This is a genomic window from Brevibacterium sp. R8603A2 (assembly GCF_023072605.1).
In the GTDB taxonomy this organism is placed as follows: domain Bacteria; phylum Actinomycetota; class Actinomycetes; order Actinomycetales; family Brevibacteriaceae; genus Brevibacterium; species Brevibacterium pityocampae.
The window spans coordinates 111486-168261 of the sequence record NZ_JALLGN010000004.1 but is presented as its reverse complement, the minus strand read 5'-3'; the positions used below and the strand labels follow the sequence as shown (position 1 = coordinate 168261).

Annotated in this window: 50 protein-coding genes (2 of these 50 only partly in view); 30 read left to right on the top strand and 20 right to left on the bottom strand. The window is 71.1% G+C overall.

Annotated elements, in window-relative coordinates:
- Positions 1-525, bottom strand: partial view of a class I SAM-dependent methyltransferase gene (locus MTQ12_RS05505; RefSeq protein ID WP_247424842.1) — the 5' portion only. It extends 312 nt beyond the left edge of the window; the window shows 525 of its 837 coding nt (coding positions 1-525); the start codon lies at positions 523-525; its stop codon lies beyond the left edge, outside the window.
- A gap of 351 nt (positions 526-876) precedes the next feature.
- Between MTQ12_RS05505 and rpsA the strand changes: the two genes are divergently transcribed.
- The 3 genes from rpsA (at position 877) to coaE (ending at position 5199) form a co-directional block, all read left to right on the top strand.
- Positions 877-2355 carry a 30S ribosomal protein S1 gene (gene rpsA, locus MTQ12_RS05500; RefSeq protein ID WP_247424839.1) on the top strand — a complete coding sequence of 493 codons (1479 nt, stop codon included), beginning with the start codon at positions 877-879 and terminating at the stop codon, positions 2353-2355.
- An 80-nt stretch (positions 2356-2435) separates the two neighbouring features.
- On the top strand, positions 2436-4184 hold the full coding sequence (locus tag MTQ12_RS05495; RefSeq protein WP_247424836.1) for a hypothetical protein: 1749 nt from the start codon (positions 2436-2438) through the stop codon (positions 4182-4184).
- Positions 4185-4230: 46 nt separating this feature from the next.
- Positions 4231-5199 carry a dephospho-CoA kinase gene (gene coaE / locus MTQ12_RS05490; protein ID WP_247424833.1) on the top strand — a complete coding sequence of 323 codons (969 nt, stop codon included), beginning with the start codon at positions 4231-4233 and terminating at the stop codon, positions 5197-5199.
- Here the strand turns inward: coaE and MTQ12_RS05485 are convergent.
- Positions 5180-5623 (bottom strand): OsmC family peroxiredoxin, encoded by a 444-nt coding sequence (locus MTQ12_RS05485; protein WP_137319779.1) that lies wholly within the window; start codon positions 5621-5623, stop codon positions 5180-5182. The two genes, coaE and MTQ12_RS05485, sit on opposite strands and share 20 nt — an antisense overlap.
- Before the next feature lie 220 nt (positions 5624-5843).
- Between MTQ12_RS05485 and MTQ12_RS05480 the strand changes: the two genes are divergently transcribed.
- Positions 5844-7115 (top strand): ABC transporter substrate-binding protein, encoded by a 1272-nt coding sequence (locus MTQ12_RS05480; RefSeq protein ID WP_247424830.1) that lies wholly within the window; start codon positions 5844-5846, stop codon positions 7113-7115.
- A gap of 111 nt (positions 7116-7226) precedes the next feature.
- On the opposite strand, the gene MTQ12_RS05475 is transcribed toward MTQ12_RS05480, so the two are convergent.
- The 4 genes from MTQ12_RS05475 to MTQ12_RS05460 form a co-directional block, all read right to left on the bottom strand.
- Entirely contained in the window at positions 7227-8072 is an 846-nt protein-coding gene (locus MTQ12_RS05475) for an ABC transporter ATP-binding protein (RefSeq protein ID WP_247424827.1), read from the bottom strand.
- Positions 8069-9001 carry an ABC transporter ATP-binding protein gene (locus MTQ12_RS05470; protein WP_247424992.1) on the bottom strand — a complete coding sequence of 311 codons (933 nt, stop codon included), beginning with the start codon at positions 8999-9001 and terminating at the stop codon, positions 8069-8071. The genes MTQ12_RS05475 and MTQ12_RS05470 overlap by 4 nt, the downstream gene beginning before the upstream one ends.
- Positions 9002-9090: 89 nt before the next feature.
- Complete coding sequence (locus MTQ12_RS05465; RefSeq protein ID WP_137319776.1) at positions 9091-10071, bottom strand: branched-chain amino acid ABC transporter permease; 981 nt, start codon at positions 10069-10071, stop codon at positions 9091-9093.
- Between the two features lie 21 nt (positions 10072-10092).
- Positions 10093-11523, bottom strand: coding sequence for a branched-chain amino acid ABC transporter permease (locus tag MTQ12_RS05460; protein WP_247424823.1), 1431 nt, complete (start codon positions 11521-11523; stop codon positions 10093-10095).
- Positions 11524-11778: 255 nt separating this feature from the next.
- Here MTQ12_RS05460 and uvrB point away from each other — a divergent pair, with 255 nt between their 5' ends.
- On the top strand, positions 11779-13956 hold the full coding sequence (uvrB, locus tag MTQ12_RS05455) for an excinuclease ABC subunit UvrB (protein WP_247424820.1): 2178 nt from the start codon (positions 11779-11781) through the stop codon (positions 13954-13956).
- 264 nt (positions 13957-14220) lie between these two features.
- Complete coding sequence (locus MTQ12_RS05450) at positions 14221-15477, top strand: TerC family protein (RefSeq protein WP_247424817.1); 1257 nt, start codon at positions 14221-14223, stop codon at positions 15475-15477.
- Here MTQ12_RS05450 and MTQ12_RS05445 read toward each other — a convergent pair whose 3' ends face one another.
- Complete coding sequence (locus MTQ12_RS05445; protein ID WP_247424814.1) at positions 15478-15771, bottom strand: YciI family protein; 294 nt, start codon at positions 15769-15771, stop codon at positions 15478-15480. It abuts the gene before it with no gap.
- Between the two features lie 105 nt (positions 15772-15876).
- Between MTQ12_RS05445 and MTQ12_RS05440 the strand changes: the two genes are divergently transcribed.
- The 10 genes from MTQ12_RS05440 (at position 15877) to secG (ending at position 29781) form a co-directional block, all read left to right on the top strand.
- Positions 15877-18393: a DEAD/DEAH box helicase gene (locus MTQ12_RS05440; protein WP_247424810.1), complete on the top strand. Its 2517-nt coding sequence runs from the start codon at positions 15877-15879 to the stop codon at positions 18391-18393.
- 98 nt (positions 18394-18491) lie between these two features.
- A complete protein-coding gene (gene uvrA, locus MTQ12_RS05435; protein ID WP_247424808.1) occupies positions 18492-21395 on the top strand; it encodes an excinuclease ABC subunit UvrA in 2904 nt (967 codons plus the stop codon).
- A complete protein-coding gene (gene uvrC / locus MTQ12_RS05430) occupies positions 21382-23328 on the top strand; it encodes an excinuclease ABC subunit UvrC (RefSeq protein WP_247424805.1) in 1947 nt (648 codons plus the stop codon). The genes uvrA and uvrC overlap by 14 nt, the downstream gene beginning before the upstream one ends.
- Positions 23321-24226, top strand: a complete 906-nt coding sequence (gene rapZ / locus MTQ12_RS05425) for an RNase adapter RapZ (RefSeq protein ID WP_137319769.1) — start codon at positions 23321-23323, stop codon at positions 24224-24226. Before uvrC ends, rapZ begins: the two co-directional genes overlap by 8 nt.
- Before the next feature lie 2 nt (positions 24227-24228).
- Complete coding sequence (yvcK, locus tag MTQ12_RS05420; protein ID WP_247424802.1) at positions 24229-25260, top strand: uridine diphosphate-N-acetylglucosamine-binding protein YvcK; 1032 nt, start codon at positions 24229-24231, stop codon at positions 25258-25260.
- Positions 25261-25273: 13 nt separating this feature from the next.
- The gene (whiA, locus tag MTQ12_RS05415) at positions 25274-26257 is read left to right on the top strand and encodes a DNA-binding protein WhiA (protein WP_137319767.1); all 984 of its coding nucleotides are present in this window, start codon (positions 25274-25276) and stop codon (positions 26255-26257) included.
- Between the two features lie 138 nt (positions 26258-26395).
- Positions 26396-27403 carry a type I glyceraldehyde-3-phosphate dehydrogenase gene (gap, locus tag MTQ12_RS05410; RefSeq protein ID WP_247424799.1) on the top strand — a complete coding sequence of 336 codons (1008 nt, stop codon included), beginning with the start codon at positions 26396-26398 and terminating at the stop codon, positions 27401-27403.
- Between the two features lie 43 nt (positions 27404-27446).
- Entirely contained in the window at positions 27447-28679 is a 1233-nt protein-coding gene (locus MTQ12_RS05405) for a phosphoglycerate kinase (protein WP_247424796.1), read from the top strand.
- 1 nt (position 28680) lies between these two features.
- Positions 28681-29469: a triose-phosphate isomerase gene (gene tpiA / locus MTQ12_RS05400; RefSeq protein WP_247424792.1), complete on the top strand. Its 789-nt coding sequence runs from the start codon at positions 28681-28683 to the stop codon at positions 29467-29469.
- Between the two features lie 69 nt (positions 29470-29538).
- Positions 29539-29781, top strand: a complete 243-nt coding sequence (secG, locus tag MTQ12_RS05395; RefSeq protein ID WP_137319763.1) for a preprotein translocase subunit SecG — start codon at positions 29539-29541, stop codon at positions 29779-29781.
- Positions 29782-29874: 93 nt separating this feature from the next.
- Here secG and MTQ12_RS05390 read toward each other — a convergent pair whose 3' ends face one another.
- From MTQ12_RS05390 to tkt, 3 genes are read right to left on the bottom strand one after another with little or no spacing between them, the layout of a single operon-like run.
- Entirely contained in the window at positions 29875-31494 is a 1620-nt protein-coding gene (locus MTQ12_RS05390) for a glucose-6-phosphate isomerase (RefSeq protein WP_137319762.1), read from the bottom strand.
- The gene (gene tal, locus MTQ12_RS05385; RefSeq protein WP_247424789.1) at positions 31491-32606 is read right to left on the bottom strand and encodes a transaldolase; all 1116 of its coding nucleotides are present in this window, start codon (positions 32604-32606) and stop codon (positions 31491-31493) included. The genes MTQ12_RS05390 and tal overlap by 4 nt, the downstream gene beginning before the upstream one ends.
- Positions 32603-34681, bottom strand: a complete 2079-nt coding sequence (gene tkt, locus MTQ12_RS05380; protein ID WP_247424786.1) for a transketolase — start codon at positions 34679-34681, stop codon at positions 32603-32605. The genes tal and tkt overlap by 4 nt, the downstream gene beginning before the upstream one ends.
- A 223-nt stretch (positions 34682-34904) precedes the next feature.
- Between tkt and MTQ12_RS05375 the strand changes: the two genes are divergently transcribed.
- Positions 34905-35828, top strand: a complete 924-nt coding sequence (locus MTQ12_RS05375; protein WP_348983850.1) for a heme o synthase — start codon at positions 34905-34907, stop codon at positions 35826-35828.
- Between the two features lie 21 nt (positions 35829-35849).
- Complete coding sequence (locus MTQ12_RS05370; protein ID WP_247424783.1) at positions 35850-36641, top strand: class I SAM-dependent methyltransferase; 792 nt, start codon at positions 35850-35852, stop codon at positions 36639-36641.
- A 1-nt stretch (position 36642) separates the two neighbouring features.
- Here the strand turns inward: MTQ12_RS05370 and MTQ12_RS05365 are convergent, their stop codons facing one another.
- The 5 genes from MTQ12_RS05365 to MTQ12_RS05345 all read right to left on the bottom strand — a co-directional run bounded on the left by MTQ12_RS05365 (position 36643) and on the right by MTQ12_RS05345 (position 43060).
- Complete coding sequence (locus MTQ12_RS05365; RefSeq protein ID WP_247424780.1) at positions 36643-38556, bottom strand: ABC transporter ATP-binding protein; 1914 nt, start codon at positions 38554-38556, stop codon at positions 36643-36645.
- Position 38557: 1 nt separating this feature from the next.
- The gene (locus tag MTQ12_RS05360) at positions 38558-40291 is read right to left on the bottom strand and encodes an ABC transporter ATP-binding protein (protein ID WP_137319756.1); all 1734 of its coding nucleotides are present in this window, start codon (positions 40289-40291) and stop codon (positions 38558-38560) included.
- Between the two features lie 96 nt (positions 40292-40387).
- Positions 40388-41359, bottom strand: a complete 972-nt coding sequence (locus tag MTQ12_RS05355) for a COX15/CtaA family protein (protein WP_247424777.1) — start codon at positions 41357-41359, stop codon at positions 40388-40390.
- A gap of 10 nt (positions 41360-41369) precedes the next feature.
- Positions 41370-42146: an ABC transporter permease gene (locus MTQ12_RS05350; protein ID WP_247424773.1), complete on the bottom strand. Its 777-nt coding sequence runs from the start codon at positions 42144-42146 to the stop codon at positions 41370-41372.
- Positions 42143-43060: an ABC transporter ATP-binding protein gene (locus MTQ12_RS05345; RefSeq protein ID WP_137319753.1), complete on the bottom strand. Its 918-nt coding sequence runs from the start codon at positions 43058-43060 to the stop codon at positions 42143-42145. The genes MTQ12_RS05350 and MTQ12_RS05345 overlap by 4 nt, the downstream gene beginning before the upstream one ends.
- A gap of 159 nt (positions 43061-43219) precedes the next feature.
- Here MTQ12_RS05345 and MTQ12_RS05340 point away from each other — a divergent pair, with 159 nt between their 5' ends.
- Genes MTQ12_RS05340 through MTQ12_RS05305 form a run of 8 tightly spaced genes read left to right on the top strand, consistent with a single transcriptional unit; the run spans position 43220 to position 49747 of the window.
- Entirely contained in the window at positions 43220-43945 is a 726-nt protein-coding gene (locus MTQ12_RS05340; RefSeq protein WP_247424771.1) for a helix-turn-helix domain-containing protein, read from the top strand.
- Positions 43942-45378: a Fe-S cluster assembly protein SufB gene (sufB, locus tag MTQ12_RS05335; RefSeq protein ID WP_295688735.1), complete on the top strand. Its 1437-nt coding sequence runs from the start codon at positions 43942-43944 to the stop codon at positions 45376-45378. The genes MTQ12_RS05340 and sufB overlap by 4 nt, the downstream gene beginning before the upstream one ends.
- A gap of 52 nt (positions 45379-45430) precedes the next feature.
- The gene (gene sufD / locus MTQ12_RS05330; RefSeq protein ID WP_247424769.1) at positions 45431-46582 is read left to right on the top strand and encodes a Fe-S cluster assembly protein SufD; all 1152 of its coding nucleotides are present in this window, start codon (positions 45431-45433) and stop codon (positions 46580-46582) included.
- Positions 46579-46902: a non-heme iron oxygenase ferredoxin subunit gene (locus MTQ12_RS05325; protein WP_137319750.1), complete on the top strand. Its 324-nt coding sequence runs from the start codon at positions 46579-46581 to the stop codon at positions 46900-46902. Before sufD ends, MTQ12_RS05325 begins: the two co-directional genes overlap by 4 nt.
- Before the next feature lie 8 nt (positions 46903-46910).
- Positions 46911-47669: a Fe-S cluster assembly ATPase SufC gene (gene sufC, locus MTQ12_RS05320; RefSeq protein ID WP_247424767.1), complete on the top strand. Its 759-nt coding sequence runs from the start codon at positions 46911-46913 to the stop codon at positions 47667-47669.
- Positions 47669-48940, top strand: a complete 1272-nt coding sequence (locus tag MTQ12_RS05315; RefSeq protein WP_247424765.1) for a SufS family cysteine desulfurase — start codon at positions 47669-47671, stop codon at positions 48938-48940. The genes sufC and MTQ12_RS05315 overlap by 1 nt, the downstream gene beginning before the upstream one ends.
- On the top strand, positions 48937-49419 hold the full coding sequence (gene sufU, locus MTQ12_RS05310; RefSeq protein ID WP_137319747.1) for a Fe-S cluster assembly sulfur transfer protein SufU: 483 nt from the start codon (positions 48937-48939) through the stop codon (positions 49417-49419). Before MTQ12_RS05315 ends, sufU begins: the two co-directional genes overlap by 4 nt.
- On the top strand, positions 49412-49747 hold the full coding sequence (locus MTQ12_RS05305) for a metal-sulfur cluster assembly factor (RefSeq protein ID WP_137319746.1): 336 nt from the start codon (positions 49412-49414) through the stop codon (positions 49745-49747). The genes sufU and MTQ12_RS05305 overlap by 8 nt, the downstream gene beginning before the upstream one ends.
- Before the next feature lie 28 nt (positions 49748-49775).
- Here the strand turns inward: MTQ12_RS05305 and MTQ12_RS05300 are convergent, their stop codons facing one another.
- A complete protein-coding gene (locus tag MTQ12_RS05300; protein ID WP_247424763.1) occupies positions 49776-50780 on the bottom strand; it encodes a DUF1731 domain-containing protein in 1005 nt (334 codons plus the stop codon).
- Between the two features lie 28 nt (positions 50781-50808).
- Positions 50809-51726, bottom strand: a complete 918-nt coding sequence (locus MTQ12_RS05295) for a neutral zinc metallopeptidase (protein ID WP_247424761.1) — start codon at positions 51724-51726, stop codon at positions 50809-50811.
- Positions 51727-51784: 58 nt separating this feature from the next.
- Here MTQ12_RS05295 and MTQ12_RS05290 point away from each other — a divergent pair, with 58 nt between their 5' ends.
- Together MTQ12_RS05290 and MTQ12_RS05285 are read left to right on the top strand one after the other, a co-directional pair.
- On the top strand, positions 51785-52477 hold the full coding sequence (locus tag MTQ12_RS05290) for a ribonuclease H (RefSeq protein ID WP_137319744.1): 693 nt from the start codon (positions 51785-51787) through the stop codon (positions 52475-52477).
- A complete protein-coding gene (locus tag MTQ12_RS05285; protein WP_247424759.1) occupies positions 52474-54072 on the top strand; it encodes an ABC-F family ATP-binding cassette domain-containing protein in 1599 nt (532 codons plus the stop codon). Before MTQ12_RS05290 ends, MTQ12_RS05285 begins: the two co-directional genes overlap by 4 nt.
- Before the next feature lies 1 nt (position 54073).
- On the opposite strand, the gene MTQ12_RS05280 is transcribed toward MTQ12_RS05285, so the two are convergent.
- Genes MTQ12_RS05280 through MTQ12_RS05270 form a run of 3 tightly spaced genes read right to left on the bottom strand, consistent with a single transcriptional unit; the run spans position 54074 to position 55826 of the window.
- Complete coding sequence (locus MTQ12_RS05280; RefSeq protein ID WP_247424754.1) at positions 54074-55114, bottom strand: SURF1 family protein; 1041 nt, start codon at positions 55112-55114, stop codon at positions 54074-54076.
- On the bottom strand, positions 55114-55314 hold the full coding sequence (locus tag MTQ12_RS05275; protein WP_247424751.1) for a hypothetical protein: 201 nt from the start codon (positions 55312-55314) through the stop codon (positions 55114-55116). The genes MTQ12_RS05280 and MTQ12_RS05275 overlap by 1 nt, the downstream gene beginning before the upstream one ends.
- Positions 55311-55826: a DUF3099 domain-containing protein gene (locus MTQ12_RS05270; protein WP_247424748.1), complete on the bottom strand. Its 516-nt coding sequence runs from the start codon at positions 55824-55826 to the stop codon at positions 55311-55313. Before MTQ12_RS05270 ends, MTQ12_RS05275 begins: the two co-directional genes overlap by 4 nt.
- Before the next feature lie 161 nt (positions 55827-55987).
- Here MTQ12_RS05270 and fabG point away from each other — a divergent pair, with 161 nt between their 5' ends.
- The gene (gene fabG / locus MTQ12_RS05265) at positions 55988-56698 is read left to right on the top strand and encodes a 3-oxoacyl-ACP reductase FabG (protein WP_137319739.1); all 711 of its coding nucleotides are present in this window, start codon (positions 55988-55990) and stop codon (positions 56696-56698) included.
- 58 nt (positions 56699-56756) lie between these two features.
- Positions 56757-56776: the start of an enoyl-ACP reductase FabI gene (fabI, locus tag MTQ12_RS05260; RefSeq protein ID WP_137319738.1), read on the top strand. The gene runs 739 nt beyond the window's last position; 20 of the gene's 759 nt are visible here — the first part of the coding sequence; the start codon lies at positions 56757-56759; the stop codon falls past the right edge of the window.

The window sequence follows — 56776 nt, the reverse complement described above, 5'->3', positions numbered from 1 at the left end:
CACCCAGGTGCCTCCGGGGCGCAGTACGCGCGCGACCTCGGAGAGCACCACCTCGGCGTCCTTGACGAACGGCAGCGCGCCGTAGGACGAGAAGGCCATGTCGAAGCTGCCGGAGGGGAACGGCAGGGCGCGGGCATCGGCCTGGAGGAAGGTCGGCGGCACCGTGGACGGATCGAGCGGGTGCTCGCGCTGGAGCCGGGAGGCCTGCTCGAGCATCCCGGAGGAGAGGTCGACGCCGGTCGCGAGCGCCCCCTGCTCGGCGAGCCAGCGGGAGCACTGGCCGGCGCCGCACCCGACCTCGAGGATCTGCCGGCGGGCGACGTCGCCGAGCAGTCCGACATCGGATTCGTGCACACCCTCGGGACACCACACGAACTCGCTCGCGCCGAGGAAGCTGCCGTGCTCGGCGAGATAGTCCGCGGCCGAGCCGTCCCAGTAGGTGCGGTTGGCCCGGACCGAGGCCTCCTCGTCGATCGCGCGGTACCCCCCGCTGATGATCTCGGGGGAGTATTCGCTGTCGGTCATGGCTTCTCCGTTCCTCGCCCGCGCCGTGCGGGCACTGGGCACCGGGGTGCACGCGGGTGCTGTCAGGTGCTACGATTGATACTGTATGCGCTGTGCTCAGCACGCGCGGTCGTCGTGTCCCATGGTGTCACATCCCGTGTCACTTCCGGTTCGCCTCGGGTTCACCTCTCGGTCCACCGGCAGGTCGATCGCCGGGGCCGCCCACCCGTTGCACGCTCCGGCCGACGGCGAGCGCGTGCATCACGGCACCACCGCAGCACCATCGCGCGGCGCAGCACCTGTCCATCCACACGCACCGAGACCGCCGGCCCCGGCCGACGGGCATCAGTCCATTACGGAGTCCCTACCTTTATGACCACCACCACGCCGGACACGGCGAAGAACGAGCAGATCGCAGTCAACGACATCGGATCTGCGGAAGATTTCCTCGCGGCAGTCGACGAGACCATCAAGTACTTCAACGACGGAGACATCGTCGAGGGAACGGTGGTCAAGGTCGACCGCGACGAAGTTCTGGTCGACATCGGCTACAAGACGGAAGGCGTCATCCTTTCGCGCGAGCTGTCGATCAAGCATGATGTCGATCCCGCCGAGGTGGTCGAGGTCGGAGACGACATCGAAGCCCTGGTCCTCACCAAGGAGGACAAGGACGGACGCCTGATGCTGTCGAAGAAGCGCGCGCAGTACGAGCGCGCCTGGGGCGACATCGAGAAGGTCAAGGACGAAGAGGGCGTCGTCACCGGCACCGTCATCGAGGTCGTCAAGGGCGGCCTCATCGTCGACATCGGACTCCGCGGATTCCTCCCGGCCTCGCTCGTCGAGATGCGCCGCGTGCGCGACCTCGCGCCGTACATCGGCCAGCAGGTCGAGGCGAAGATCATCGAGCTCGACAAGAACCGCAACAACGTCGTCCTCTCCCGCCGCGCCTGGCTCGAGGAGACCCAGTCGGCGGTCCGCCACGACTTCCTGCAGACCCTGCAGAAGGGCCAGGTCCGGCCCGGCGTCGTGTCCTCGATCGTCAACTTCGGCGCCTTCGTCGACCTCGGCGGCGTCGACGGGCTCGTCCACGTCTCCGAGCTCTCGTGGAAGCACATCGACCACCCGAGCGAGGTCGTCACCGTGGGCGACGAGGTCACCGTCGAGGTCCTCGACGTCGACATGGACCGCGAGCGCGTGTCCCTGTCGCTCAAGGCCACCCAGGAAGATCCGTGGCAGCACTTCGCCCGCACCCACGTCATCGGACAGATCGTGCCGGGCAAGGTCACCAAGCTCGTCCCGTTCGGTGCGTTCGTGCGCGTCGAGGACGGCATCGAGGGCCTCGTGCACATCTCCGAGCTCGCCGTGCGCCACATCGATCTGCCCGAGCAGGTCGTCAGCGTCGACGAGACCATCTACGTCAAGGTCATCGACATCGACCTCGATCGCCGCCGGATCTCGCTGTCCCTCAAGCAGGCCAACGAGGGCGTCGACCCGGAGGCCGTGGAGTTCCTCGACCCCGCGCTCTACGGCATGACCCAGGAGTACGACGAGGACGGGAACTACAAGTACCCCGAGGGCTTCGATCCGGAGACCCAGGAGTGGTTGGAAGGCTACGAGACCCAGCGCGAGGAGTGGGAGCAGCAGTACGCCGCCGCCCAGGCCCGCTGGGAGGAGCACAAGAAGCAGGTCGCGAAGGCCATCGCGGCCGACGCCGAATCCGGCTCCGAGGCTCCCGCCGAGTCCGGCTCGCAGGCCTCCTCCTCGTACAGCTCGGACGACCGCGCCGACGAGGGCACGCTGGCCAGCGACGAGGCACTCGCGGCTCTCCGCGAGAAGCTCGCGGGCAACTGAGCTCCAGCACAGCACCCCTGAAGGGCTCCCGGACGACCGTCCGGGGGCCCTTCGGCCGTCCCCGGCTCCCGCGCGGGCCGGTGCGCGCGTGGCTCCTCTACGCGCTCGTCCTCGTCCTCGCCTCGCTCACCGTGTTCGGCGAGGTCATCGCGCACCCGGGCACGCGGGTGTTCGCGGACAACGACGACACCTCGCTGTTCATCTGGTGGCTCGCCCACGCCGCCGACGTCGTCGCCGGCTGGTTCGGCCAGGGCTCGGGGGAGCGGCACCTCCTCTACTCGACCTCGATGCACCACCCGGCCGGGGTCAACGGCGGCTGGAACACCACCGTCCTCGGGCTCGCCCTGCCGCTCGTCCCGGTGACCTGGCTCGCCGGGCCCGTCGTCGCCTACAACCTCGCGATCATCGCCGCGCCGGTCGCCTCCGCGCTCGCCGCCGCCGCCCTCGTCCACCGCTTCGTGCCGCGTCTCCCGGCGTTCGTCGGCGGGTTCGCCTACGGCTTCTCCACCTACCTCGTGTCGCAGGCCTCGGGCCATCTCAACCTCGCATTCGCGGTCCTGCCGCCGCTCGTCGCGCTCGGCATCGTCGAGCTCCTGCGCACCGGTCCGCGCCGCCGCCCGGTGGTCACCGGCGTGTGGCTCGGGTGCGCGATCGGGTGGCAGTTCTACGTCTCGACCGAGCTCCTGGCCGGGACCTTCCTCGCCGCCGTGTGCCTGCTGCTCGCCATGCTCGTGTGCGCGCCGCGCATCCTCGCCCGCGCCGGCCTGCAGCTCCTCGGCGGGGGCCTGCTCGCCGCGGGCATCGCCGTGCTCATCGGCACGCCGCTGCTGCTCGCGATGTTCACCCTGCCCGGGGCGCCCGGGCAGACGATCCGTCCCCACGGCGTGTGGAACAACGACCTCCTCGACCCGCTGGTCCCCGGCGCCTACACGCTGCTCGGCGGCGGCCCCACCCCGATCCCGCGGCAGCTCGGCCTCGACCCATCCGAGATCGGCGGCTACACCGGAATCGTGTGGCTCGTCTGCGCTGCCCTCACGGTGCTCGCGCTGCACCGCTCGACGCGGTACGGCACGCTCGTGCGCGTCACCGCCCTCGCCGGCCTTCTCGTCTGGCTGCTGTCCATGGGCGCGCCGTGGTACGTGTGGGGCCGCCCGGTGTGGGAGCACACGCCGTTCCGTCTCGTCGAGCTGCTCCCCGTGCTCGGCAACGTGCTGCCGATGCGGCTCGCCGTCCACTCCACGCTCGCCCTCTCCGTGCTCCTCGCGCTCGGCCTGTGGCGGTGCCTGCGCAGCCCGCGCCCGGCCCTGCGCCGGCTCGGGCCGATCGCCGCGGCGCTGTCGCTGCTCCTCGTCGCCCCCGGGGCGGTGACCGCACGGCCGATCATCATCCCGGACTTCTACGCCGGCGCCTACGCCGAGGTCATCCCGGCGGGCTCGGTCGTCAAGACCCTGCCGCGGCCGGTGGCGATGGCGACCCCGCACGCCGACGAGGCGATGGTGTGGCAGGCGCTGACCGGGATGCACTACCGGGAGACCGGCGGCTACTTCATCGGCTCCACCCCGGAGAGCCCGATCATCTTCTCCGCGCCTGCGGACCCGCTCGACGCGGTGCTCGACGAGCACCGCGGCTCCCCGCTGCCCGACGGCGCCCGGCCGCGCGGTCGGGAGGCCGTCGACGCGCTGCGCGCGCGCGGCGTCGACTTCGTCGTCATCGCCGTCGACGGCGCCCACCTGCCGCACGAGGCCCTCGCGATCGCGCAGCACACCTCGCGGGCCGCCGGCGCCCCGTACCTCGAGATCGACGGCGTCTACCTCATCGATCTGCGCTGACCCATCGATCTGCGCTGACCCATTGCACGCGGGATACGCTGGGGCCATGCTGCTCATCGGACTCACCGGCGGAATCGGCGCCGGCAAATCGACCGTCGCCCGTGTGCTCGAGCAGGCCGGGGCCGCGATCGTCGACGCCGACGCGATCGCCCGCGAGGTCGTCGCCCCCGGCGCACCGGCGCTGCAGGAGCTCGTCACCGCGTTCGGCCCGGACATCCTCACTCCCGAGGGCGCTCTCGACCGCCCGGGGCTCGCGGCCGTCGCCTTCGCCGACCGGGCATCGACGCAGCGTCTCAACGCGATCATGCATCCGGCGATCGCGGAGCTGACCGCCGAGCGCTTCCGTGCGCACACCGACCGGGAGCTCGTCGTCCACGACGTCCCGCTGCTCGTCGAGAACGGGATGTCCGCGCGCTACCACCTCGCGCTCCTCGTCGACGTGCCGGCCGAGGTGCGGCTCGAGCGGCTCGTCGACTCCCGCGGGATGGACCGGGCCGACGCCGAGCGACGGATCGCCGCGCAGGCCAGCGATGTGCAGCGGTACCGGGCCTGCGACGTCGTCATCGACAACGCGGGGGAGCAGGCTGCGACCGCCGCTGCCGTCGAGCGCCTCGTGGACGAGCGCCTGCTGCCCTTCTCCCGGAACCTCGCCGCCGCCCGCCCCGCGCCCCGGGAGCAGGCAGCGAGGAACGGCGCTCCGGAGGACCCGCGCGAGCGTGCGTGGGCGGTCGAGCGCCTCACCGCCCGGATCCGTCACGCGTGTGCGGAGGCCGGCGTGGAGATCGAGTCCGTGGAGCGCACCGACGACGCGGCCGCCGGCGCGATCGCCCTCACCGCGGTGCCGGGCGCGGGGGAGTCGGAGGAGCGTTTCGGTGCCGCGCTGGGCGCGGCGGGCTTCCCGCCGGTCCCGGCGGGTGCGGCGGAGACGCCCGGACAGCAGTCCGCCCGGAGCCTGCATCGCAGTGCGGACCCCGGGCGGCCGGCCGATGTGGAGCTCAGCCGAGCGATGCGGTGAGGTGGATGTCGACGCCCTTGAGGGCCTTCGACACCGGGCAGTCCTTCTTCGCCTTCTGCGCGATCGTGTCGAAGTCCGCCGCCGACATCCCCGGCACCCGGCCGACGACGACGAGGTGGATGTCGGTGATGCCCTTCTCCGGGGAGAAGGAGACGTCGGCCCCGGTGGTGATCTCCTCCGGCGGGGTGCCGTTCTGTGCGAGCGCGTTCGACAGCGCCATCGAGTAGCAGGCGGAGTGCGCCGCCCCGATGAGCTCCTCCGGGTTCGTCACCCCGTTGATCGCGGTCTCGGCGCGGCCGGCCCAGGACAGGGTCATCGAGGCCGCGGCCGAGGAGTCGAGGGACACCGTGCCGGTGCCCTCTGCCAGGGTGCCGTGCCAGGTGGTGTGCGCCTTGGAGACGATCGCGTTCGCTGCGGGGGCCATGGGGTTCCTCGTTCCTTCGAGTCGGGATGTGCGGGGTCGGCGACCCTGAATGGAGTCTACTGGGCAGGACTCGTGGAGGCCTCCCGGCGGCCCCGGATGTAACGGGTGTGAAAATTTCCTCCGTGTCGGGCCCCGCGCGGGTCGAATGTGTGGTGATATTCATCACATCCCCTGCGGGGGCTGACATGGGCACGGCGCCCGTGATCGAAGGAGGCTGAACATGGCTGTGACACAGCGGACGAGGCGTGCAGCGCGTCTCTCGGCATCGGTGGCGATGGGCGCAGTGGTCGCTCTCGTCGCCACGGCGTGCGCGACGGGCGGGGGCTCGGAGGGATCCGGCGGCGAATCGGGCGGCGGAGGCGAGGGCGGAGCGCTGAAGATCGGCACCCTGCTGCCGCAGACCGGTGCGCTCGCGTTCCTCGGACCCCCGGAGATCGCCGGGGTCGACCTCGCGATGAAGGAGATCAACGAGGCCGGCGGCATCAACGGCGAGGACGTGGAGATCATCCACCGCGACTCCGGCGACACGACGACGAACCTCGCGACGCAGTCGACGACGGACCTCCTCAACCAGGACGTGTCGGCGGTCGTCGGACCCGCCTCGTCCGGTGTGGCGAAGACGGTGATCAACCAGATCACCGGCGCCGGTGTCATCCAGTTCTCCCCGGCGAACACCTCGCCGGACTTCACCGACTGGGACGACGACGGCTTCTACTGGCGGACCGCGCCCTCGGACGTGCTCCAGGGCCAGGTGCTCGGGAACTTCATGGTGTCCCAGGGCGCCTCGAACATCGGGATGATCGTCCTCAACGATGCCTACGGCACCGGTCTGGCCGCGAACATCCGTGAGACCGTCGAGGCCGCCGGCGGCACCATCGCCGTCGAGTCGATGTTCAACGAGGGAGATTCGCAGTTCACCTCGCAGGTCGACGAGGTCGTCGGGGCGGACCCGGATGCGATCGCGGTGATCACCTTCGACCAGGCGAAGTCGATCGTGCCGCTGCTGACCTCGAAGGGGATCAGCGCGGACCAGCTGTACTTCGTCGACGGCAACATCGCGGACTACAGCGCGGACTTCGATCCCGGCACCCTCGAGGGCGCCTACGGCACGCAGCCCGGCTCGTTCGCGCAGGACGACTTCAAGGAGCGGCTGGCGGAGGTCGACGACGCGCTCACCGTGTGGAACTACGCGGGCGAGTCCTACGACGCCACCGTGCTCCTCGCGCTCGCCGCGGCGCAGGCGGGGTCGACCGACCCGGCCGCGATCCGCGACGAGCTCCAGGCGGTGTCGCGCGACGGCGAGAAGTGCACCGAGGTCGCGCAGTGCCTCGAGCTCATCGAGGCCGGCACCGACATCGACTACGACGGCATCTCCGGACCGGTGACGATGTCGGAGAACGGCGATGTCACCGAGGCGACGATGGGCATCTACAAGTTCGACGGCGAGAACCGCCCGCAGCCGGACATGGAGGAGCAGGGCTCGCTCGAATGAGTCCGCGCCTCCTGCGGGAGCACATCTGAGCACAGCGGGTGGGGCGGCCGTCGATCCGACGGCCGCCCCTCTCGTGTGCGCCGTGCGCGTGTGCGCTCAGTGCTCGTGTGCTCAGTGCGGACCGGGCTGCGTCCCCGGCGCCGCGCCTGCCGCCGTGCCGTGGTCCGGGCCGTGGTCCTTCCCGTCGACCTTCTCGGCGAGGTCGCCGAGGTAGAGCTCGATGACCTTGGGGTCGCCCAGGAGATCCCGGCCGGTCCCGGTGTGCGAATCGCGGCCCTGGTCGAGCACGTAGCCGCGGTCGCAGATCTGCAGGCAGCGCCGCGCGTTCTGCTCGACCATGATGACGCACACCCCGGCCCGGTTGATCTCGTGGACGCGGAGGAACGCCTCGTCCTGCTTGACCGGGGACAGGCCCGCCGAGGGCTCGTCGAGGAGGAGCACGGCGGGATCCATCATGAGCGCGCGCGCCATCGCGACCATCTGCCGCTCGCCGCCGGACAGCGAGCCGGCCCGCTGGGTGCGGCGCCGGCCGAGCTCGGGGAACAGCGTCGTGACGTAGTCGAAGCGCTCGTCGAACTGCTTCGCGCGCAGATAGATCCCCATCTGCAGGTTCTCCTCCACCGTCAGGGTGGTGAAGACGTTCTCCGTCTGCGGGACGAAGCCGAGCTCGCGCTTGACGAGGACGTTGGCCTTGAGCCCGGTGAGGTCCTCCCCGCGCACCCGCACGGTGCCGGAGTGGACCTTGACGAGGCCGAACATCGCCTTGAGCAGCGTCGACTTGCCGGCGCCGTTGGGGCCGATGATGCCGATGAGCTCGCCCGGCCGGGCCTCGATGCTGCACCCGTTGAGGATGTTGACCCCGGGCAGGTAGCCGGCGACGAGGTCGGTGACGGTGACGACCGGCTCCCCGGCAGTGTCCGGGCCCGGTGTCTGGGCGGTGTGCGGTGCGGCGGTCATGGGGTGTCCTTCGGGTCGGTGGGGGAGGCGGGCGGCTCGCCGGCGGGGTCCTCGTCCTGTGCGAGGCTGTGCTCGAGCGCGGCCACCCCGGCGGAGTCGCCGAGGTCGACGTCGTGGTGGGCGCCGAGGTAGGCGTCGATGACGGCCGCGTCCTGCATCACGGTGTCCGGCGGGCCCTCGGCCACGATCCGGCCCTCGGCCATGACGATGACCCAGTCGGCGATGTGCCGGACCATGTGCATGTCGTGCTCGACGAAGAGGACGGTCATGCCCTCGGCCTTGAGGTTGATGATGTGGTCGAGGAGCGACTGCTTGAGCGCCGGGTTGACGCCGGCCATCGGCTCGTCGAGCATGACGAGCACCGGGTCGGTCATGAGCGCGCGCGCCATCTCGAGGAGCTTGCGCTGGCCGCCGGACATGCTCGCGGCGTAGTCCTCGCGCTTCGCGTCGAGCTTGAACCGGCGCAGCAGGTCATCGGCCCGCTCGGTGATCTCGGCCTCGCGCCTGCGCCACAGCCACGGGAGGAGAGCGGTGTGGATCCGCTCCCCGGGCTGCCGCGACCCGCCCAGGCGCATGTTCTCGATCACCGAGAGCTTCCCGAGCACCTTGGTGAGCTGGAAGGTCCGCACCATGCCGAGGCGCGCCACGCGGTGCGGGCGCATCCCGGACAGCTGGTGCCCGTCGAACGACCACGAGCCGGACTGCGGGGTGTCGAAGCCGGTGAGGAGGTTGAACAGGGTCGTCTTGCCGGCGCCGTTCGGGCCGATGAGCGCGGTGATCTTGTGGCGCGGGATCTCCACGTGGTCGACGTCGACGGCCTTGATCGCCCCGAACTGGCGGGTGATCGAGTCGCCGACGATGATCGGGTCGCGCTTCGCGCAGCCCGGCCCGGAGGCGTCCCCGGCGACGATCGGGCGCTCGTCGAGCATGTACTCGCTCGTCGTCCAGTGCGCGTACTCGTCGGGGTGCGCTCCGGTCCCGGCGTCGGGCCCGGGGCGCGGGGTGTCGGTCTGGGCGTTCACGAGAACACCAGCTCCTTCCGGTTGCCGAGGATGCCCTGCGGCCTGAAGATCATGAGCATCATGAGCGCGACGCCCACGAGGATGTAGCGGAGCTGACCGGCCTGCACGGTGGTGATGAACGTCACCGTGCCGGACTCGACGAGCCCGGTGAGGATGCCCTGGGTGAGCGAGAGCACGACCCAGAAGATCATCGCGCCGAGGATCGGGCCGAGCACGGTCGTCATGCCGCCGAGCAGCAGGCAGGTCCAGAGGAAGAACGTCAGCTCGGTGCCGAAGTTCGCCGGCTGCACCGACCCGGTGTTGAGGACGAAGATCATGCCGGCCAGGCTGCCGAGCACGCCGCCGAGCATGAGCGCCTGCATCTTGTACGAGAAGACGTTCTTGCCGAGCGAGCGGACCGCGTCCTCGTCCTCGCGGATGCCCTTGAGCACGCGGCCCCAGGGGGAGCGCATGAGGAGCCAGATGAGGACCGCGCAGACGGCGACAGCGGCCCAGGACACGATGAGCATCCACAGCGTGCGCGAGGAGATCACGGTGAAGCCGAGCGAGTAGCTGCCCGACGGGATCGGGCTGAGGTCGTAGAACCCGCCCTCGAAGGCGGCGAGTCCGTTGGCGGAGCCGGTGACGTCGGTGAGCTCGTTCGTCGTCACGACGTAGCGGATGATCTCCGCCGCCGCGATCGTGACGATCGCGAGGTAGTCGGCGCGCAGCCGCAGCGTCGGGATGCCGAGCAGCGCGGCGAGCGCGAGCGAGCACACGAGGGCGACGAGGAACGCCGCCCACAGCGGGGCGCCGAAGGTGAGGACCGCGATCGCGAAGCCGTAGGCGCCGACGGCCATGAAGCCCGCCTGGCCGAAGTTGAGCAGGCCCGCGTAGCCGAAGTGCACGGCGAGGCCGAGCGCGCCGAGCGCGTAGGCGGCGGTGATGGGGTTGAAGAACTCCCACAGGGCGTTGGTGAGGATGCTGGAGAAATCCATGATGATGACCTCGGACCGGCGTCAGCCGATCCTCTCCTTTCGTCCCAGGATCCCCTGGGGTCGGAACACCAGGACGAGGATCATGATGACCAGCGCGCCCACGTACTTGAGGTCCGCCGACAGCCAGATCGTCGAGATCTCGACGAAGATCCCCACGATGAGCGAGCCGACGAGCGCCCCGAACACCGTGCCGAGACCGCCGAGCGTGACCGCGGCGAACATCATGAGGAGGATCTGCTGGCCCATGTTGAAGGTGACGCCGGGCCGGTAGTACGCGTAGAGGATGCCGCCGAGCGCGGCGAGCGCGGCGCCGGTGATCCAGATGATCCGGATCACCCGGTCGACGTCGATGCCCGAGGCCGAGGCGAGCGCCGGGTTGTCGGCCACCGCGCGGGTCGCCTTGCCGATCTTCGACTTCATGAGGAGCAGGGAGACGATGATGACGACGGCGAGCGCGACGAGCATCGACACGAGGTTGTTCCGCGTGATCGAGAACGGGCCGAGGTCGAACACCGGGCCCTGCGCGTACGGGAGCTGGCGGGTCGAGCCGCCGAAGAAGAACTGGAGGATGTAGCGCACCGTCAGCGCGAAGCCGATCGACACGATCATCATCGGCACGAGTCCGGCGCGCCGGCGGCGCAGCGGCCGCCACAGGAGCGTGTCGTTGAGGTAGCCGTAGAGGCCGCCGCCGGCGACCGCGGCGATGATCGCCAGCCACATCGGCAGGCCGAGCGCGGCGAACGCGAAGGCGAGCACCGCGCCGAGGGTGACCGTCTCGCCGTGGGAGAAGTTGTTGAGCCCGGTGGTGCCGAGGATGAGGTTGAGGCCCACCGAGCACAGCGCGAGGATGAGGCCGAAGGTCAGGCCCGCGAGCGCGCGCTCGCCGAGCACGACGCCGAAGGCGCGGCCGCCGGTGCCGGTGTCCGTGGTGGTGCCCGGCGCCGCGGTCTCCCCGGCGGTCGGCGGGGAGGAGGGCACCGCGGTGGTGTCGTCGGCGCCCGAGGGGGCCGGGGCCGCCGCGGCACCGCCGCCGGCGCCGAACTGGAAGATCACCCCGGCGCGCGTTGTGTTGCCGAAGGACACCTCCCGCGGGTTCTCCTGGCCGTCGGCGAGGCTCACCCCGTCGGGGAGCGTCGACTCGTCGAGCTCGACGGAGTACGTGCCCTTGGCGGGCACCTCGATCTGCCAGCGGCCGTCGTCCTCGGAGGTGGTCTCGACGGTGCCGGCGTCGCCGGTCGCGGTGATCCGGACGCCGGCGAGGGGTTCGCCCTCGGTCCGCAGCGAGCCGGAGATCACCGGGGCGGTGCCGCCGGCGAGGGTGTCGGTGGCGGCGACGGCGGATGCCGCCGCGGGGCCGGCGAGGAACCCGCCGAGGATCGCCAGCAGCCCGAGGGCGAGCGCGACGAGTGCCGTCCGCTTCCACCTGGGCCGACGCACGAGATCGTGTGTCACGGTATGTGCCTTCCTGGTCCACGCGCCCCGGCTCACTTCGGTGTGATGTGAGTCACAGGACAGGTGCTGAACTGGATTATGGCACACGGAACGTTTCGCGCCGTTTTCCGGCGGATCACGACTTGGCATCGGCCCCGCGGCAGGTGCGGCCGGGGTGCGCGCGACCGGTGGGGAGCCTCGTGCGGAGCGTCGTGCAGAGCGTCGTGCCAAGGGCTGTGCCGGGGGAGTGTCCGAGCCCGGCGGTAGGGTGCTCCTATGAGCTCCGCCGACGCCCCCACGCCCCCCGACACCCGCCCGCGGACCGCGCCCGAGCGTCCGGTCCCGCGGATCGGCCACCGGCCCGAGGTCGAGCGCTCGGTGGCGCCCTTCGAGGTCGTCAGCGAGTACTCGCCGGCCGGCGACCAGCCCGCCGCGATCGCGGAGATCGCCCGCCGCCTCGACGCCGGCGAGAAGGACGTCGTGCTCCTCGGCGCCACCGGCACCGGCAAGTCGGCGACCACCGCGTGGCTCATCGAGCAGGTGCAGCGGCCCACGCTGATCATGGCGCCGAACAAGACGCTCGCCGCGCAGCTCGCCAACGAGTTCCGGCAGCTTCTGCCCCACAACGCCGTCGAGTACTTCGTGTCGTACTACGACTACTACCAGCCGGAGGCCTACGTCCCGCAGACGGACACCTTCATCGAGAAGGACTCCTCGGTCAACGACGAGGTCGAGCGGCTCCGCCACTCCGCGACGAACTCGCTGCTCACCCGGCGGGACGTCGTCGTGGTGTCCACGGTGTCGTGCATCTACGGCCTCGGCACCCCGGAGGAGTACGTCGACCGGATGGTGTCGCTGCGGGTGGGCCAGGAGTGGGACCGCGACGCGCTCCTCAAGCGCTTCGTGTCGATGCAGTACGCGCGCAACGACCTCGCCTTCACCCGCGGCACCTTCCGGGTGCGCGGGGACACGGTGGAGATCATCCCGCAGTACGAGGAGCTCGCGCTGCGGATCGAGTTCTTCGGCGACGAGATCGAGGCGCTCTACACCCTCCACCCGCTCACCGGGGAGATCGTGCGCGAGGAGGAGATCGTCCACATCTTCCCCGCCAGCCACTACGTCGCGGGGGAGAACCGGATGGGCCGGGCGATCTCCGACATCGAGCACGAGCTCCAGGAGCGGCTCGCCGAGCTCGAGGGGCAGAACAAGCTCCTCGAGGCGCAGCGCCTCAAGATGCGCACCTCCTACGACCTCGAGATGATGCAGTCGATGGGCTTCACCTCGGGGATCGAGAACTACTCCCGCCACATCGACGGGCGCGCCCCGGGCACCGCCCCCAACTGCCTGCTCGACTACTTCCCGGAGGACTTCCTCCTCGTCATCGACGAGAGCCACGTCACCGTGCCGCAGATCGGCGGCATGTACGAGGGCGACATGTCCCGCAAGCGCACCCTCGTCGAGCACGGCTTCCGGCTGCCGAGCGCGCTCGACAACCGGCCGCTGAAGTTCGACGAGTTCCTCGACCGGGTGGGGCAGGCGGTGTACCTCTCCGCGACGCCGGGGGACTTCGAGCTCGAGCGCGGCGACGGAGTGGTCGAGCAGATCATCCGGCCCACCGGGCTCGTCGACCCGAAGGTCGTCGTCAAGCCCACGCGCGGGCAGATCGACGACCTGCTGGCGGAGATCCGCGACCGGGTCGAGCGCGACGAGCGGGTGCTCGTCACCACCCTGACGAAGAAGATGGCCGAGGACCTCACCGACTACCTCCTCGAGCACGAGGTCAAGGTCCAGTACCTCCACTCCGACGTCGACACGCTGCGCCGCGTCGAGCTCCTCACCGAGCTCCGCGCCGGCGAGTTCGACGTGCTCGTCGGCATCAACCTGCTGCGCGAGGGCCTCGACCTGCCCGAGGTGTCGCTCGTCGCGATCCTCGACGCGGACAAGGAGGGCTTCCTCCGCTCGGGCAAGTCCCTCATCCAGACGATCGGCCGCGCGGCGCGCAACGTGCGCGGCGAGGTCCACATGTACGCCGACACGATCACCCCGTCGATGCGGTTCGCGATCGACGAGACCGACCGCCGGCGCGAGATCCAGATCGCCTACAACACCGAGCACGGGATCGACCCGAAGCCGCTGCTCAAGAAGATCGCGGACATCACCGAGCGGCTCCAGCGCGAGGACGAGGACACCCGCGAGCTCCTCACCGAGTTCGACTACGGCAAGGGCCGGCGCGGCTACACAGCGACCCTGAGCGACGAGCAGCGCGGCCGCGCGGCCGACGGGGGCTCGCTGCGCCCGCCCTCAGCGGACCTCGCCGAGCTCATCGCCGGGCTCACCGACCAGATGCACACCGCGGCCGCGGAGCTCCAGTTCGAGCTCGCCGCGCGGCTCCGCGACGAGCTCGCCGACCTCAAGAAGGAGCTGCGCCAGATGCAGCGGGAGGGCCACGGCTGAGCCCCGGCCCGCCGCCGGCTGGGCGCCGGGCCCGGCCGACTGCGCTACACTGACTCCTGCTGTTGATGAGGGAGTATCCTCAACGCTGCGTTCGTCAGCACGCCCCCGTCCGCACGGGGGCCGGACGCAGAGGCCTGGCGGGTGCGCACGCACCGCAGGCGGAGAGACTCGTGGCGGCCGACCTCATGGCGTCCTGCGCACCGCAGCCCCTCCCCGCGGCCGCGCGCCGGACGCCTCCCCGCTACGGAAAGGCACGGCTCCGGCATGGAGATCACCTGGTTGACCTGGACGGTGACGATCATCGTCATCGTCGCGCTCCTCGCATTCGACTACTTCTTCCACGTGCGCAAGGCGCACACCCCGACGATCCGCGAGGCCGCGGTGTGGTCGGCGATCTACGTCGGCCTCGCGCTCGTCTTCGGACTCGTGTTCTTCGCCTTCGGCGACACCACGCACGCGGTCGAGTACTACGCCGGCTACCTCACCGAGAAGGCGCTGAGCGTCGACAACCTCTTCGTGTTCCTCGTCATCATGGCGAGCTTCCAGGTGCCGCGCGACTACCAGCAGAAGGTGCTCCTCTTCGGCATCACCTTCGCGCTGATCTCGCGCACCGTGTTCATCCTCATCGGCGCCGTCGCGATCGAGATGTGGTCCGACGTGTTCTACCTCTTCGGACTCTTCCTCATCCTCATCGCCGGCCAGCAGCTCAAGGGCGAGCTCACCGGCGACAAGGAGGAGGACGAGGCCGACAACTTCATGGTCCGGATGGCGAAGAAGTTCCTCCCCGCCTCCGACACCTACGACGGCGACAAGCTCTTCACCATGGAGAACGGCAAGAAGGTGCTCACCCCGATGCTCCTCGTCATGGTGGCGATCGGCGCCACCGACATCCTCTTCGCCTTCGACTCGATCCCCGCGATCTACGGCCTCACCCAGGAGCCGTACATCGTGTTCACCGCGACCGCGTTCTCGCTCATGGGCCTGCGCCAGCTCTACTTCCTCATCGACGGCCTGCTCGACCGCCTCGTCTATCTCGCCTACGGCCTCGCCGCGGTGCTCGGCTTCATCGGCATCAAGCTCATCCTCCACGCGCTCCACGAGAACAACCTGCCGTTCATCAACGGCGGCGAGAACGTGCCGGTCGCGGAGGTCCCCACGACGACCTCGCTCCTCGTCATCGTCGCGCTCCTCGGGATCACCGTCGTCGCCTCGCTGTGGAGCCCCAAGGGCCGCGCTCTGCGCGCCCTTCAGAACGCCGAGCGCTACTCGCACCGCTACACCGTGCTGCCCGAGGACGCGAGCCCCGAGGAGCGCACGCAGGCGGTGCGGCTCATGGACCGCTGGACGCAGGAGGCCGAGGGGCTCGACCAGAAGTGGCGGGACAGGCTCCTCGACCACAAGGACAAGTACTCGCGCATCATCCGCACCGCGCACGAGACCCGGCTGGCCGCCGCCGAGAGCCGCGGCGCCGACGCCGAGGTGTCCCGCCGGATCGTCGAGCAGGACGGCCCGACGGTCTGATCAGTCCTGCGGGGCGAAGGGCCCGAACACGGGGTTCCAGGTGCGGATGGTCGTCGCCGCGATGACGTCCTCGGCCGCGTACGGGTCCTGCGTGAGGATGTCGACGATGTTCGCCCGCTCGTCGGCGGACAGGATGAGCAGCCCTCCCGGGGTGTCGTCGTCCTCGAGCGGACCGGAGGCGAGCAGCACCCCCGATTCGAGCAGGTTTGCCTGCCAGGCGCGGTGCGCCGGTCGGGCCGCCATCCGGCGCTCGGTGTCGGGGCCGTACTCGTAGGTGACAGCGAAGATCGCCATGTGCTTCTCCAGTCCGGGAGTGGGGAATAATCGGCAGGTGGGCGCCGGTTGTACCACCCGGTGCCCGCACCGCCAGTCTAGACGCCGCCCACGGAAGGAACCCACGTGCCACGCCTGCCGGAGATCCCCGCGGAGTTCGCGGACCCGGACACCGTCCAGGAAGCCTTCCTCGACCACTGCAGCGCGCTCGGCATCACCCTCTACCCGGCTCAGGAGGAGGCGGTGCTCGCCGCGGTCACCGGCGACAACACGATCGTCGCCACCCCGACGGGCTCCGGCAAGAGCATGGTTGCGCTCGCCGCGCTGTTCTCCGGGCTGAGCACCGGGCGGCGGAGCTACTACACCGCCCCCATCAAGGCGCTGGTGAGCGAGAAGTTCTTCGCCCTGACCGAGGCGCTCGGACCGGAGAACGTCGGCATGGTGACCGGCGACTCCGCCGTCAACCCCGATGCGCCGATCATCTGCGCGACCGCGGAGATCCTCGCGAACCAGGCGCTGCGCGAGGGTGCGCTGCTCGACGTCGGGATGGTCGTCATGGACGAGTTCCACTACTTCGCCGACCCGCAGCGCGGCTGGGCCTGGCAGGTCCCGCTGCTCCTCATGCCGCAGGCCCAGTTCGTCCTCATGTCCGCCACCCTCGGCGACGTGTCCCGGATCGCCGGCGACCTCGAGGAGCGCACCGGCCGGCCCACCACCCTCGTGACCTCGGTCGATCGCCCCGTTCCGCTCGAGTTCGAGTACTCCGTCGAACCCCTCCACGAGGCGCTCCACGCCCTCGTGCGGCGCGGTCGCGCCCCCGTCTACGTCGTGTCCTTCGCGCAGGCGCAGGCCGTCGAGCTCGCCGGCTCGATCGTCAGCGCGAACCTCACCACGCGGGAGGAGCGGGCGGCGATCACCGCCGAGATCAGCGGCTTCCGGTTCGGCGCCGGTTTCGGCACCGTCCTCAAGCGCCTGCTGACGCACGGCATCGGCGTGCACCACGCCGGCATGCTCCCGAAGTACCGGCGGCTCGTCGAGCAGCTCGCCTCCGCCGGCCTGCTCACGGTGATCTCCGGCACCGACACGCTCGGGGTCGGCATCAACGTGCCGATCCGGACCGTGCTCTTCACCGGTCTGACGAAGTTCGACGGGCGGCGCATGCGCCGCCTCCACGTCCGCGAGTTCCAGCAGATCGCCGGGCGCGCCGGCCGCGCCGGGTACGACACCGTGGGCTACGTCGTCGTGCAGGCCCCCGAGCACGTCATCGAGAACACGAAGGCCCTCGCGAAGGCCGGGGACGACCCGAAGAAGCGCCGGAAGGTGACGAAGAAGCAGCCCCCGGCGGGCTTCGTGTCGTGGTCGGAGAAGACCTTCGAGCACCTGACGACCGGCCGGCCGGAGGAGCTCACCTCGCGGATGCGGATCACGCATGCGACGATCATCAACCTGCTGTCCCGGCCGGGTGCGGGCGTGCGCACGATCGCCGATTTCATCGCCTCGACCCATGACACCCCGGAGGTGCAGCTCGACATGCGACTGCGCGCCCTCCACATCGGGCGCGCGCTCCTCACCGCCGGCGTCATCACCCGCACCGTCGACGAGGCCGGGCACGTGAGCTTTCGGCCGCAGACCGACCTCGGGCCGCACTTCGCGCTCAACCAGCCGCTCTCGCCCTTCGCCCACGCCGCGCTCGACCTCTTCGACCGCGAGTCCCCGGACTACGCGATGGACGTGCTGAGCATCATCGAGGCGACGACGTCGATCCAGTACGCGATCCTGCGCGGCCAGCTCGACCGGATCAAGCGCGACGAGCTCGGTGCCCTCAAGGCCGAGGGCGTCGAGTACGAGGAGCGGATGGCCGTCCTCGACGAGCTCACCTACCCGCAGCCGAACGCCGAGGTGCTCACCGCGGCCTTCGACGCCTACGCCGAGACCGCGCCGTGGGTCCGGGAGATCGGGATCGAGCCGAAGTCGGTCGTCGGCGACATGCTCACGCAGGCGATGAACTTCAGCCAGTTCGTCGCCTACTACGGGCTCGCCCGCGTCGAGGGCGGCCTGCTGCGCTACCTCACGGACGTCTTCCGGGCGCTCGTGCAGAACGTCCCGACCGAGGCGCAGACGCCGGAGCTCGAGCAGATCACGGCGTGGCTCGGGGACCTCATCGGACGCGTCGACTCGAGCCTGCTCGAGGAGTGGGAGGCCCTGCGGAACCCGGAGGACCCGGGCCAGGAGAGCCTGCTGCCGCCGCTCGACACCCGGCTGTCGGCCGACGCCCACCGCTTCACCCGGCTCATCCGCAACACGATGTTCCACCGCGTGCTGCTCGCCGAGCGGGCCGACTACGCCCGGCTCGGCGAGCTCGACGGCGCGAGCGGCTGGAACCAGCAGGCCTGGGAGGACGCGATCGAGGACTACTACGCCGAGTACGGCGAACTCGGCATCGACGGCGACGCCCGCAGCGCCGCGCTCGTCGACATCACCCCGGGTCCGGACCACTGGGAGGTGCGACAGGTGTTCGCCGATCCCCGCGGGGACAGGGACTGGGCGATCACCGCCCGCGTCGACGTCGCGGCGAGCGACGAGGCGGACGAGGTCGTCGTCGAGGTGCTCGACGTGGGGCCGATGGCCCCGGCCGGCACCTGAGCGGTCGCGACCGGCATGACGACGGTACACACGATGACGAGGGGGACGCGGGCGGCGCAGGACCCGTGTCCGAGGAGGGGAATAGAGTGACCGATGTGATGGCAGAGCAGACCAGTGGGCGCGCCCGGAGCGCTCGAGGCGTGTCGCACCTCGACACGCTCCGGGTCGAGGGCGCGCGCGCCCACAACCTCAAGAACGTCGACATCGCGATCCCGCGGGACTCGCTCGTCGTCTTCACCGGGTTGTCCGGCTCGGGCAAGTCCTCGCTCGCCTTCGACACGATCTTCGCCGAGGGCCAGCGCCGCTACGTCGAGTCCCTGTCCTCCTACGCCCGGATGTTCCTCGGGCAGATGGACAAGCCCGACGTCGACCTCATCGAGGGCCTGTCCCCGGCGGTGTCGATCGATCAGAAGTCGACCTCGCGCAACCCGCGCTCGACCGTCGGCACGATCACCGAGGTCTACGACTTCCTCCGCCTCCTGTGGGCCCGGATCGGCGTCCCCCACTGCCCGACCTGCGGGGAGCGGATCACCCGCCAGACCCCGCAGCAGATCGTCGACCAGCTCCTCGAGCTGCCCGAGCGCACCCGATTCATCGTCCGCGCCCCGCTGGTCCGCGGCCGCAAGGGGGAGTTCGTCGACCTGTTCGCCGAGCTCCAGGCGAAGGGCTTCGCGCGCGCCGTCGTCGACGGCGAGCAGGTCCAGCTCAGCGAGCCGCCGGTGCTCGCCAAGCAGGTCAAGCACCACATCGCCGCCGTCGTCGACCGCCTCGTCATCAAGGAGGGGATGCGCCAGCGGCTCACCGACTCCGTTGAGACCGCGCTCGCGCTCGCCGACGGCCGGATCGACATCGAGCTCGTCGACGACGGCACCGTGCGCACCTATTCCGAGCACATGTCCTGCCCGAACGAGCACCCGCTGACGATCGACGAGATCGAACCGCGGACCTTCTCCTTCAACTCGCCGTTCGGCGCATGCCCCACCTGCGACGGGATCGGGGTCAAGCTCCAGGTCGACGAGGTGCTCGTCGTCCCCGACGAGGACCTCAGCCTCGCCGAGGGCGCGATCGCGCCCTGGTCGGTGGGCAAGAGCACCGCGAAGTACTTCAACCGGCTCCTCGCCGGGCTCGGGGCGGACCTCGGCTTCGACATGGACACCCCGTGGGCGGAGCTGACGAAGAAGCAGCGCACCGCGATCCTCGAGGGCAAGGACCACAAGGTCCACGTCAAGTACCGCAACCGGTTCGGTCGCGAGCGCACGTACTCGACCGGCTTCGAGGGCGTCTACCAGTACATCCTCCGCAAGCACGGGGAGACCGAATCGGACCACGCGCGGGACCGCTACGAGTCCTACATGCGCGAGGTCCCGTGCTCCGCCTGCCAGGGCACCCGGCTCAAGCCGGAGGCGCTGAGCGTGCGCGTCGCCGGCCGCTCGATCGCCGAGGTCTCCGCGATGGCGCTCGACCAGGCCGGGGAGTTCCTCGGCGGGCTCGAGCTCAGCGGCCGCGACGCGGCGGTCGCCGCACAGGTGATGAAGGAGATCCGGGCCCGCATCGGATTCCTCCTCGACGTCGGGCTCGAGTACCTCAGCCTCGACCGCACCGCCGGCACCCTGTCCGGCGGCGAGGCGCAGCGGATCCGGCTCGCCACCCAGATCGGCTCCGGGCTCGTCGGCGTCCTCTACGTCCTCGACGAGCCGTCGATCGGCCTCCATCAGCGCGACAACCGCCGCCTCATCGAGACCCTCGTCAAGCTCCGCGATCTCGGCAACACGCTCATCGTCGTCGAGCACGACGAGGAGACCATCGAGTCCTCCGACTGGATCGTCGACATCGGCCCCGGTGCCGGCGAGCACGGCGGCGAGGTCGTGTATTCCGGGCCGGTCGCCGGGCTCACCGACGCCGCCCGCTCGATCACGGGCGACTACCTCGCCGGGCGCCGCCGCATCGAGCTGCCCGGCAGCCGCCGCCCGGTCGACGCGAAGCGCGTCGTCACCGTCGAACGCGCCCGGGAGAACAACCTCCGCGACGTCACCGTGAGCTTCCCGCTCGGGGTCCTCACCGCCGTCACCGGGGTCTCCGGCTCCGGCAAGTCGACCCTCGTCAACGACATCCTCTACACCGAGCTGGCGAACAAGCTCAACAACGCCAAGCGGGTGCCCGGGCGCCACAAGCGGGTGCGCGGGCTCGAGCACCTCGACAAGGTCATCCACGTCGACCAGGGGCCGATCGGGCGCACCCCGCGCTCGAACCCGGCCACCTACACCGGCGTGTTCGACCACGTCCGCCGCCTGTTCTCGGAGACCGAGGTCGCGAAGGTCCGCGGCTACCAGCCGGGCCGGTTCTCCTTCAACGTCAAGGGCGGGCGCTGCGAGGCCTGCCACGGCGACGGCACGATCAAGATCGAGATGAACTTCCTCCCCGACGTCTACGTCCCCTGCGAGGTGTGCGAGGGCGCGCGGTACAACCGGGAGACCCTCGAGGCCCGGTTCAAGGGGAAGAACATCGCCGAGGTGCTCGACATGCCGATCGAGGAGGCCGCGGAGTTCTTCGCCGCGGTGCCCGCGATCGCCCGGCACCTCACCACCCTCGTCGAGGTCGGGCTCGGCTACGTGCGGCTCGGCCAGCCGGCGACCACGCTGTCCGGCGGCGAGGCGCAGCGCGTCAAGCTCGCCGCGGAGCTCCAGAAGCGCACCCGGGGGCGCACGGTCTACGTCCTCGACGAGCCGACCACCGGTCTCCACTTCGAGGACATCCGCAAGCTCCTCGGGGTGCTCCAGGGGCTCGTCGACAAGGGCAACAGCGTCATCGTCATCGAGCACAACCTCGACGTCATCGCCTCGGCCGACCACGTCATCGACATGGGGCCCGAGGGCGGGCGCGGCGGCGGCACGGTGATCGCCGAGGGCACCCCGGAGGAGGTCGCGCAGATCGCCGGCTCCTACACCGGGGAGTACCTGGCCGGGCTCCTCGGTCGACGGGCGGGCGGCAGTGGATCCGACTGAGTACCGGCCGCGGCCCGGCGAGATCCCGACCTCGCCGGGCGTCTACCGGTTCCGCGACCCGGACCGCCGGGTCGTCTACGTCGGGAAGGCGAAGAACCTCCGTGCCCGCCTGAACTCGTACTTCGCCAATCCCTCCGGGCTCCACCCGCGGACCTTCGCGATGGTCCACACCGCGGCCTCCGTCGACTGGACCGTCGTCGACACCGAGGTCGAGGCGCTCCAGCTCGAATGGACGTGGATCAACGAGTTCGAACCGCGGTTCAACGTCATGTTCCGCGACGACAAGTCCTACCCGTACCTCGCGCTCACCCTGCGCGACGAGTTCCCGCGCGCCTTCATCACCCGCGGGAAGCGCAAGCCCGGCGTCAAGTACTTCGGGCCCTTCGCGCAGGTGTGGGCGATCCGCGAGACCCTCGACCTGCTCCTCCGGGCCTTCCCCGTGCGCACGTGCACGCCCGGGGTGTTCCGGCGCGCCCAGCGCACCGGGCGGCCCTGCCTGCTCGGCTACATCGACAAGTGTTCGGCCCCCTGCGTGGGCCGGGTGACGCCGGAGGAGCACCGCGGCCTCGCCCGGAGCATCGCGGATTTCATGGGCGGGAACACCGGCCGCTTCATCTCCGCGCGCAAGGAGGAGATGGCCGCCGCCGCCTCCGAGCTCGACTACGAGCGCGCCGCCCGCCTGCGCGACGAGATCGCCGCGCTCGAGAAGGTCCTCGACAAGAGCGCCGTGGTGCTGTCGATGAACGCCGACGTCGACGTCTTCGCCCTCGTCGCCGAGGAGCTCGAGGCCTCCGTGCAGGTGTTCCACGTGCGCGGCGGCCGGATCCGCGGGCAGCGCGGCTGGATCATCGAGCGCCTCCAGGAGCTCGGCCCCGCCGAGCTCATCGCCGACTCCCTCCGGCAGGCGTACACCGATGTCGAGCCCGAGGCGATCCCGCGCGAGATCGTCGTCGACACCCTGCCCGCCGATCTCGACACCGTCACCGCGTGGCTGACGGAGATGCGGGGGTCGCAGGTGAGCATCCGGGTGCCGCAGCGCGGCGAGAAGCGCGCCGTGATGGAGACCGTGGCGAAGAACGCCGAGCAGGCTCTCCAGCTCCACAAGACCCGCCGCGCCTCCGACCTCACCACCCGCAGCGCTTCGCTCACCGAGATCCAGCAGGCGCTCGACCTCGCGGAGCCGCCGCTGCGCATCGAATGCATCGACAACTCCCACACCGGCGGCCAGGACGTCGTCGGCTCGCTCGTCGTATTCGAGGACGGGCTGCCGAAGAAGCGCGACTACCGTCACTTCGCCGTCACCGGGGACGCCGCCCGCGACGACACCGCCGCGATGTACGACGTCGTGTCCCGCCGCTTCTCCCGCTACCTCGAGAGCCTCGTGTCCACCGAGCCCGACGAGCGCTTCGGCTACCGCCCCTCGCTGCTCGTCGTCGACGGCGCGCTGCCCCAGGTGCACGCCGCGGTCGCCGCGCTCGAGGACCTCGGCATCACCGACATCGCCGTCATCGGCCTGGCGAAGCGGCTCGAGGAGGTGTGGGTGCCCGGCGACGAGTTCCCCGTCGTGCTGCCCCGCAACTCCGAGGGCCTGTTCATGCTCCAGCGGATCCGCGACGAGGCCCACCGCTTCGCGATCTCCTACCACCGCAAGCGCCGGGGGAGGAGCATGCGGGCATCCGCCCTCGACGGCATCCCCGGGCTCGGTCCGGCCAAGCGCAAGGCGCTGCTCGCGCGCTTCGGGTCGGTCCGTCAGGTCCGCGCCGCGAGCCCCGAGGAGCTCGCCGGAGCGCCCGGCATCGGTCCGGCGCTCGCCGAGCGCATCCACGCCGCCCTCGGCCCGTCGGAGGCCGCAGGCGGGGAGACCGGGGAGGACCCGGGATCGGATACCGTAGGAGCGGAAGCCACCGCAGCGGAAGGAAGCCCGGATGACTGAGCCGCCGGAGATCGTCGAGACCACCTCGCCCGCGACCGCGCTCGAGGTGCTCGTGCTCACCGGGATGTCCGGGGCCGGGCGCTCGACGGCGGCGAACGCGCTCGAGGACATGGACTGGTACGTCGTCGACAACCTCCCGCCGCAGATGATCGCCCCGCTCGTCGAGCTCGTCGCCCGGGCCGACGGCGCGCTGCCCAAGGTCGCCGTCGTCGCCGACGTCCGTGCCCGCTCGATGTTCTCCGAGCTCGAGCAGGTGCTCGTCGACTACGTGGACCAGGGGATCGGGATCCGCGTCCTGTTCCTCGACGCGAGCGACGAGGTGCTCGTGCGCCGCTTCGAATCGGTCCGACGGCCCCACCCCCTCCAGGGGGACGGCACGCTCATCGACGGGATCGAGGCCGAGCGCCGCGAGCTCGCCCCGCTGCGCAACCGCGCCGACATCACCATCGACACCTCGGACCTCAACGTCCACCAGCTCCGCGCCGAGGTGCGCGCCGCCTTCGGCCAGGACGGCGCCGCTGCGCTCAAGCTCACGGTGATGAGCTTCGGATTCAAGTACGGCATCCCGAAGGACGCCGACCATGTCGTCGACGTCCGCTTCCTCCCCAACCCCTACTGGATCCCGCATCTGCGCGGACTCAACGGCCAGGATGCCCCGGTGTCGGACTATGTGCTGTCCCAGCCGGGCGCGCTGAGCTTCGTCGACCGCTATCTCGCGCTCCTCGACATCATCGTCGAGGGGTATCTCAGCGAGAATCGCTCCTTCGCCACCATCGCGATCGGCTGCACCGGCGGCAAGCACCGCTCGGTGGCGATCGGCGAGCAGCTCGCCCGGCGCCTCGCCGACCGCACCGAGGCCTCGGTGAGCGTCCGGCACCGCGACCTCGGGCGGGAATGAGCATGGACCCGCATCCCGGGCTGATCCGCACCGAGGAGCTGCCCCTCTACCTCAGCCGACCCGCCAAGCAGCCCTCCGGCGGGCCCATGATCGTGTCCTTCGGCGGCGGCCATGGGCTCTACGCCGCGCTGCGGGCCTTCCGGCTGCTCACCGAGAACCTCACCGCGGTCGTCACCGTGGCCGACGACGGCGGCTCCTCGGGCCGGCTCCGCAAGGAGCTCGGCGGGCTGCCCCCGGGCGACCTGCGGATGGCGCTCGCCGCGCTCTGCGACGACGGCGAGTGGGGCCGCACCTGGCGCGACGTCATCCAGCACCGCTTCCAGTCCCGCGGTCCGCTCGACGAGCACTCCGTGGGCAACCTCCTCATCTCCGCGCTGTGGCAGCTCCTCGGGGACCACGTCGAGGGACTCGACTGGATGGCGCGGCTGCTGCGCACCCACGGACGGGTGCTGCCGATGTCCTCCGTCCCGCTCGTCATCGAGGCCGACGTCGCGCTCCGCCCCGGTGGGCCGACGAGCGTGATCCGCGGGCAGTCGCAGCTCGCCGCGACCCCGGGCCGGGTCGACCACGTGCGCCTCGACCCGCAGGCGCCGCCCGCCCGCCGGGAGACGATCGAGGCCGTGCGCGCCGCGCAGGTGCTCAACCTCGGACCCGGGTCCTGGTACACCTCCGTCATGCCGCACCTGCTCGTGCCCGAGCTCGCCGAGGCGATCGTCGCCTCGACGGCCTACAAGTGCCTCACCCTCAACCTGCCCGGGGCACAGGCCGAGACCGCGGACCTCACCCTCGTCGACCACCTCGAATCGCTCCACGCGCACGCCCCGGAGCTGCGCTTCGACGCCGTGCTCGTCGACAGCGCGGCGGCCGCCGACGAACCCGCGCTCGCCCGCGCGGCGGAGCGGCGCTTCGGGGCCCGGCTGTGGTCGCGGCCGCTCGAGTCCCGCCGGCCCCGCGCCCACGACAGCCTCAAGCTCGCGGCATGCTACCGTGATTTGCTCATCGACGCCGGAATCACTGTGGACGAGCAGTGGTGAGGAAGGAACACCCATGGCATTGACCGCACAGGTCAAGGACGAGCTCGCTCGCCTCAGGATCACCCGCACCTCGGCGCGCAAGGCCGAGGTGTCGACCGTGCTGCGGTTCGCCGGGGCGCTCCACATCGTCGCCGGCTCGATCGTCGTCGAGGCCGAGCTCGACACCGGTGCCGTCGCCCGGCGCCTGCGCACCGAGATCAAGGAGCTGTTCGGCCACGTCGCCGAGGTCGTCGTCGTCGGCGCCTCCGGCATCCGCAAGGGCAACCGGTACCTCGTGCGGGTGAGCCAGGACGGTCCGGCGCTCGCCCGTCAGACCGGTCTCATCGACGGCCGGGGGAGGCCCGTGCGCGGGCTGCCCTCCGCGATCGTCAACGGCTCGCTCACCGACTCCCGCGCCGCCTGGCGCGGCGCCTTCGTCGCCCACGGCTCGCTCACCGAGCCCGGTCGCTCGGCGGCCCTCGAGATCACCTGCCCGGGGCCGGAGGCCGCGCTGGCGCTCGTCGGCGCCGCCCGCCGGCTCGGGATCGGGGCGAAGGCCCGTGAGGTCCGCGGGGTCGACCGGGTGGTGATCCGCGACGGCGAGGCGATCGGCGACATGCTCACGAACATGGGTGCGGAGAGCACTCGGCTGGTGTGGGAGGAGCGGCGGATGCGCCGCGAGGTCCGCGCCACCGCCAACCGGCTCGCGAACTTCGACGACGCGAACCTGCGCCGCTCCGCCCGCGCGGCGGTGGCGGCCGGGGCGCGTGTCGAGCGTGCGCTCGAGATCCTCGCCGACGACGTGCCCGAGCACCTCCGCTACGCCGGGATGCTCCGGCTCCAGCACAAGCAGGCCTCCCTCGAGGAGCTCGGCCAGCTCGCCGAACCGCCGATGACCAAGGACGCGATCGCCGGCCGCATCCGGCGGCTGCTCGCGACCGCGGACAAGAAGGCCGAGGACCTCGGCATCCCCGGCACCGAGGCGAGCCTGACCCAGGAGATGCTCGAGGACTCGTGAGCCGCCCCGTGCGCAGATCGGTGCGGGTGCGGGATTCATGTGATCTTCACTCGGATTCGACGCTCCGCTGGGGTTGTGTCCGCGGGTCTGACTAGGATGAAGCAGAACCGCCCCGAACCCCTTCAAGGAGGCACCGGCATGACCATTCGCGTGGGTATCAACGGATTCGGCCGCATCGGCCGCTCGTTCTTCCGTCAGGTCGACGAAGCAGAGAGCACGAACGTCGAGATCGTTGCGATCAACGACCTCACCGACAACGAGCACCTCGCACACCTGCTCAAGTACGACTCCGTGTGGCGGACCTTCCCCGGGGAGATCAGCCACGACGACGAATCGCTCACCGTCAAGGGTGAGCGGATCCGGGCCACCGCGATCAAGGACCCGAAGGACATCGACTGGGCAGGGCTCGGCGTCGACGTCGTCGTCGAGGCGACGGGCAAGTTCAAGACCGGGGAGGCCGCCGGCGCGCACCTCACCGCCGGTGCCAAGAAGGTCATCCTGTCCGCGCCCGGCAAGGACATCGACGGCTCGTTCGTCATGGGCGTCAACGACGACACGTACGATCCGGAGACGCAGCACATCATCTCCAACGCCTCGTGCACGACGAACTGCCTCGCCCCGCTCGCCAAGGTCCTCGACGAGGCCTTCGGGATCGAGTCCGGGCTGATGACCACGGTGCACGCCTACACCGGCGACCAGAACCTCGTCGACGGACCGCACAAGGACCTGCGCCGGGCGCGCGCCGCCGCGATCAACATCGTGCCGACGACCACCGGCGCGGCGAAGGCCGTCGCGGAGGTCCTGCCGAACCTCAAGGGCAAGCTCGACGGCTTCGCGGTGCGCGTCCCCGTGCCCACCGGCTCGCTCGTCGACCTGACCTTCACCCCCTCGCGCAGCGTCACGGTCGACGAGGTCAACGCCGCGGTCAAGGCCGCGACCACCGGTGAGCTCGAGGGCATCCTCGACTACACCGAGGACCCGATCGTGTCCTCCGACATCATCATGAGCGACTACTCCTCGATCTTCGACGCCGGCCTCACCCGGGTGCTCGGCTCCCAGGTCAAGGTTGTGTCGTGGTACGACAACGAGTGGGGATACTCGCAGCGTCTGCTCGACATGGTCGAGCTCGTAGGAAAGTCCCTCTGACCCGACCCGGCACCGGCCGGCAGCGGCACGACGAAAGGCAGCCATGAAGACCCTCGACACCCCCTCGCAGTACGCCGGGAAGCGCGTGCTCGTCCGGAGCGACCTCAACGTCCCGATGGACGGGACGACGATCACCGACACCGGTCGCATCGTCGCCTCCGCCCCGACGCTGAAGGCACTCGCGGAGGCCGGTGCGAAGGTCATCGTCATGGCGCACCTCGGCCGCCCCAAGGGCAAGCCCGAGGGCAAGTACTCGCTCGCCCCGGTCGTGCCGGTGCTGGCCGAGGCCGTCGGCCGTGCGGTCGAGTTCGCGTCCGACACCGTCGGCGAGGACGCGCGCGCCAAAGCCGCCGCCCTCGCCGACGGCGAGATCCTCCTCCTCGAGAACCTCCGGTTCAACCCGGGGGAGACCTCGAAGGACGAGGCGGAGCGGCGCGAGTTCGCCGAGCAGCTCGCCGCTCTCGCCGACGCCTACGTGTCCGACGGCTTCGGCGTCGTCCACCGGAAGCAGGCGAGCGTCTACGACATCGCCACCCTGCTCCCGGCCGCGGCCGGCGGGCTCGTCGCCGCCGAGGTCGAGGTGTGCGACCGCCTCCTCACCGATCCGGCGCGGCCCTACGTCGTCGTGCTCGGCGGCTCCAAGGTGTCCGACAAGCTCGGCGTCATCTCCCACCTCCTCGAGCGCGCCGACACCCTGATCATCGGCGGCGGGATGGTCTATACCTTCCTCGCCGCACAGGGGCATGCGGTGGGCAGGAGCCTCCTCGAGGAGGACCAGCTCGACACCGTGAAGTCCTACCTGTCCGACGCCGCCGAGCGCGGCGTCGAGATCGTGCTCCCCACCGACATCGTCATGGCGGAGTCCTTCGCCGCCGACGCCGAGCACTGGGTGCGCCCCGTCGACTCCCTCGAGGACACCCCGGCCGGAGCGCAGGGGATGGGCCTCGACATCGGCCCCGAATCCGCCGGCGCCTACGCGGAGCGGATCGCCGCGGCGCGCACCGTGTTCTGGAACGGCCCGATGGGCGTGTTCGAGTTCCCGGCCTTCGCGGCCGGCACCCGCGCTGTGGCCGAGGCCCTCACCGACGCCCACGGCGGCGTGGCCGACGGCCGCCTCACCGTGGTCGGCGGCGGCGACTCCGCCTCCGCCATCCGCAACCTCGGCTTCGCCGACGAGCAGTTCGGCCACATCTCCACCGGCGGCGGCGCGAGCCTCGAGTACCTCGAGGGCAAGACGCTGCCCGGCCTGTCCGTGCTGTCCGACGAGGAGCGCTGAGATGAGCCCCGACCGCACCCTGCTGCTCGCCGGCAACTGGAAGATGAACCTCGACCACCTCGAGGCGATCTCCACCGTGCAGAAGCTCGCCTGGGCGCTGCGCGACGCGAAGGTCGACCTCACGGCCGTCGACGTCGTCGTGCTCCCGCCGTTCACCGACATCCGCTCCGTGCAGACCCTCATCCAGGGCGACTCGCTCGACATGGCCTACGGCGGCCAGGACCTCTCCGCCCACGACGAGGGCGCCTACACCGGAGAGGTGTCCGGCCGCTTCCTGTCCCGCCTCGGCTGCAGCTACGTCATCATCGGGCACAGCGAGCGCCGCGAGCACCACGGCGAGACCGACGCCCTGATCCGCTCGAAGGTCGAGGCCGCGCTGCGCCACGAGCTCACCCCGATCCTCTGCGTCGGGGAGCCGCTCGAGGTCCGCGAGGCCGGCGAGCACGTCGCCCACACGCTCGACCAGCTCGCCGCCGCCCTCGACGGCCTCCCGCCGGAGGACCTGTCCGGGCTCGTCGTCGCCTACGAGCCGGTGTGGGCGATCGGCACCGGGAAGACCGCGACCGCGGACGACGCCGCGGAGATGTGCACCGCGCTGCGGGAGAAGCTGCGCGAGCTGCTCGGCGCGGACACCGCGCAGTCGGTCCGCCTCCTCTACGGCGGCAGCGTCAAGGCCGACAACGTCGCGGAGATCACCGAGCACCCCGAGGTCGACGGCGCGCTCGTCGGCGGGGCGAGCCTCGACCCGGACGGCTTCGCCGCGCTGTGCCGGGCCGCGACCGCCCGGTAGCCGCAGCCCCACCGGACGCGCCCGCGTCCCTGTCCGCACACCCATCCGCTCTCTGTTAGGCTTGCCGTCGTGACTGTTCTGACCTGGTCCCTCACGGGCGTCCTCATCCTCACCAGCCTCTTCCTCATCCTGCTCATCCTGCTCCACAAGGGCAAGGGCGGCGGCATGTCGGACATGTTCGGCGGCGGGATGAGCTCGAACCTCGGCTCCTCCGGGGTCGCCGAGCGCAACCTCAACCGCTTCACCACGCTCGTCGCGATCATCTGGGGGGCCTCGATCGTGCTCCTCGGACTCATCGTCCGCTTCGAGTAGGACGCCCCACCTCGTACACGACGGAACCCCGGACCCTGCGGTCCGGGGTTCCGGGCGTTCGCTGGTCGCGTCCCGTCCGCTGCTGCGGCGGGCTCAGGCCTCGAAGCCGAAGGCGGCGAGGATCTGCTCGATGCCCTGGGCCCGGTCGGTGAGGTGGAGGCGGAGCACCGGACGACGGCGCTCCCGCAGCACCCGGGCGTCCCCGGCGGCCTGCGCGGCCTGGAGCTGGCCGAAGGTGAAGTCGCGGCCGGGGATGAGGAGGTCGGCTCGCGAGTCCGCGGTGATCTGGAGGAAGACCCCGTTCGGATGACCGCCCTTGTGGTACTGGCCGGTCGAGTGGAGGTAGCGCGGGCCGAAGCCGAAGGTCGTCTGCAGGCCCGTGCGGAGCGCCGCGGCCTGCCGGATGAGTGCGGCGCGGGTGTCGCTCGTCCGGTCGAGGTAGGCCTGGATCGCGACGTATCCGTACTCCTCGGCGCTGTCGGCGAGCGCGCGCAGCGCGTCCTCGAGGGTGTCGGCGCCGTCGAGCAGCTCGGGCGGGCCGAACACCGCGACCGCGCCGTGCGTGAACGCGGGCCGTTCGGCACCGGTGCCGAGGCCCCCGTCGAGCATCTCGCGGGCCCCGGCCTTCGCCGCCTCGACGTCGGGCTGGTCGAAGGGGTTGATCCCGATGCTGTAGCCGGTGATCGCGGTCGCGTACTCCCACAGGAGGAACTGGGCACCGAGCGGCGCGTCGACGGCGCACGCGAAGCCGGACATCGGCTGGTGCTCGCCCTCGGCGCGGCCGATGAACAGGAGCATCGCGTCCGCCCCCGCGTCGACGAAGCCCGGGGCGTCGATCCCCTCGACGACGACGGGCAGGATGCCCTCGCCGTCCTTGCCCGTCGATTCCGCGACGAGCTGCTCGAGCCACGCCCCGAACCCGACGATCGGGCTCGAGGTGGCGGCGACGACGAGCTTCTCCGTGTCGCGGGCGTGGGCGACGCCGAGAAAGGCGCCGAGCTGGATCGCGGGATTCGTCGGCTCGTCGAGCGCGAGCGCCGGTGCGATCTCCTGGGCCTCGGCGAGCAGCGCGCCGATGTCCGCCCCGGCGAGGCCGGACGGGACGAGTCCGAAGGCGCTGAGCGCGCTGTAGCGGCCGCCGACCTCCGGGTCGGCGAGGAACACGCGGCGGTATCCGAGCTCGAGAGCGAGCTCGTGGAGCGGTGAGCCGGGGTCGGTGACGACGACGATCCGGGAGGCCGGGTCGATGCCGGCGGCCTCGAACGCGGAGGAGAAGGCGCGGCGGTGCGAATCGGTCTCCACCGTCGAGCCCGATTTCGAGGACACGACGAGCACGGTGCGGGAGAGGTCGGTGCCGATCGCCTCGGCGATCTGGCCGGAATCGGTGGTGTCGACCACCTCGAGAGGGACTCCTGCGGTGGCGCAGATGACCTCGGGGGCGAGCGAGGAGCCGCCCATGCCCGCGAGTGTGACGATGTCGACGCCCTCGGCAAGGAGCTCGGCGCGCAGCTCCGCGATCTCCGCGAGCAGACCGGTCGAGCTCGTCGGCAGATCGACCCAGCCGAGTCGGCGGGAGGCCTCGGGGGCCGCAGCGTCGCCCCACAGGGTGCCGTCGCCGACGCTGATCCGCGAGGCGACGTGGGCGGTGACGAGGTCGCGGACCTCGTCGTCGAACTCGGCGGGGGAGGGGTAACCGAAGTCGATGGGGCTCATGCGCGGGCTCCTTCCAGCTGGGTGCGGACCGTGTCGAGCAGCTCGGCCCAGCTCGCGTCGAACTTCTGCAGCCCTTCCGCCTCGAGCTGCTCCATCACCTCGGCGTAGTCGATGCCGAGGGCGGCGAGCCGATCGAACAGCGCGTTCGCCTGCCCGTAGCCGGAGCCGATCGTGTCCCCGCGCACCTCGCCGTGGTCGGCGAAGGCCTCGAGCGTCGCCTCGGGCATGGTGTTGACGGTGCCGGGCGCCACGAGCTCGCTGACGTAGAGGGTGTCGGGATAGTCGGGGTTCTTCGTCCCGGTCGACGCCCACAGCGGACGCTGCGGGTGCGCGCCGGCGGCCTCGAGCACCTCGAAGCGCTCGCTCGTGAACAGCTGACCGGCGATCTGGTGGGCGAGCCGGCAGTTCGCCACGCCCGCCTGCCCGCGCAGGCGCAGGGCCTCGTCGGTGCCGAGCGCGGTGAGCCGGCGGTCGACCTCGGTGTCGACGCGGGACACGAAGATCGAGGCGACGGAGTGGATGCCGGCGAGATCGATCCCCGCCTCGCGCGCCCGCTCGAGGCCGCTGATGTAGGCCTCGACGACCTTCCGGTAGCGGTCGAGCGCGAAGATCAGGGTGACGTTGACGCTGATCCCGCGGGCGACGACCGCGGTGATCGCCGGCAGCCCCTCGAGCGTGGCGGGGATCTTGATCATGACGTTGGGGCGGTTGATCGCCTCCCACAGCCGGGTGGCGTGCGCGATCGTCGCCTCGGTGTCGCGGGCCGCGTCCGGCGGCACCTCGATCGACACCCGGCCGTCGACGCCCCCGGAGGCGCGGTACACCGGCTCGAGGATGTCGGCGGCCTTCGCGACGTCGTCGCAGGTGAGCATCTCCACCGCGGTCTCGAGGTCGACGCCGTCCCGGGCGAGGGGCGTGAGCTGCGCGGCATAGGCCTCGCTGTCAGCGAGCGCGGCGGCGAAGATCGTCGGGTTCGTCGTCACCCCCACCACCTGCTTGTCGGCGACGAGCGCGGCGAGGCTGCCGGAGGTGATCCGGGAGCGGGACAGGTCATCGAGCCAGATCGAGACGCCGGCGCGGGAGAGCTCGGCCAGGGGGGTGGTCATGGTCATCCTTTCGCTGCGGCGAGCGCGTCGTCGGCCGCTGTCACGACCGCCTCCGCGGTGATGCCGAACTCGGTGTAGAGCCGCTGGTAGTCGGCCGAGGCGCCGAAGTGCTCGAGCGACACCGCGCGTCCGTGGGTGCCGAGGTAGCGGTGCCAGCTCAGCGCGGTGCCGGCCTCGATGCTCACGCGGGCGGCGACCGCGGCCGGGAGCACCGACTCGCGGTACTCGGCGGGCTGGGCGTCGAACCACTCGTGGCTCGGCATCGACACGACGCGCACCGCGGTGCCGCGCTCGCGCAGCGTCTGCGCGGCCTCGAGGGCGATCGCGACCTCGGAGCCCGAGGCCATGACGATGACCTCCGGGGTGCCGGGGGAGTCGAGGAGCACATAGCCGCCGCGGGCGGCCCCGGCGGCCGGCGCGTACTCGCCGCGGTCGAGGACCGGGACGTTCTGCCGGGTGAGGATCAGTCCGGTGGGCCCGTCGGTGCGGTCGAGGATCCGTCGCCAGGCGACCGCGGTCTCGTTCGCGTCGGCCGGGCGCACGACGTCGAGACCGGGGATCGCGCGGAGCGCGCTCAGGTGCTCGACGGGCTGATGGGTGGGGCCGTCCTCGCCGAGGCCGATCGAGTCGTGGGTCCACACGAACACCGTCGGGAGCTCCTGCAGGGCGGCGAGCCGCACCGCCGGGCGCTGGTAGTCGCTGAACACGAGGAAGGTGCCGTTGTACGGGCGGGTGGGCCCGTGGAGCGCGATGCCGTTGCACGCGAGGCCCGCGGCGAACTCGCGGATCCCGAAGTGGAGGTTGCGGCCGTAGGGGTCGCCGGCGAACATGTCGGAGCTGCGCTCGGTGGGGAGGAACGAGGCCTCGCCCTTGATGAGCGTGTTGTTCGAGCCGGCGAGGTCGGCCGAGCCGCCCCACAGCTCCGGCAGCAGCGGGGCGATCGCATTGAGCACCTGACCGGACGCGGCGCGGGTGGCGATCCCCTTCGTCGAGGCCTCGAACACCGGCAGCGCCTCGTCGAGGCCGGCGGGGAGCTCGCGGGCGAGGAGCCGGTCGAGGAGCGCGGCGCGCTCCGGCTGGGCCTCGCGCCAGGCGGTGAAGCAGGCGTTCCAGTCGGTGTGCGCGCGGGCCCCGCGCTCCCGGACGGCGCGGGCGTGCTCGAGGACGGCGGGATCGACGGCGAACTGCTCGGCCGGGTCGAATCCGAGCAGGGTCTTCGTCGCCGCGATCTCCTCCTCGCCGAGGGCGGCGCCGTGCGAGGCGCCGGTGCCCTGCGCCGTCGGCGCGGGCCAGGCGATGATCGTCGAGAGCCGGATGAACGAGGGGCGGGGATCGGCCTGGGCGGCGTCGAGGGCGGCGGCGAGGGCGTCGATGTCCTCGCGGTACTCGGTGCCGCCCTGCGTGAAGTCGACGTGCTCGACGTGCCAGCCGTAGGAGGCGTAGCGGGCCGCGGTGTCCTCGGTGAAGGCGATCGAGGTGTCGTCCTCGATGGAGATCCGGTTGTCGTCCCAGATCACGATGAGGTTCCCGAGCTCCTGCGTGCCCGCGAGCGAGGACGCCTCGGAGGACACGCCCTCCTGGAGGTCGCCGTCGGAGGCGAGGACGTAGATGCGGTGGTCGAACACCGATTCGCCGGCCGGGGCGTCGGGGTCGAAGAGCCCGCGCTCCCGCCGGGCGGCCATCGCCATGCCGACGGCCGAGGCGAGCCCGGAGCCGAGCGGCCCGGTCGTGATCTCGACGCCGGCGGTGTGGCCGACCTCGGGGTGGCCGGGGGTCAGCGAGCCCCACTGGCGCAGCGCCTTGAGATCATCGAGCTCGAGGCCGTAGCCGGACAGGTAGAGCTGGACGTACTGGGTCAGGCTCGAGTGGCCGGCCGACAGGACGAAGCGGTCCCGGCCGAGCCACTGCGGGTCGGCCGGATCGTGGACCATCGTGTGCTGATAGAGGCAGTAGGCGACGGGCGCGAGGCTCATCGCGGTCCCCGGGTGACCGTTGCCGGCCTTCTGGACGGCGTCCGCGGCCAGCAGACGTGCGGTGTCGACAGCCGTGGAGTCCTTCGCGGACCAGGTCACAGGGCTCATGAGAGGGCATCTGTCCTTCTGCTCGGGGTTCGTCGACTCCGACTCTACCGGGTGGTCCGCGCTCAGCGGTACCGGTGGCCGGAACCACAGCGCGGGGAACTGGCGCGGACGACTACGCGGGGTAGAATGGTCGAATCCGGTGTCCAGAGGAAGAGAACCCCGTTACGTGAGCAGCGACCAGCACAGCGCCGCCGAGCAGGTGGAGCGTCCGCTCCAGCGGACGATCGACGAATCCCGACTCCAGGCGCGGACCGGCGGGCGCTCCCGCTTCATGGCCTTCGTCGCGCTCACCAAGCCGCGGGTCATCGAGCTCCTCCTCGTCACCACGGCACCCGTGATGTTCCTCGCCGCGCAGGGCCTGCCCAACCTCTGGCTCGTCCTCGCCACGCTCGTCGGCGGCTCAGCCGCGGCCGCCTCGGCCTCGGTGTTCAACTGCATCCTCGACCGCGACATCGACGCGAAGATGCGCCGCACCGAGAACCGCCCGCTCGTCACCGGCGAGGTGTCCCTGCGCGAAGCGATCGTGTTCGCCTTCGCGCTCGGCATCGGCTCGATCTTCTGGATGGGCGGTTTCACCAACTGGGTGGCCGCCGGTCTCACCGCCTCGGCGATCCTCCTCTACGTCGTGTTCTACACGATCATGCTCAAGCGCCACACCGCCCAGAACATCGTGTGGGGCGGCGCGGCCGGGTGCATGCCGGTGCTCATCGGCTGGTCGGCGGTCACCGGCTCGCTGTCGTGGGAGCCGCTCATCCTGTTCCTCGTCGTGTTCTTCTGGACGCCCCCGCACTACTGGCCGCTCGCCATCAAGTACAAGGCCGACTACGACGCCGCCGGCGTGCCGATGCTGCCCTCGAAGGTGCCGCCGACCTCCGTCGGCCGGCAGATCCTCGCCTACGGCTGGCTCATGGTCGCCGCGAGCCTCGCCCTCATCCCCGTCGCCCCGATGGGCCCGGTCTACATCGCCACCGCGCTGCTCTCCGGCGCCTGGTTCATGTACCTCTGCTACGGGCTCACCCGCCGTGCGAAGCAGGGCTTCCAGGGCACCCAGCTGCGCGCGATGAAGGTGTTCCACGGCTCGATCACCTATCTGTCGGTGCTCTTCCTCGCGATCGCGATCGACCCCTTCCTCAACCCCTTCATCTGAGTTCACCCGTAGGATCGGGGCATGGAGACGTCGACGAAGGACTTCTGGGAGAACCGCCTCGCCGAGGACTGGACGGAGACGGGCGTGGGCTACCGCGCGCTCGGAGCGGCGTTCAACACCTGGATGTACCGGGTCAGGCGCGCGGTGTTCCTCCGCGAGATGGCCGCCGCTCCGATCGATCTCCCCACCGCCGAGGTGTTCGACATCGGCTCCGGCACCGGCTTCTACGTCGACCTCTGGCGCGAGCTCGGGGTCGCAGGGGTGACCGGCTCCGACATCACCACCGCCGCGGTGAACAATCTGCGCGGCCGCTTCCCGGACTCGGACTTCCATCCCTTCGACGCCGCATCCCCCGAGCTCCCGGTGCCCGCCGGCGCCTACGACATCGTTTCCGCGATGGACATGCTCTTCCACATCACCGACGACGCCGGTCACGCCCAGGCCCTCCGCAACGCGGCGCGCCTGCTGCGTCCCGGCGGGCTGTTCGTGTTCTCGGAGAACTTCCTCTTCGGCCCGGAGCAGCGCGGCCCGCGTCAGGTCAACCGGTCGATGCACACGATCGAGCGGGAGCTCGCCGCCGCCGGCCTCGAGCCGATCCGCCACACCCCGATGTTCGTCCTCATGAACGCCCAGGTCGACGCCCCCTGGCTGCGCCGCCGGGCGTGGGCGCTCGTCATGCGCACGGCCACCGCGGCCGGCCTCGGCGGGCTCGCCGGGCGACTCCTCTACCCTCTCGAGATGCGCCTGCTCGCCTCCCGGCGCGAGGGGCCGAGCACCGAGCTCATGATCTGCCGCAGGATCGAGCAGCAGTAGCTCAGTCCTCGATCCCGTCGAGCGAGCCGCCGGCGGCGAGCTGCGCGGCATGGAGCTCCGCATAGGCGCCGCCGCGCTGGAGCAGCTCCGCATGGCTGCCCTGTTCGACGATGTCGCCGTGGGCCATGACGAGGATCGTGTCCGCGTCCCGGATCGTGGAGAGCCGGTGGGCGATGACGAAGCTCGTCCGCCCTGCGCGCAGGGTCTGCATCGCCTGCTGGAGCAGGAGCTCGGTGCGGGTGTCGACCGAGGAGGTCGCCTCGTCGAGGATGAGCACGGTGGGCCGGGTGAGGAACGCGCGGGCGATCGTGATGAGCTGGCGCTCGCCCTGGGACAGGTTGCCGCCGTCGTCGTCGATGACGGTGTCGTAGCCGTCGGGCAGGGTGCGGACGACGTGGTCGACGTAGCACGCCTCGGCCGCCGCCACGACCTCCTCCCGCGTGGCCCCGGGCTTGCCGTAGGCGATGTTCTCCTCGATCGTCCCGCCGAACAGCCAGGTGTCCTGGAGGACCATGCCCATGTGCGAGCGGAGCTCGGAGCGGCGCAGCTCCGCGATGTCGACGCCGTCGAAGGTGATCCGGCCGGAATCGACCTCGTAGAAGCGCATGAGGAGGTTGACGAGGGTCGTTTTCCCGGCACCGGTGTGGCCGACGATCGCCGTCGTCGTGCCGGGTGCTGCGCGCAGGCCGAGGTCGGTGATGAGCGGAGAGTCCGGGGAGTAGCCGAAGGCGACGTGCTCGAAGGCGATCTCGCCGCGCGGGCGCTCGGGCAGGGTCGCGGTCCCGGTGTCCGGGGTCTCCTCCGGGTAGGACAGGAGCTCGAACACGCGCTCGGCGCACGCCGCCGCCGACTGGAGCTGCGCGGCCATCCCGCCGAGCTGCGCGAGCGGCTGCGAGAACTGGCGGGAGTACTGGATGAACGCCTGCACGGTGCCGAGCCGGAGCTGCCCGGAGGCGACCTGGAGGGCGCCGACGACCGCGATGCCGACGTAGACGAGGTTCCCGATGAACTGCATCGCCGGCATCATCAGCCCGGCGAGCATCTGGGCGGAGAAGGACGCCCGGTAGACGTCGTCGTTCTCCGCGTCGAAGAGCTCCTTCGTCACGCGGTCACGGCCGTAGACGGTGATGAGGTCGTGGCCGGTGATCGACTCCTCGACGCGGGTGTTGAGCACGCCGGTGGCCTTCCACTGGGCCTGGAACTGCCGCTGCGAACGGACCCCGAGGATTCCGATGACGAGCGCGGTGAGCGGCACGGTGATGAGGGTGACGAGGGTGAGCTGCCAGGACAGCGTGAACATCATCGCGAGGACGCCGACGACGGTGAGCAGGCTCATGACGATCTGCCCGAGGGACTCGCTGAGCACCTGGTTGAGGTTGTCGAGGTCGTTCGTCAGCCGGGAGAGCACGTCGCCGCGCTTCATCCGGTCGAAGTGCGACAGGGGGAGCGCGTGGATCTTCGACTCGACGTCCTCGCGCAGCCGGTACATCACCCGCTGCACGACGGAGTTGAGGATCCGGCTCGCGAGGAACATCACGAGGGATCCGAGCAGGTACACCGCGAGGGTGAGCAGCAGCGTCCGGGCGAGCGCGGCGAAGTCGATCCCGGCACCGGGCACGATCTCCATCGCTGCGACCATGTCGGCCATCGTCGTGTCGCCGGCGGCGCGGAGATCGGCGACGACCTCGGCGTGGGACCGACCGCCCTCCATCCGGCCGGACACCCAGCCCTCGTAGACGAGGTTCGTCGCCTGACCGAGGACGAGCGGGCCGAGGACGGTGAAGACGATGCCCACGGCGTTGAGCACCACGGCGCCGACGACGGCGAGGGTGAAGGGACGGAAGCGGCCGAGCAGGCGCTTCATCGTCGGCCCGAAGGCGCGGGCCTTGGAGCCCGGGGCGTCCTCCATCGACATCTCAGACCCCCTCTCCGGTCGCGGCGGCGGCCTGCGAATCGATGATCTCCCGGTACACCGGGTTCGACTCCGCGAGCTCATCATGGGTGCCGAGGCCGACGATCCGGCCCTCGTCGAGGACGAGGATGGCGTCGGCGTCGCGGGCGGTCGCGATCCGCTGGGCGACGATGATCATCGTCGCGTCGACGTCCCGGGCGAGCGCGGCGCGCAGCGCCTTGTCGGTCGCGGTGTCGAGGGCGGAGAAGGAATCGTCGAAGACGAGGATCCGAGGTCGCCCGACGAGCGCGCGGGCGATCGCGATCCGCTGGCGCTGGCCGCCGGACAGGTTGGTGCCGCCCTGGGTGAGCTCGTGGTCGAGCCCCTCGGGGAGCTCGCGGACGAAGTCCGCCTGGGCGGTGTCGAGGGCCGCCCACATCTCCTCCTCGCTCGCCCCGGGGGCGGCGAAGCGCAGGGTGTCGGCGATCGTGCCGGAGAACAGGTACGCCTGCTGCGGGACGAAGCCGGTCTGCGCGTGGAGCACAGCGGGAGCGAGTGCGCGGATGTCCGTGCCGCCGATCCGCACCGTGCCGGCGTCGGCGTCGATGAGGCGCACGACGAGGGAGGCGAGGGTGGTCTTGCCCGAACCCGTGGCCCCGACGATCGCGAGGGTCGACCCGGCCGGGACCCGCACGTCGATACCGCTGAGGACCGTCTCCTCGGCGCCGGGATAGCGGTACTCGACCCCGGACAGCTCGACCTCGCCGGGCGCCGGGGTGTCGGTCCGGGTGCCGGAGAAGTCGATCGTCACCGGGGAGTCGACGACGTCGAGGATGCGGCCGGCGGAGACCGCGGCGCGCGGGATCATCATCGCCATGAACGAGGCGATCATCACGCCCATGAGGATCATGAGGAGGTACTGGATGAAGGCCATGAGGGTGCCGACCCCGAGCATGCCCCCCTGCACCTCGAACGCGCCGAACCACACGACGGCGGCCGAGGCCGCGCCGATGATGAACATCACGAGCGGGAACATCAGCGCGAACAGCCGGCCCACCCGGAGGTTGGCATCGGTGACCGCGAGGTTGGCCTCCCCGAAGCGCTGCGCCTCGGCCGGCTCGCGGACGAAGGCGCGGATGACCCGGATCCCGGTGAGCTGCTGGCGGGTGACGGAGTTGAGGGCATCGATGCGCTCCTGCATGACGGCGAACGAGGGGACCATGCGGGAGACGATGAACGCCATGACGACGCCGAGCACGACGACGGTGACGACGACGATCCACGACAGGCGGAAGCTCTCGGCGAGGGCCATGACGATCCCGCCGAGCGCCATGAGCGGTGCCATGACGAGCATCGTCGCGCTGAGCACGATGAACTGCTGGACCTGTCGGATGTCATTGGTGTTGCGGGTGATGAGGCCGGCGGCGGAGAAGCGGGAGACGTCCTGGTGGCCCATGTCGACGACGTGGTGGAAGACGTCGCGGCGGAGGTCGCGGGCAGCGGACATCGCGCACTTCGCGCCGCAGTAGATCGCGATCCCGTTGCACCCGAGCTGGAGGACGGCGACGACGACCATCCAGCCGCCGTAGGCCCACACCGTCGGCACGTCGCCGCGGGCGACGCCCTCGTCGATCATCCGCGCATTGAGCGTGGGGATGAGGAGCAGGCCGAAGGACTGGAGTGCCTGGAACACGACGACGCCGAGGAGGAGCCCGCGGTAGTCGAGGAGGTATCTGTTCAGGAGCGCGAGGAGAGGCACCCGGACATTCAAGCAGACCGCGCCGTCGTGCGCTCACCGGTGGCACCCAGGTAGGGCATGGGATGGCTCACAGCGGCGGTGGCGGGCCGGCTGCGGTCACACCGTCTGGTGGACCGCCTGCGGGGAGTCCGGGACGGCGGTGGCCGGCAGCGGCGCACGGCGGTAGCAGGCGTCGACGACGGCGACGGTCGCGGCGATGACGAGGCAGGCGCCCACGAGGTGGAGGGCGACGGCGGCGATCGGCAGGCCGGTGAAGTACTGGAAGTAGCCGATCGCGCCCTGCGCCGCCTCGACGAGGAGGAGCACGGTGAGCGCACGGGACAGCTCGCTCAGCCCCTGCCGCGCGGACAGGATGCGGGCGAGGACCGTCGCGCCGATGAGCAGCCAGACCGGGATCGCGTGGAGGCGGGAGATCATCACCGTGTCGAGGCCGTTGCGTGCACTGATGACGTCCCCGGCGTGCGGGCCGGCCCCGGTGACGAGGACGCCGAGGAGCACGACGACGACCATGAGTCCGCCGATCGCCCAGCACAGGCCGCGCAGCAGCGGGGTGCCGAGCGGCCGGGGGTCCCGGCCGGAGTCCGCGGTGCGGCGCACGAGGTAGGCCGACGCGCCGACGGCGATCGCCGAGGGGATGAAGTGGGCGGCGACGATCCACGGGTTGAGATGGGTGCGCACGGTGAGGCCGCCGAGGAGCGCCTGGAAGGGCACCACGGCGGTGAGCCAGAACGTCAGCCAGAAGAGGTCGGGGCGGGTCCTGCGGAGGCGCCACAGGAGGACGAGGATCGCGACGCCGAGCAGTCCGAGCGCGACCCCGAGCAGCCGGTTGCCGAACTCGATGTAGCCGTGGATGCCCATCTCCGGGGTGTTGACGAGGGACTCGTCGGTGCACATCGGCCAGGTCGGACAGCCGAGCCCGGAGCCGGTGAGCCGCACGAGCGCACCGGTGACGATGATCGCCGACTGGGCGAACAGCATCGTCCACGCCGCGGCGCTCACGAGCCGGGTGACGGTGGCGGGCTGCCAGCGGGAGCCGGCGGGCGGTGCGGGGGCTGCGGGGGTCGTCATGCGGGCCATTCTACCGTCCGTCGAAGTCGAAGAAGCGGCGGGCCGCGAGCAGCCCGAGGAGCGTCCAGGCGAGCATCACCGCACAGGCGCGCAGGTCGATCGCGCCGTCGAGCACCGCGCTGCGCATGGCATCGCCGAGCGCCCCCGAGGGCGTCCACGACACGAGCCGGCCCCACAGCCCGTCGTGAGCGACGACGAGCCCGCCGACCGAGGCCATGAGCACCCACAGGAGGTTGGCGAGCGCGAGCGTCGCCTCTGCGCGCAGGGTCCCGGCGAGCACGAGCCCCCAGGTGAGCATGACCGCCGTCCCGAGCAGTCCGGCGACGACGACGGCGAGGTGGGCGACCGGGGCGGTGATGCCGAGGACGAGGGCGATGCCGCCGAGCAGCGCGAACTGGACGGCGACGACGAGGAGCACGGCGAGCAGCTTGCCCCAGATCAGGCCCGTGGTGCCGAGCGGGGTGGTGGCGAGCTGGCGGAGCACACCGTAGCGGCGGTCGAACCCCGTGGAGATCGCCTGCCCGGTGAAGGCAGTCGAGGCGATCGCGAGGCCGAGCACCCCGGAGGTCGCGACGGCGACGGGGGAGTGGCCGCCGATGCCGAGGCCGAGCACGTCGAGGATCCCGGTGAGGGACAGCCCGAGGAGCACGATGATCGGGAGCACGAGGGAGAGGAGGAGCTGCTCGCCGTTGCGGAGGATCGAACGCGCCTCGAACCCGGCCTGCGCGAGGATGCGCCGGGAGGCCGGGGAGGCCGGGGAGGAGGGTGTCGTCGCGGGCTCCGTCATCGCAGGCTCCTGCCGGTGAGCTCGAGGAACACGTCGCCGAGGGTGCGCCCGTGCAGGGAGAGGTCGTCGACCCGCACCCCACGGGCGGCGAGCTCCGCGGTGAGGCCGGCGAGCGCGGCCGGGCCGATGTCGCCGGACACGGTGAGCACGGGGCCGTGGACGGTGACGGTGCCGAACGCCTCGAGCGCGGCGGCGAGCCCGGCCGGGGCGTCGCCGGGCAGGCGCATCCGCAGGCTGTGCGCGCCGTCGGCGGCGGCGGTGAGCTCGGCCGGTGTGCCCTGGGCGATGACCCGACCGTGGTCGATGATCGTCACGGTGTCGGCGAGCGCCTGCGCATCGGCCATGTCGTGGGTGGTGAGGACGACGGCCACGCCGTCGGCGCGGAGCTCGCCGATGACCTCGTGCACGACGAGGGACGCCTGCGGGTCGAGGCCAGCAGTGGGCTCGTCGAGGAACACGAGGCGCGGACGGCCGACGAGCGCGGCGGCGAGCCCGACCCGCTGGCGCTGCCCGCCGGACAGCCGGCGGATGGTGCGGTCGGCGAAGCCGGTGATCCCGAGCCGCTCGGCGAGCGCTGTGACATCGAGCGGGTCCGCGTACATCCGGGCGAGGTGGGTGAGGACCGCGAGCGGCCGCGCGGCCATGGGCAGCCCGCCGTCCTGGAGCATGACCCCGGTGAGCCCGGCGGTGCGGGTGTGCTCGGCCACGGGGTCGGCCCCGAAGATCCGGACCGTGCCGCGCGCCGGGCGCAGGAGGCCCACCGCGCAGGCGATCGTCGTCGACTTGCCGGCGCCGTTGGGGCCGAGCACCGCGTGGACGCGCCCGGCGTCGGCGGTGAGCGAGATCGATTCGAGCGCGGGCCGGGCCCGGTAGTCGAAGCCGAGCCCGGTCAGGCTCAGGGGTGCGGTCGTCACGGTCGACCAGTGTACGCGTGGCCCCGCTCCGGGGAGCGCCCGGGCCGCGACGGGTCCGCGACCGGGGCTTAGGCTCGCCTTCGTTTACAGTGGAATAGATTACGCAACAATTGTCTTGTATAACGCAGAGCACCACCCTCGGCACCCGGAAGGAGAACCATGTCATCGCATGCCATCGCCCGGTCCGAGGACGCCCGCACCCGCCAGCGGGTGCTCGGCGCGGTGCTCGATCTCGGTCCGGTGAGCGCCTCCGGCGTGGCGAAGGTCATGGACCTCACCGCCGCGGCGATCCGCCGCCACTTCGACGCCCTCGAGACCGACGGCCTCATCGAGGTCCGCCGGCTCGCCGGGACCCGGGCCGGCCGGGGGCGGCCCGCCCGGCAGTACGTCGTCACCGCGCAGGGCCACGAGCTGATCAGCCACACCTACGACGGCCTCGCCGTCGACGTCCTCGGCTTCGTCGAGCGGCGCTCCGGCCGCGAGGCGGTCGCCGAGTTCGCCGCCGAGCACGTCGCGGAGCTCGGGCAGCGCCTGCGGGCGCGCACCGAGCGCCCCGGGCCGACCGTCGTCGGCCGGGCCCGGCAGCTCGCCGCCGCGCTGTCCGCGGAGGGCTTCGCGGCCTCGGCCTCGCCGGTCGCCGTGGGCACCCCGCTCGAGGCGATCCAGCTGTGCCAGGGCCACTGCCCGATCCAGCACGTCGCGAAGGAGTACCCGGAGTTCTGCGAGGCGGAGCTCCAGCTGTTCGCCGAGCACCTCGACGTCGACGTCCGCCGCCTGTCCACCCTGGCCAACGGCGACCACGTCTGCACCACGCACATCCCGACCTCGGTCCTCAACCGCCCGTTGATCGACCAGACCGACCGCAACCAAGGAGGCTCACGGTGACCGATACCACCGAGACCAATCCGATCCTCGAAGCGAACCCCGAGCTCAAGGACATCGGCAACTACGCCTACGGCTGGCACGACTCGAACGACGCCGGCGCCGCGGCGCAGCGCGGCCTGAGCGAGGACGTGGTGCGCAACATCTCCGCCCTCAAGGAGGAGCCGGAGTGGATGCTCCAGCGCCGCCTCAAGGCGCTCAAGCTGTTCGAGAAGAAGCCGATGCCCAGCTGGGGCGCCGACCTCACCGGGATCGACTTCGACGACATCAAGTACTTCGTGCGCTCGACCGAGGGTCAGGCGCAGTCCTGGGAGGACCTCCCCGAGGACATCAAGAACACCTACGACCGGCTCGGCATCCCGGAGGCGGAGAAGCAGCGGCTCGTCGCCGGCGTGGCCGCGCAGTACGAGTCCGAGGTCGTCTACCACAAGATCAACGAGGAGCTCGAGCGCCAGGGCGTGATCTTCCTCGACACCGACACCGCTCTCAAGGAGCACCCCGAGCTGTTCGAGGAGTACTTCGGCACCGTCATCCCCTCGGGCGACAACAAGTTCTCCGCGCTCAACACCGCGGTGTGGTCCGGCGGCTCCTTCATCTACGTCCCCAAGGGCGTCCACGTGGAGATCCCGCTCCAGGCCTACTTCCGCATCAACACCGAGAACATGGGCCAGTTCGAGCGCACGCTCATCATCGCCGACGAGGGCTCCTACGTGCACTACGTCGAGGGCTGCACCGCGCCGATCTACAAGTCCGACTCGCTCCACTCGGCGGTCGTCGAGATCATCGCGAAGAAGGACGCCCGCGTGCGCTACACGACCATCCAGAACTGGTCGAACAACGTGTACAACCTCGTGACGAAGCGTGCGATCGCGGAGTCCGGCGCGACCATGGAATGGGTCGACGGCAACATCGGCTCGAAGGTCACCATGAAGTACCCGGCGATCTGGATGACCGGCGAGCACGCGCGCGGGGAGACCCTGTCCGTGGCCTTCGCCGGGACCGGCCAGCACCAGGACACCGGGGCCAAGATGGTCCACGCCGCACCGAACACTCACTCCTCGATCGTGTCGAAGTCGGTCGCCCGCAACGGGGGACGGGCCGGCTACCGCGGTCTCGTCCACGTCCACCCGGGAGCCAAGGGCGCGTCGAACACCGTGCTGTGCGACGCCCTGCTCGTCGACAACATCTCCCGCTCCGACACCTACCCCTACATCGACATCCGCGAGGACGACGTATCGCTCGGACACGAGGCGACGGTGTCGAAGGTGAGCGCCGACCAGCTGTTCTACCTCATGAGCCGCGGCCTCGAGGAGACCGAGGCGATGGCGATGATCGTGCGCGGCTTCATCGAGCCGATCGCCCGCGAGCTCCCGATGGAGTACGCCCTCGAGCTCAACCGGCTCATCGAACTGCAGATGGAAGGCGCGGTGGGCTGAGCCGGCCGTCCGCGCCCGGCCCCACCCCGTCCACGAAGGAGACAGAACACACATGACAGACACCGTGCAGAGCGCTGCCGAGGTCCAGGTACCCGTCGCCTCGCGCAGCGAGCGCACCCGGAGCTTCGACGTCGCCGATTTCCCGCAGGTCACCGGCCGCGAGGAGGAATGGCGGTTCACCCCGGTCCGCCGACTCGCGCCGCTGCTCGAGGACGCCGGCACCGGCGCCGAGCTGCGCTTCACCGAGGAGCTCCCCGCCGGTGTGTCGGTGGAGACCATCGACCTCGACACCGCCCGCGCCCAGGGCATCATGGAGCCCGAGGACCGCCCGGCCGCGATCGCCGCGGCCCGCTCCGGCGGGATCCGCCACTACGCGGTCGAGGCCGGCGCCGAGGTGCCCGAGGCCGTCGTCGTCCACGCCGACGGCGCCGGGACCGACCCGGTGCACGGCCACATCCTCCTCACCGTCGGCGACAACGCGCGCGCGACGATCGTCGTCGAGCACGAGGGCGCCGCACAGTACTCCGAGCTCGTCTCGATCGTCGTCGGGGCCGGCGCGCAGCTGACCTTCGTGTCGCTGCAGCTGTGGGAGGACGGCTCGGCCCACCTCGGCCAGCACGACGCGATCGTCGGCAAGGACGCGCAGTACAAGCACATCGCAATCTCGCTCGGCGGCGACATCGTGCGGCTCAACTCCAACGTCCGCTACGACGGGCCCGGGGGAGAGGCGCAGCTCCTCGGCCTCTACTTCGCCGACGCCGGCCAGCACCTCGAGCACCGCACGTACATCGACCACAACACGCCGCAGGCGGTGTCCGACGTCATGTACAAGGGTGCACTGCAGGGCACCGATGCGCGCAGCGTGTGGATCGGCGACGTGCTGATCCGCCCCGAGGCGATCGGCATCAACACCTACGAGCTCAACCGCAACCTCGTCCTCACCGAGGGCGCCCGGGCGGACTCCGTGCCGAACCTCGAGATCGAGACCGGCGACATCGAGGGCGCAGGCCACGCGTCCTCGACCGGCCGCTTCGACGAGGAGCACCTGTTCTACCTCATGAGCCGCGGCATCGACGAGGTCGAGGCCCGTCGGCTCGTGGTCCGCGGCTTCTTCCACGAGGTCATCGGACAGATCCGCGTGCCCGCGATCGAAGAGGTCCTGTCCGCAAGGATCGAGGACGAGCTCTCCCGGAGCATGATGTGAGCGAGCTCGCCGCCTGCGCCGCGAGCGCCGTCGACCCCGGCGACGCGATCCGCGTCGTCCTCGAGGGCCGGGAGATCTGCATCGCCCGGACCGACGACGGCGCCGTGCACGCGATCGACGACCTGTGCACCCACGGCGAGGTGTCCCTCGCCGAGGGGGAGGTGTCCGGCTGCTCGATCGAGTGCTGGCTCCATGGCTCCGCCTTCGACCTCACCACCGGCAGGCCGCTCACTCCGCCGGCCTTCGAGCCGGTCGCCGTCTACCCGTGCAGCGAGCGCGACGGCATGATCTACGTCGACCCCACCAGTCCTGAACAGTAAGGAAACCCATGTCCACTCTCTCCATCCGCGACCTCCACGTCAGCGTCGAGACCGACGCCGGTGCCAAGGAGATCCTGCGCGGCGTCAACCTCGACATCAACTCCACCGAGACCCACGCGATCATGGGCCCGAACGGCTCCGGGAAGTCGACGCTGGCCTACGCGCTGGCCGGCCACCCCGGCTACACCGTGACCTCCGGCACCGCCGCGATCGACGGCGAGGACATCCTCGAGATGAGCGTCGACGAGCGCGCCAAGGCCGGCCTGTTCCTCGCCATGCAGTACCCCGTCGAGGTCCCCGGCGTCACCGTGACGAACTTCCTGCGCACCGCGAAGACCGCGATCGACGGCGAGGCGCCGAAGCTCCGCACCTGGACCAAGGACCTCTCCGAGGCGATGAAGAACCTCCGCGTCGACCCCGCGTTCGCCTCGCGCAACGTCAACGAGGGCTTCTCCGGCGGTGAGAAGAAGCGCCACGAGATCCTCCAGATGGAGCTCCTCAAGCCGCGTTTCGCGATCCTCGACGAGACCGACTCCGGCCTCGACGTCGACGCGCTGCGGATCGTGTCCGAGGGGGTCAACCGGGTCAAGGAGAAGACCGACGTCGGCGTCCTCCTCATCACCCACTACACCCGCATCCTGCGCTACATCCAGCCCGACTACGTCCACGTCATGGTCAACGGCCGGATCGCCGAGGAGGGCGGCGCCGAGCTCGCCGAGCGCCTCGAGAACGAGGGCTACGACCGCTTCCTTGGCGTGGGAGCCTGATGCTCTCGGCCGCCGAGGTGCAGCGCATCCGCAACGACTTCCCGATCCTCGCCCGCGAGGTCGGGGGGTCGCCGCTGGTGTACCTGGACTCCGGGGCCACCGCGCAGAAGCCGCAGTGCGTCATCGACGCCGAGCTCGACTTCTACGCGCACCGCAACTCCGCCGTCCACCGCGGGGCGCACAGCCTCGCGGTGGAGGCCACCGATGCGTTCGAGTCCGGGCGCGCGGCGGTCGCGGACTTCGTCGGCGCCGGGATCCGCGAGATCGTGTGGACGAAGAACGCCACCGAGGCGCTCAACGTCGTCGCGCTCGGCCTCGCGCACGCCGCGGCCGACCTCGGCGGTCCGGAGGCGCAGCGGTACCGGATCGGCCCCGGGGACTCGATCGTCGTCACCGAGATGGAGCACCACGCGAACCTCATCCCGTGGCAGCAGCTCGCCCGCCTCACCGGTGCGCGCCTGCGCCACCTGCCGCTCACCGACGACGGGCACCTCGAGCTGGGGGATCTCGAGGAGATCGTCGACACCACGACGAAGGTCCTCGCCTTCACCCACGCCTCGAACGTCCTCGGCACGATCAACCCCGTCGAGCGGCTCGTCGCCCGGGCCCGCGAGGTCGGGGCGCTCACCGTGCTCGACGCCTGCCAGTCGGTGCCCCACCTGCCCGTCGACCTCGCCGCGCTCGACGTCGACTTCGCGGCCTTCTCCGGGCACAAGATGCTCGGACCTACCGGGATCGGCGTGCTCTACGGGCGCGCCGAGCTCCTCGACACCCTGCCCCCGGTCCTCACCGGCGGCTCGATGATCACCACCGTCGACATGGAGTCCGCGGAGTTCATGCCGGCCCCGCAGCGCTTCGAGGCCGGCACCCAGCCGGTCGCGCAGGTCGCCGGGCTCGGTGCGGCCGTGGGCTACCTCTCCGAGACAGGGATGGCCGATGTTGCCGCGCACGAGGCCGAGATCGCCGGGATCCTCGTCGAGGGAATCGACCGGGTGCCCGGCGTGCGCCGGATCGGCCCGGACGCCTCGGCGGCGCGGATCGCCTCCGTCGCCTTCGACGTCGAGGGCGTCCACGCCCACGATGTCGGTCAGGTGCTCGACGACGCGGGGATCGCGGTGCGGGTGGGCCACCACTGCGCACAGCCGCTCCACCGCCGCTACGGGCTCACCGCCACCACCCGCGCGAGCGCCTCGGTCTACACCACGGCCGAGGACTGCGAGCGGTTCCTCACCGCCCTCGCCGGCGTCCGCCCCTTCTTCGGAGTGTCATGAGCGATCTCCAGCAGCTCTACCAGCAGGTCATCCTCGACCACGCCAAGCAGCGCTACGGCAACCGGCCGCTGCTCGGCGGGACCGGGATCGACCGCTCCCCGCAGTTCGGCTCCTCGCACCAGGTCAACCCGACGTGCGGGGACGAGATCACCGTGGAGGCGGAGATCGACCCCGGCACCGGCGCGCTCACCGTGCGCTGGGACGGCCAGGGCTGCTCGATCTCGATGGCCTCGGCCTCGGTCCTGACCGAGATCGCCGAGGACACCGGACCGGAGGGGTTCGCCGCCGCCGAGGCCGCCTTCCACACTCTCATGCACTCCCGCGGACAGGGGGAGGCCGACGAGGACGTCCTCGGCGATGCCGCCGCCTTCCAGGGGGTCTCGAAGTTCCCCGCCCGAATCAAATGCGCCCTGCTGTCCTGGATGGCACTCAAGGACGCACTCGCCCAGGCCCACGCCGCAGGAGGAGACCATGCCTGAAGTCATCGACCAGCCCACCAACGCCGTGCCCGAGGAGGTCCTCGAGGCACTCATGGACGTCGTCGACCCCGAGCTCGGCGTCAACATCGTCGACCTCGGCCTCGTCTACGGCACCGCCGTCGAGGAGGACGGCACCGCCGTCATCGAGATGACCCTGACGAGTGCCGCCTGCCCGCTCACCGACGTCATCGAGGACCAGGTCGCGCAGGTCCTCGAGGGGATCGTCCCGGCCTACCGCCTCAACTGGGTGTGGATGCCGCCGTGGGGCCCGGAGAAGATCACCGAGGACGGCCGCGAGCAGATGCGGGCCCTCGGCTTCAACATCTGAGCAGCACCACCGCTCTCAGCACCACGGCTCACAGCACCGCTGCGAGCGCGCCGGGCAGCTCGGGGTGCGCGAACCGGAATCCCGCCTCGGCGAGCACCCGGCTGGTCGCATGCCGGCCGGTGAGCCCGAGCGCGGGATCCGTCGCGAGGAGCACCGCTCCGGCCCGGAGCACCGGCGCCGGGGTCGACAGTCCGAACCCGTGCGGGGCGAGCAGCGGCAGCCGTGGGGCGAGCCGCGTCCGCAGCCGGGCCATGAGCTCGGCGTTGCGGACCGGGTGCGGTGCCGCGGCGACGAGGATGCCGCCGGGCAGCTCCGGTCCGCACAGGCCGAGCGCGGCGAGCACGATCCGCAACCAGTCCTCGAGCTGGATCCACGAGAACCACTGATCACCGCGCCCCACCGTCCCGCCGAGCCCCGCCCGGGCGAGCAGCGCCAGCCGATCGAGCGCGGGGGAGTCGTGCTGGAGGACGATCGAGGTCCGCAGCACGGTGGTGCGCCGGGCATGCGCCCCGGCGGCCGCCTCCTCCCACGGGCGGGCGACCCCGGTCATCTGCGGCAGGGCGGCCGCGCCCGCAGGCAGCGGCGAGCTCTCGTCGAGCCGCGCCTCCTCGGCATCGGACCAGATCGCGGTCGTCGATCCCTGCACCCACGCCTCGACGGGCGCCTGCTCCTGCGAGGCCGCGACGAGCGCTTCGGTGGCACGCACGCGCGAATCGCGGAGGCGCGCGATGCCCGCGGGCGTCGGCCGGGTGTCGACGAGCGCCCCGGCGAGGTTGACGACGCCGATGCGCTCCTCCCCGGTACGGGCGAGCTCCTCTGCCCAGTCCCCGACGCTCCGGCCGTCCCACTGCCGGAACCGCAGTCCGGGCCCGGTGCGGCGGAGCAGCTCGGGGGAGTCGGCGGGGCGCCGGGTGAGGACGACCGCCTCGGCCCCGGCGCGCTGCAGCGCACCGGTGAGAGCAGTGCCGAGCGCCCCGGTGCCGCCGGCGACGACGACGCGCATCGGGCGGGTATCCGTGTGCAGGGTGCTCATCGTCTCCTCTCCCGGCGCTGTCGGCGGCTCACACCCGGTCGACGGCGAAGGTGTTGCAGGCGCTCGGCCGGCCGTCGCGGTAGCCGCGGAGGAACCACGTCTGCCGCTGCTCGGCGGAGCCGTGGGTGAAGTTCTCCGGGATCACCCGGCCGCCGGAGGTCTCCATGATCGAGTCGTCGCCGATCGCCTCGGCCGCGGACAGCGCAGCGGAGATGTCCTCCGTGGTGAGCGGCTGCAGGTAGGGCTCGCCCGTGCTCGGATCCGGGGTCACTGCGGCGTTCGCGGCCCATACCCCGGCGTAGCAGTCGGCCTGGAGCTCGAGGCGGACCGCGTTCGACTGCGGGCCGGTCTGCCCGTCGCGGGTGCGCTGGATGTCCCCGGTGAGTGTCTGGATGTGGTGGCCCCACTCGTGGGCGACGACGTACTCTTCCGGCAGCGGCCCCTGCTCGGCGCCGAACCGGTCGCGGAGCTGGGCGAAGAACGCGACGTCGAAGTACGCGGTCTCGTCGCCCGGGCAGTAGAACGGGCCCATCGCGGAGCTGCCCGTGCCGCACGCCGTCTGCCACTGGCCGCTGGTGAGCACCGCACCCGGCGCGCGGTAGGCGACCCCGAGGTCGTGGACCCCCTCCTGCCAGTACTGGTTGAGGCTGTTGACCGTGCCGACGACCCGGCACTCGACGTCTTCGTTGGCGTCCTCGCCGGTGCGGCACTTCGTCGCGAGGTCGTCCCCGGCGGTCTGCCGGTCGACCTGTGAGCTGTCGGTGAAGCCCTGACCGCCGGTGATGACCTCGGGCCCGAACACGAGCGCCATGATCACCATGATGACGAGCCCGCCGAGCCCGCCGCCGATCTTGATGCCGGGGCCGCCGAGGCCCCCGCCCGAGCGACCGCCGCCGCGCTTGGACACCTGCGAGGTGTCGAGTCTGCTGCCGGGATTGAACGTCATGGCAATAGCATAGGGTGGTCCGGGTGCATTCCATCCGCATCCCACGAAAGGACACTCTGTGACGATCACGGCCGCCGTCGACGGCTCGGCGCTGGGGAACCCCGGACCGGCCGGCTGGGCCTGGTACATCGACGACGAACGGTGGGGGTCCGGGGGATGGCCGGAGGCGACGAACAACCGCGGCGAGCTGCAGGCGCTCATCGAGCTGCTCCGCGCCACCGCCGGCACCTCCGAGCAGCTCCACGTGCTCTGCGACTCGAAGTACGTCATCAACTCGGTGACGAAGTGGATGCCGGTGTGGAAGCTCAAGGGCTGGAAGAAGGCCAACGGCGGCGATGTCCTCAACCGCGACCAGATGGAGGAGCTCGACGCCGCGCTGCGCGACCGCGACATCCGGCTCGAATGGGTCAAGGGCCACAGCAGCCACCGCCTCAACGACGCCGCCGACGCCCGCGCCCGGGCGGCCGCGGAGGCCTATCGCCGGGGCACGCCGGTGGACCCGGGCCCGGGCTTCAGCGGCCCGGGAGCCCCCGCTCGTGACGCGGAGGTCCCTGCTCGGGACCCGGAGCCCGAGCGCGCGCCGGTGACGGTGTCGTGCCGGCTCGACGCCGAGCTCGCCGACCGGATCGTCGAGCGCGCGCAGGCCGCCGCCCGCAGACCTCAGGACGAGCTCGCCGAGCTCATCGCACTCGGCATGGAACGGAAGTACGGCATGGAGGACCAGCACGGCATGGAACGGAAGCACGCATGATCGCCGTCTCGGATCTCGAGGTCCTCGTGGGCTCGCGCACTCTCATGACCGATGTCTCCTTCCGCGTCGACACCGGCGACAGGGTGGGCCTCGTGGGCCGCAACGGCGCCGGCAAGACCACTCTGACGAAGGTCCTCATGGACGAGTTCGCCCCGAACGCCGGGACCGTCACCCGGTCCGGAACGGTCGGCTACCTGCCGCAGGACCCGCGCTCGGGCGACCCCACGGCCTCGGGCCGGGAGCGGATCCTGTCCGCCCGGGAGCTCGACGTGCTCGTGCGGCGGCTGCGCAGGGCCGAGGAGCAGATGTCCGACCCGGACCCCGACGTCATGTCGAAGGCGATCGACCGCTACCCGCGGATCGAATCGGAGTTCGTCGCCGCCGGCGGCTACGCGGCCGAGTCCGAGGCCTTCGCGATCGCTGCGAACCTCGGCCTCGACGAGGAGCTGCTGTCCCGAGAGCTGCAGACGCTGTCCGGCGGCCAGCGCCGCCGCGTCGAGCTCGCCCGGATCCTGTTCGCGGCCCCGGACACGATGATCCTCGACGAGCCGACGAACCACCTCGACGCGGAGTCGGTGCTGTGGCTGCGCGACTACCTCAAGACCTACGCCGGCGGGCTCGTCATCATCTCCCACGATCTCGATCTCATCGACGAGGTCGTCAACCGCGTGTTCTTCCTCGACGCCAACCGGCAGTGCATCGACATCTACGCGATGAACTACCGCCAGTACCTCAAACAGCGTGAGGCCGATGAGCGGCGCCGCCGGCGCGAGCGCTCGAACGTCGAGAAGAAGGCCGCCGCGCTGAGCGCGCAGGCGGACAAGATGCGCGCCAAGGCGACGAAGACCGTCGCGGCGCAGAACATGGCGAAGCGGGCCGAGCGGATGCTCTCCGGGCTCGAGGCGGAGCGGGCTGCGGAGAAGGTCGCCCACCTCCGGTTCCCGGCCCCTGCCGCCTGCGGCCGCGTGCCGCTCACCGCGGAGGGACTGAGCAAGTCCTACGGCTCGACCGAGGTGTTCACCGGCGTCGACCTCGCGATCGACAAGGGCACCCGGGTCGTCGTGCTCGGGTTCAACGGCGCAGGCAAGACCACCCTGCTCAAGATCCTCGCCGGGCTCGAGGCGCCGGACTCCGGGGAGGTCGTGCCCGGCCACGGCCTCAAGCTCGGCTACTACGCGCAGGAGCACGAGACGCTCGACCACGACCGGACGGTGCTCGAGAACATGCAGCGCAGCTCGCCGCACCTCGACGACACCGCCGCGCGCTCCGTGCTCGGCTCGTTCCTGTTCTCCGGCGATGACGTCCACAAGCCGGCCGGAGTGCTGTCCGGCGGAGAGAAGACCCGGCTCGCGCTCGCGACGCTCGTCGTGTCGAGCGCGAACGTGCTGCTCCTCGACGAGCCGACGAACAACCTCGACCCGGCCAGCCGCGAGGAGATCCTGTCGGCGATCCGCCGCTACGAGGGCGCGATCGTCCTCGTCACCCACGACGAGGGCGCGGTCGCCGCGCTCGATCCCGACCGCGTGCTCCTCCTGCCCGACGGCGACGAGGACCTCTGGGGCGAGACCTACCTCGACCTCGTCAGCCTCGCCTGAATCAGTAGCCCTGGGAGTCGAGGAGGGCGTCCTCGAGCTCCTCCTCGGTCCGCTGCCGCTGCGGGCTCCGGGACGACTGCTTGCTCCGGGACGACTGCGGGCTCCGGGGAGCCGCCCGGCCGGGCCGCGTCGTCCTGCCTTCCCCGTAGCGCCCGCCTCCCGTGCTCGCGCCGGCGGAGCGCCGGCCGCCGCGGGTGAGGGCGGCCTTGTCGACGACGACGTACTCGGTCGGTGCGGCGTCCGCGGCCTCCTCGCTGCGTGCGGCGTCGAGTGCGCGCTTCTCCCGGCGGGCGGCGTAGACGACGCCGGCGAGGATCATGATCCCGAACACGATCCACTGGAACGTGTAGGACAGGTGGGAGCCGGGATCGGTGCTCGGCGGTGGCAGGGGAGTGAGGCCGTCGTCGGCGGGGGCCGGGTCCTCGGCACTGAGCTGCCCGTAGGCCTCGGTCACGGGGGAATCCATGCCCGGGATGGCATCGGGGTCGATCGCGCGGATCAGGCCCGGGGGATTGGAGTCGCCGCTCGCGTCCTGGCGCGGGCGCAGCCACATCTCGACGTCGACCTCGCCGGCCGGCGGTGCGGGGAGAGCGGTGGGGTCGGGGGCGGATCCCTCGCTCGTCGTCGGCACCCAGCCGCGGACCACGGCGATCGTGTCCCCGGAGTCGAGCACGAGCGGGACGACGACGTAGAAGCCGGCCTGGTTCTGCAGGCTCCGGTTGCGTGCGAGCACCGTCGCCCCGGGGTCGTAGCTGCCGGTGACGGCGACCTTCGCCCACTCGGCGTCGACGGGCAGAGGGGCGGTGCGGTCGGGGAGGACCTCCGGAAGCGGCCGGGCCGCGCCGTGGTAGTTCGTCTCGATCCGCTCGATCTCCGCATCCCGCGCGGCACGGCGGTGGTCCTGCCAGTTCGCGAGGAATCCGCAGGCGACCGCGGCGACGATCGCGAGCGCGATGTAGCGCAGCCAGCGTGCGGAGAGGACGAAGCGGTAGCCGCCGCGCTCGGCGGGCGGGGGAACGGGCTGGGGCGTGGGCTCGGCCATCAGCCGGCGCCCTCCGGGATCTCGGCGACGGGGACGTCGTCACGGAGCAGGCTGCGGATCTGCAGGTACTCGTGGAGGTGCGTGCGGTGGTCCGGGCAGGCGAGCCAGACCTTGCGCCGCTCCGGGGTGTGGATGCGCGGGTTGTTCCACAGCAGCGCGAACTCCGCGGTCCGGGTGCACGCCTTCGCCGAGCACGTCATCGCCGTCTTCCTCCGTTCCCCTCGTTCGTCCCACCGTATCGCCCGGCGTCGGGGTCCCCGGCATCAGGGGCGCTGTCGGAGTCGCCGGACTGAGCAGTGTCGCCGTCGATGACCTCGCCATCGATGATCTCCCCGTCGTACACCCCGTCCGCGGCGGTCGCCGCGGGCGCGGCGGGCGCCTCGGCCCCGGCTCCGGCATCATCGGTGCCTGACCGGGGACCATCCACCGGCCCCGGTGCCAGCGCCTCGAGCGGAGCGGAGTCGATGACCGCGCCGCCGGATTCGGTGCCGCGGGCGCGCGCCGCATTCGCGATGAGCACCGCGACCCACGGCAGCACGATCGCGCCGGCGGCGAAGAACCACCGCCAGGGGCTCGGGGTGAGGACCGCGAGGAGGAAGCAGAGCATGCGGATCCCCATCGAGATGAGGTATCGCACGGTCCGCGTGTGGATGTCCTGCTCATGGGACACCTCGGCCTCGGTGATCCGTTGGGCGTGCGTCCTGTGGGCCATGGCCTTCCAGCACTCGGGGGTGAGGCACGCGCGCGCGTGCTCCTGGCTACAAAAGCATACTCCCCGATTGTCGGCGGCGTACTCATGGAGCGCGCAGGTGCGTTAGGTTGGAGACCCGCCCTCGGGCGGCCTGCAGCAGTCGGCGAACAAGGAGAGCGACAGTGTCGGATTCGCGCGTAGTACTCGTCACCGGTGGCAACCGGGGGATCGGGCGGAAGATCGCCGAGGCGTTCCTCGCCGCCGGTGAGAAGGTGGCCGTGACCTCGCGGAACGGCGACGCCCCCGACGGCGCGCTGGCGGTGTCCGCCGACGTCACCGACCCGGACTCCCTCGACGCCGCGTTCACGCGGATCGAGGGGGAGCTCGGCCCGGTCGAGGTCGTCGTCGCGAACGCCGGGATCACCCGCGACACCCTCCTCATGCGGATGTCCGACGAGGACTTCGACGCCGTGATCGACACGAACCTCGGCGGCGCCTTCCGCACCGTCAAGCGCGCGATCACCGGGATGATCCGGGCGAAGAAGGGCCGCATCGTGCTCATCTCCTCGGTGTCCGGGCTCTACGGCGTCGCCGGCCAGGCGAACTACTCGTCCTCGAAGGCCGGACTCGTCGGCCTCGCCCGCTCGATCACCCGCGAGGTCGGCGCCCGCGGAATCACCGCGAACGTCGTCGCCCCCGGGTTCGTCCGCACCGAGATGACCGATGAGCTGCCGGAGAAGCAGCAGAAGGAATACCTCGCGACGATCCCCGCCAAGCGCTTCGCCGAGGCCGAGGAGGTCGCCGCCGTGGTCCGCTGGATCGCCTCGGACGAGGCCTCCTACATCTCCGGCGCCGTCATCCCGGTCGACGGCGGCCTGGGCATGGGACACTGACACCGCACACCGAGTCCACACGCACACCGCGTACTCCACGCGAGAGGAAGACAACATCATGGGAATTCTCGACGGCAA

What these genes read in the sequence shown, in the direction of transcription:
- rpsA (WP_247424839.1), top strand. Translation starts at nt 877, where the DNA reads ATGACCACCACCACGCCGGACACGGCGAAGAACGAGCAGATCGCAGTC.
- coaE (WP_247424833.1), top strand. Translation starts at nt 4,231, where the DNA reads ATGCTGCTCATCGGACTCACCGGCGGAATCGGCGCCGGCAAATCGACC.
- MTQ12_RS05470 (WP_247424992.1), bottom strand. Translation starts at nt 9,001, where the DNA reads ATGCTCGACGAGCGCCCGATCGTCGCCGGGGACGCCTCCGGGCCGGGC.
- MTQ12_RS05350 (WP_247424773.1), bottom strand. Translation starts at nt 42,146, where the DNA reads ATGACGGAGCCCGCGACGACACCCTCCTCCCCGGCCTCCCCGGCCTCC.
- yvcK (WP_247424802.1), top strand. Translation starts at nt 24,229, where the DNA reads ATGGACCCGCATCCCGGGCTGATCCGCACCGAGGAGCTGCCCCTCTAC.
- MTQ12_RS05390 (WP_137319762.1), bottom strand. Translation starts at nt 31,494, where the DNA reads ATGAGCCCCATCGACTTCGGTTACCCCTCCCCCGCCGAGTTCGACGAC.
- MTQ12_RS05275 (WP_247424751.1), bottom strand. Translation starts at nt 55,314, where the DNA reads ATGACGTGCTCGGCGAAGGCGTGCACCCGGACCGCGGAGTTCGCGCTG.
- gap (WP_247424799.1), top strand. Translation starts at nt 26,396, where the DNA reads ATGACCATTCGCGTGGGTATCAACGGATTCGGCCGCATCGGCCGCTCG.
- MTQ12_RS05405 (WP_247424796.1), top strand. Translation starts at nt 27,447, where the DNA reads ATGAAGACCCTCGACACCCCCTCGCAGTACGCCGGGAAGCGCGTGCTC.
- MTQ12_RS05295 (WP_247424761.1), bottom strand. Translation starts at nt 51,726, where the DNA reads ATGACGTTCAATCCCGGCAGCAGACTCGACACCTCGCAGGTGTCCAAG.
- MTQ12_RS05480 (WP_247424830.1), top strand. Translation starts at nt 5,844, where the DNA reads ATGGCTGTGACACAGCGGACGAGGCGTGCAGCGCGTCTCTCGGCATCG.
- MTQ12_RS05340 (WP_247424771.1), top strand. Translation starts at nt 43,220, where the DNA reads ATGTCATCGCATGCCATCGCCCGGTCCGAGGACGCCCGCACCCGCCAG.
- MTQ12_RS05465 (WP_137319776.1), bottom strand. Translation starts at nt 10,071, where the DNA reads ATGGATTTCTCCAGCATCCTCACCAACGCCCTGTGGGAGTTCTTCAAC.
- MTQ12_RS05365 (WP_247424780.1), bottom strand. Translation starts at nt 38,556, where the DNA reads ATGTCGATGGAGGACGCCCCGGGCTCCAAGGCCCGCGCCTTCGGGCCG.
- MTQ12_RS05485 (WP_137319779.1), bottom strand. Translation starts at nt 5,623, where the DNA reads ATGGCCCCCGCAGCGAACGCGATCGTCTCCAAGGCGCACACCACCTGG.
- MTQ12_RS05445 (WP_247424814.1), bottom strand. Translation starts at nt 15,771, where the DNA reads ATGGCGATCTTCGCTGTCACCTACGAGTACGGCCCCGACACCGAGCGC.
- tpiA (WP_247424792.1), top strand. Translation starts at nt 28,681, where the DNA reads ATGAGCCCCGACCGCACCCTGCTGCTCGCCGGCAACTGGAAGATGAAC.
- MTQ12_RS05280 (WP_247424754.1), bottom strand. Translation starts at nt 55,114, where the DNA reads ATGGCCGAGCCCACGCCCCAGCCCGTTCCCCCGCCCGCCGAGCGCGGC.
- sufD (WP_247424769.1), top strand. Translation starts at nt 45,431, where the DNA reads ATGACAGACACCGTGCAGAGCGCTGCCGAGGTCCAGGTACCCGTCGCC.
- MTQ12_RS05355 (WP_247424777.1), bottom strand. Translation starts at nt 41,359, where the DNA reads ATGACGACCCCCGCAGCCCCCGCACCGCCCGCCGGCTCCCGCTGGCAG.
- MTQ12_RS05315 (WP_247424765.1), top strand. Translation starts at nt 47,669, where the DNA reads ATGCTCTCGGCCGCCGAGGTGCAGCGCATCCGCAACGACTTCCCGATC.
- MTQ12_RS05305 (WP_137319746.1), top strand. Translation starts at nt 49,412, where the DNA reads ATGCCTGAAGTCATCGACCAGCCCACCAACGCCGTGCCCGAGGAGGTC.
- tkt (WP_247424786.1), bottom strand. Translation starts at nt 34,681, where the DNA reads ATGAGCCCTGTGACCTGGTCCGCGAAGGACTCCACGGCTGTCGACACC.
- MTQ12_RS05450 (WP_247424817.1), top strand. Translation starts at nt 14,221, where the DNA reads ATGGAGATCACCTGGTTGACCTGGACGGTGACGATCATCGTCATCGTC.
- MTQ12_RS05285 (WP_247424759.1), top strand. Translation starts at nt 52,474, where the DNA reads ATGATCGCCGTCTCGGATCTCGAGGTCCTCGTGGGCTCGCGCACTCTC.
- whiA (WP_137319767.1), top strand. Translation starts at nt 25,274, where the DNA reads ATGGCATTGACCGCACAGGTCAAGGACGAGCTCGCTCGCCTCAGGATC.
- MTQ12_RS05270 (WP_247424748.1), bottom strand. Translation starts at nt 55,826, where the DNA reads ATGGCCCACAGGACGCACGCCCAACGGATCACCGAGGCCGAGGTGTCC.
- MTQ12_RS05300 (WP_247424763.1), bottom strand. Translation starts at nt 50,780, where the DNA reads ATGAGCACCCTGCACACGGATACCCGCCCGATGCGCGTCGTCGTCGCC.
- MTQ12_RS05475 (WP_247424827.1), bottom strand. Translation starts at nt 8,072, where the DNA reads ATGACCGCCGCACCGCACACCGCCCAGACACCGGGCCCGGACACTGCC.
- MTQ12_RS05370 (WP_247424783.1), top strand. Translation starts at nt 35,850, where the DNA reads ATGGAGACGTCGACGAAGGACTTCTGGGAGAACCGCCTCGCCGAGGAC.
- rapZ (WP_137319769.1), top strand. Translation starts at nt 23,321, where the DNA reads ATGACTGAGCCGCCGGAGATCGTCGAGACCACCTCGCCCGCGACCGCG.
- tal (WP_247424789.1), bottom strand. Translation starts at nt 32,606, where the DNA reads ATGACCATGACCACCCCCCTGGCCGAGCTCTCCCGCGCCGGCGTCTCG.
- uvrB (WP_247424820.1), top strand. Translation starts at nt 11,779, where the DNA reads ATGAGCTCCGCCGACGCCCCCACGCCCCCCGACACCCGCCCGCGGACC.
- sufC (WP_247424767.1), top strand. Translation starts at nt 46,911, where the DNA reads ATGTCCACTCTCTCCATCCGCGACCTCCACGTCAGCGTCGAGACCGAC.
- sufU (WP_137319747.1), top strand. Translation starts at nt 48,937, where the DNA reads ATGAGCGATCTCCAGCAGCTCTACCAGCAGGTCATCCTCGACCACGCC.
- uvrA (WP_247424808.1), top strand. Translation starts at nt 18,492, where the DNA reads ATGGCAGAGCAGACCAGTGGGCGCGCCCGGAGCGCTCGAGGCGTGTCG.